Annotated in this window: 49 protein-coding genes, 1 pseudogene and 1 riboswitch (1 of these 51 running past the window's edge); of the genes and pseudogenes, 32 read left to right on the top strand and 18 right to left on the bottom strand. The window is 34.7% G+C overall.

The window, feature by feature from the left end:
- Positions 1 to 148: 148 nt before the first annotated feature.
- The gene (galE, locus tag NHG49_RS27485) at positions 149 to 1,165 is read left to right on the top strand and encodes a UDP-glucose 4-epimerase GalE (RefSeq protein ID WP_064476021.1); all 1,017 of its coding nucleotides are present in this window, start codon (positions 149 to 151) and stop codon (positions 1,163 to 1,165) included.
- A gap of 177 nt (positions 1,166 to 1,342) precedes the next feature.
- Here the strand turns inward: galE and NHG49_RS27480 are convergent, their stop codons facing one another.
- Positions 1,343 to 1,744 (bottom strand): hypothetical protein, encoded by a 402-nt coding sequence (locus NHG49_RS27480; RefSeq protein ID WP_064476022.1) that lies wholly within the window; start codon positions 1,742 to 1,744, stop codon positions 1,343 to 1,345.
- Positions 1,745 to 2,169: 425 nt separating this feature from the next.
- Here NHG49_RS27480 and NHG49_RS27475 point away from each other — a divergent pair, with 425 nt between their 5' ends.
- Together NHG49_RS27475 and NHG49_RS27470 are read left to right on the top strand one after the other, a co-directional pair.
- Positions 2,170 to 2,760, top strand: coding sequence for an AmiS/UreI family transporter (locus tag NHG49_RS27475; protein ID WP_000542569.1), 591 nt, complete (start codon positions 2,170 to 2,172; stop codon positions 2,758 to 2,760).
- A gap of 105 nt (positions 2,761 to 2,865) precedes the next feature.
- Entirely contained in the window at positions 2,866 to 3,747 is an 882-nt protein-coding gene (locus NHG49_RS27470; protein WP_081257330.1) for an NAD-dependent epimerase/dehydratase family protein, read from the top strand.
- A gap of 88 nt (positions 3,748 to 3,835) precedes the next feature.
- On the opposite strand, the gene sodA is transcribed toward NHG49_RS27470, so the two are convergent.
- The gene (sodA, locus tag NHG49_RS27465; protein WP_064476023.1) at positions 3,836 to 4,462 is read right to left on the bottom strand and encodes a superoxide dismutase [Mn]; all 627 of its coding nucleotides are present in this window, start codon (positions 4,460 to 4,462) and stop codon (positions 3,836 to 3,838) included.
- Positions 4,463 to 4,679: 217 nt separating this feature from the next.
- Between sodA and NHG49_RS27460 the strand changes: the two genes are divergently transcribed.
- A complete protein-coding gene (locus tag NHG49_RS27460) occupies positions 4,680 to 5,750 on the top strand; it encodes a nitric oxide synthase oxygenase (protein WP_064476024.1) in 1,071 nt (356 codons plus the stop codon).
- 360 nt (positions 5,751 to 6,110) lie between these two features.
- Positions 6,111 to 7,679 carry a BCCT family transporter gene (locus tag NHG49_RS27455; protein ID WP_064476025.1) on the top strand — a complete coding sequence of 523 codons (1,569 nt, stop codon included), beginning with the start codon at positions 6,111 to 6,113 and terminating at the stop codon, positions 7,677 to 7,679.
- A 108-nt stretch (positions 7,680 to 7,787) separates the two neighbouring features.
- On the opposite strand, the gene NHG49_RS27450 is transcribed toward NHG49_RS27455, so the two are convergent.
- Complete coding sequence (locus tag NHG49_RS27450) at positions 7,788 to 9,086, bottom strand: MFS transporter (protein ID WP_258126798.1); 1,299 nt, start codon at positions 9,084 to 9,086, stop codon at positions 7,788 to 7,790.
- Between the two features lie 328 nt (positions 9,087 to 9,414).
- Here NHG49_RS27450 and lytS point away from each other — a divergent pair, with 328 nt between their 5' ends.
- The 6 genes from lytS (at position 9,415) to msrB (ending at position 15,621) form a co-directional block, all read left to right on the top strand.
- On the top strand, positions 9,415 to 11,184 hold the full coding sequence (lytS, locus tag NHG49_RS27445) for a two-component system sensor histidine kinase LytS (RefSeq protein ID WP_258126796.1): 1,770 nt from the start codon (positions 9,415 to 9,417) through the stop codon (positions 11,182 to 11,184).
- Entirely contained in the window at positions 11,162 to 11,902 is a 741-nt protein-coding gene (locus tag NHG49_RS27440; RefSeq protein ID WP_064476028.1) for a LytR/AlgR family response regulator transcription factor, read from the top strand. Before lytS ends, NHG49_RS27440 begins: the two co-directional genes overlap by 23 nt.
- Before the next feature lie 133 nt (positions 11,903 to 12,035).
- Positions 12,036 to 12,467, top strand: a complete 432-nt coding sequence (lrgA, locus tag NHG49_RS27435; protein WP_016085373.1) for an antiholin-like murein hydrolase modulator LrgA — start codon at positions 12,036 to 12,038, stop codon at positions 12,465 to 12,467.
- 34 nt (positions 12,468 to 12,501) lie between these two features.
- Complete coding sequence (gene lrgB, locus NHG49_RS27430; RefSeq protein WP_064476029.1) at positions 12,502 to 13,194, top strand: antiholin-like protein LrgB; 693 nt, start codon at positions 12,502 to 12,504, stop codon at positions 13,192 to 13,194.
- Between the two features lie 326 nt (positions 13,195 to 13,520).
- Complete coding sequence (locus NHG49_RS27425) at positions 13,521 to 14,564, top strand: AI-2E family transporter (RefSeq protein ID WP_001165997.1); 1,044 nt, start codon at positions 13,521 to 13,523, stop codon at positions 14,562 to 14,564.
- A 91-nt stretch (positions 14,565 to 14,655) separates the two neighbouring features.
- Entirely contained in the window at positions 14,656 to 15,621 is a 966-nt protein-coding gene (msrB, locus tag NHG49_RS27420; protein ID WP_046958602.1) for a peptide-methionine (R)-S-oxide reductase MsrB, read from the top strand.
- Positions 15,622 to 15,646: 25 nt separating this feature from the next.
- Here the strand turns inward: msrB and NHG49_RS27415 are convergent, their stop codons facing one another.
- On the bottom strand, positions 15,647 to 18,763 hold the full coding sequence (locus tag NHG49_RS27415) for an efflux RND transporter permease subunit (RefSeq protein WP_258126793.1): 3,117 nt from the start codon (positions 18,761 to 18,763) through the stop codon (positions 15,647 to 15,649).
- 143 nt (positions 18,764 to 18,906) lie between these two features.
- Here NHG49_RS27415 and NHG49_RS27410 point away from each other — a divergent pair, with 143 nt between their 5' ends.
- A complete protein-coding gene (locus NHG49_RS27410) occupies positions 18,907 to 19,779 on the top strand; it encodes a TetR/AcrR family transcriptional regulator (RefSeq protein WP_149173802.1) in 873 nt (290 codons plus the stop codon).
- 29 nt (positions 19,780 to 19,808) lie between these two features.
- Here NHG49_RS27410 and NHG49_RS27405 read toward each other — a convergent pair whose 3' ends face one another.
- Together NHG49_RS27405 and NHG49_RS27400 are read right to left on the bottom strand one after the other, a co-directional pair.
- The gene (locus NHG49_RS27405) at positions 19,809 to 20,780 is read right to left on the bottom strand and encodes a glycosyltransferase family 2 protein (RefSeq protein WP_001170707.1); all 972 of its coding nucleotides are present in this window, start codon (positions 20,778 to 20,780) and stop codon (positions 19,809 to 19,811) included.
- Between the two features lie 36 nt (positions 20,781 to 20,816).
- Positions 20,817 to 21,200, bottom strand: a complete 384-nt coding sequence (locus NHG49_RS27400; protein ID WP_000413281.1) for a GtrA family protein — start codon at positions 21,198 to 21,200, stop codon at positions 20,817 to 20,819.
- 301 nt (positions 21,201 to 21,501) lie between these two features.
- Between NHG49_RS27400 and NHG49_RS27395 the strand changes: the two genes are divergently transcribed.
- Complete coding sequence (locus tag NHG49_RS27395) at positions 21,502 to 22,944, top strand: glycosyltransferase family 39 protein (RefSeq protein WP_064476033.1); 1,443 nt, start codon at positions 21,502 to 21,504, stop codon at positions 22,942 to 22,944.
- 55 nt (positions 22,945 to 22,999) lie between these two features.
- On the opposite strand, the gene NHG49_RS27390 is transcribed toward NHG49_RS27395, so the two are convergent.
- The 5 genes from NHG49_RS27390 to NHG49_RS27370 form a co-directional block, all read right to left on the bottom strand.
- Positions 23,000 to 24,457 (bottom strand): ArnT family glycosyltransferase, encoded by a 1,458-nt coding sequence (locus NHG49_RS27390; protein ID WP_064476034.1) that lies wholly within the window; start codon positions 24,455 to 24,457, stop codon positions 23,000 to 23,002.
- Between the two features lie 92 nt (positions 24,458 to 24,549).
- Positions 24,550 to 26,103 carry an ABC-F family ATP-binding cassette domain-containing protein gene (locus NHG49_RS27385; RefSeq protein ID WP_064476035.1) on the bottom strand — a complete coding sequence of 518 codons (1,554 nt, stop codon included), beginning with the start codon at positions 26,101 to 26,103 and terminating at the stop codon, positions 24,550 to 24,552.
- Between the two features lie 210 nt (positions 26,104 to 26,313).
- Entirely contained in the window at positions 26,314 to 27,135 is an 822-nt protein-coding gene (locus NHG49_RS27380) for a glycosyltransferase family 2 protein (protein WP_064476036.1), read from the bottom strand.
- Positions 27,136 to 27,163: 28 nt separating this feature from the next.
- Positions 27,164 to 28,618: an oligosaccharide flippase family protein gene (locus NHG49_RS27375; RefSeq protein WP_088047710.1), complete on the bottom strand. Its 1,455-nt coding sequence runs from the start codon at positions 28,616 to 28,618 to the stop codon at positions 27,164 to 27,166.
- 537 nt (positions 28,619 to 29,155) lie between these two features.
- Positions 29,156 to 29,668 (bottom strand): acyl-CoA thioesterase, encoded by a 513-nt coding sequence (locus NHG49_RS27370; protein ID WP_064476038.1) that lies wholly within the window; start codon positions 29,666 to 29,668, stop codon positions 29,156 to 29,158.
- A gap of 312 nt (positions 29,669 to 29,980) precedes the next feature.
- Between NHG49_RS27370 and NHG49_RS27365 the strand changes: the two genes are divergently transcribed.
- Positions 29,981 to 31,294 (top strand): ArnT family glycosyltransferase, encoded by a 1,314-nt coding sequence (locus tag NHG49_RS27365; RefSeq protein ID WP_149173799.1) that lies wholly within the window; start codon positions 29,981 to 29,983, stop codon positions 31,292 to 31,294.
- Between the two features lie 92 nt (positions 31,295 to 31,386).
- Here NHG49_RS27365 and NHG49_RS31755 read toward each other — a convergent pair whose 3' ends face one another.
- From NHG49_RS31755 to NHG49_RS27355, 3 genes and pseudogenes are all read right to left on the bottom strand, one after another.
- Positions 31,387 to 32,193, bottom strand: coding sequence for a methyl-accepting chemotaxis protein (locus NHG49_RS31755; RefSeq protein ID WP_370458097.1), 807 nt, complete (start codon positions 32,191 to 32,193; stop codon positions 31,387 to 31,389).
- Positions 32,191 to 32,568: pseudogene (locus NHG49_RS31750) on the bottom strand (protoglobin family protein); the annotation flags it as partial. The pseudogene NHG49_RS31750 and the gene NHG49_RS31755, both read right to left, overlap by 3 nt.
- Positions 32,569 to 32,818: 250 nt before the next feature.
- Positions 32,819 to 33,451, bottom strand: coding sequence for a trimeric intracellular cation channel family protein (locus NHG49_RS27355; RefSeq protein ID WP_000924376.1), 633 nt, complete (start codon positions 33,449 to 33,451; stop codon positions 32,819 to 32,821).
- A 271-nt stretch (positions 33,452 to 33,722) separates the two neighbouring features.
- Here NHG49_RS27355 and NHG49_RS27350 point away from each other — a divergent pair, with 271 nt between their 5' ends.
- The 8 genes from NHG49_RS27350 to NHG49_RS27315 all read left to right on the top strand — a co-directional run bounded on the left by NHG49_RS27350 (position 33,723) and on the right by NHG49_RS27315 (position 43,124).
- Entirely contained in the window at positions 33,723 to 35,129 is a 1,407-nt protein-coding gene (locus tag NHG49_RS27350; RefSeq protein WP_064476041.1) for an O-antigen ligase family protein, read from the top strand.
- Positions 35,130 to 35,208: 79 nt separating this feature from the next.
- The gene (locus NHG49_RS27345) at positions 35,209 to 36,309 is read left to right on the top strand and encodes a glycosyltransferase family 4 protein (RefSeq protein WP_064476042.1); all 1,101 of its coding nucleotides are present in this window, start codon (positions 35,209 to 35,211) and stop codon (positions 36,307 to 36,309) included.
- Positions 36,310 to 36,324: 15 nt separating this feature from the next.
- Positions 36,325 to 37,065: a WecB/TagA/CpsF family glycosyltransferase gene (locus tag NHG49_RS27340; protein ID WP_088047711.1), complete on the top strand. Its 741-nt coding sequence runs from the start codon at positions 36,325 to 36,327 to the stop codon at positions 37,063 to 37,065.
- Between the two features lie 291 nt (positions 37,066 to 37,356).
- On the top strand, positions 37,357 to 38,556 hold the full coding sequence (locus tag NHG49_RS27335) for an MFS transporter (protein WP_064476044.1): 1,200 nt from the start codon (positions 37,357 to 37,359) through the stop codon (positions 38,554 to 38,556).
- A gap of 255 nt (positions 38,557 to 38,811) precedes the next feature.
- Positions 38,812 to 39,528, top strand: a complete 717-nt coding sequence (locus tag NHG49_RS27330) for a LytR/AlgR family response regulator transcription factor (RefSeq protein WP_064476045.1) — start codon at positions 38,812 to 38,814, stop codon at positions 39,526 to 39,528.
- 121 nt (positions 39,529 to 39,649) lie between these two features.
- Entirely contained in the window at positions 39,650 to 41,728 is a 2,079-nt protein-coding gene (cstA, locus tag NHG49_RS27325; protein ID WP_088047712.1) for a carbon starvation protein CstA, read from the top strand.
- Positions 41,721 to 41,924, top strand: a complete 204-nt coding sequence (locus tag NHG49_RS27320) for a YbdD/YjiX family protein (protein WP_048560464.1) — start codon at positions 41,721 to 41,723, stop codon at positions 41,922 to 41,924. The genes cstA and NHG49_RS27320 overlap by 8 nt, the downstream gene beginning before the upstream one ends.
- Positions 41,925 to 42,068: 144 nt before the next feature.
- Complete coding sequence (locus NHG49_RS27315) at positions 42,069 to 43,124, top strand: GGDEF domain-containing protein (RefSeq protein ID WP_154131289.1); 1,056 nt, start codon at positions 42,069 to 42,071, stop codon at positions 43,122 to 43,124.
- An 81-nt stretch (positions 43,125 to 43,205) separates the two neighbouring features.
- Here the strand turns inward: NHG49_RS27315 and pdxK are convergent, their stop codons facing one another.
- Positions 43,206 to 44,030, bottom strand: coding sequence for a pyridoxine/pyridoxal/pyridoxamine kinase (gene pdxK / locus NHG49_RS27310; protein ID WP_064476048.1), 825 nt, complete (start codon positions 44,028 to 44,030; stop codon positions 43,206 to 43,208).
- 134 nt (positions 44,031 to 44,164) lie between these two features.
- Between pdxK and NHG49_RS27305 the strand changes: the two genes are divergently transcribed.
- The 3 genes from NHG49_RS27305 (at position 44,165) to NHG49_RS27295 (ending at position 47,220) form a co-directional block, all read left to right on the top strand.
- Complete coding sequence (locus NHG49_RS27305; RefSeq protein WP_088047714.1) at positions 44,165 to 45,736, top strand: GAF domain-containing sensor histidine kinase; 1,572 nt, start codon at positions 44,165 to 44,167, stop codon at positions 45,734 to 45,736.
- 20 nt (positions 45,737 to 45,756) lie between these two features.
- Positions 45,757 to 46,404: a response regulator gene (locus NHG49_RS27300; protein ID WP_000695794.1), complete on the top strand. Its 648-nt coding sequence runs from the start codon at positions 45,757 to 45,759 to the stop codon at positions 46,402 to 46,404.
- Positions 46,405 to 46,593: 189 nt separating this feature from the next.
- Positions 46,594 to 47,220, top strand: coding sequence for an FMN-dependent NADH-azoreductase (locus NHG49_RS27295; RefSeq protein WP_000246726.1), 627 nt, complete (start codon positions 46,594 to 46,596; stop codon positions 47,218 to 47,220).
- Between the two features lie 64 nt (positions 47,221 to 47,284).
- On the opposite strand, the gene NHG49_RS27290 is transcribed toward NHG49_RS27295, so the two are convergent.
- Positions 47,285 to 47,956 (bottom strand): transcriptional regulator YeiL, encoded by a 672-nt coding sequence (locus NHG49_RS27290; protein ID WP_064476050.1) that lies wholly within the window; start codon positions 47,954 to 47,956, stop codon positions 47,285 to 47,287.
- 105 nt (positions 47,957 to 48,061) lie between these two features.
- Between NHG49_RS27290 and NHG49_RS27285 the strand changes: the two genes are divergently transcribed.
- Positions 48,062 to 48,757: a YjjG family noncanonical pyrimidine nucleotidase gene (locus NHG49_RS27285; RefSeq protein WP_064476051.1), complete on the top strand. Its 696-nt coding sequence runs from the start codon at positions 48,062 to 48,064 to the stop codon at positions 48,755 to 48,757.
- 40 nt (positions 48,758 to 48,797) lie between these two features.
- Here NHG49_RS27285 and NHG49_RS27280 read toward each other — a convergent pair whose 3' ends face one another.
- Positions 48,798 to 50,030 carry a chloride channel protein gene (locus NHG49_RS27280; RefSeq protein WP_098101722.1) on the bottom strand — a complete coding sequence of 411 codons (1,233 nt, stop codon included), beginning with the start codon at positions 50,028 to 50,030 and terminating at the stop codon, positions 48,798 to 48,800.
- Positions 50,031 to 50,345: 315 nt separating this feature from the next.
- Positions 50,346 to 50,450, top strand: a riboswitch (SAM riboswitch).
- A gap of 93 nt (positions 50,451 to 50,543) precedes the next feature.
- Here NHG49_RS27280 and NHG49_RS27275 point away from each other — a divergent pair.
- From NHG49_RS27275 to NHG49_RS27265, 3 genes are all read left to right on the top strand, one after another.
- Positions 50,544 to 51,842, top strand: a complete 1,299-nt coding sequence (locus NHG49_RS27275) for a bifunctional O-acetylhomoserine aminocarboxypropyltransferase/cysteine synthase (RefSeq protein ID WP_000504750.1) — start codon at positions 50,544 to 50,546, stop codon at positions 51,840 to 51,842.
- Complete coding sequence (metA, locus tag NHG49_RS27270; RefSeq protein ID WP_064476054.1) at positions 51,826 to 52,731, top strand: homoserine O-acetyltransferase MetA; 906 nt, start codon at positions 51,826 to 51,828, stop codon at positions 52,729 to 52,731. Before NHG49_RS27275 ends, metA begins: the two co-directional genes overlap by 17 nt.
- 141 nt (positions 52,732 to 52,872) lie before the next feature.
- On the top strand, positions 52,873 to 54,168 hold the full coding sequence (locus NHG49_RS27265; RefSeq protein ID WP_064476055.1) for a homoserine dehydrogenase: 1,296 nt from the start codon (positions 52,873 to 52,875) through the stop codon (positions 54,166 to 54,168).
- 30 nt (positions 54,169 to 54,198) lie between these two features.
- Here the strand turns inward: NHG49_RS27265 and NHG49_RS27260 are convergent, their stop codons facing one another.
- Positions 54,199 to 54,825, bottom strand: coding sequence for a YczE/YyaS/YitT family protein (locus tag NHG49_RS27260; RefSeq protein WP_064476056.1), 627 nt, complete (start codon positions 54,823 to 54,825; stop codon positions 54,199 to 54,201).
- Positions 54,826 to 54,922: 97 nt separating this feature from the next.
- On the opposite strand from NHG49_RS27260, the gene NHG49_RS27255 reads away from it, so the two are divergent.
- The 3 genes in view from NHG49_RS27255 to NHG49_RS27245 are tightly spaced (at most 10 nt apart) and all read left to right on the top strand, a layout consistent with a single transcriptional unit that may run on beyond the window.
- Entirely contained in the window at positions 54,923 to 55,900 is a 978-nt protein-coding gene (locus NHG49_RS27255) for a LacI family DNA-binding transcriptional regulator (protein ID WP_064476057.1), read from the top strand.
- Positions 55,901 to 55,910: 10 nt separating this feature from the next.
- Complete coding sequence (locus NHG49_RS27250; protein ID WP_141525220.1) at positions 55,911 to 56,792, top strand: SGNH/GDSL hydrolase family protein; 882 nt, start codon at positions 55,911 to 55,913, stop codon at positions 56,790 to 56,792.
- A protein-coding gene (locus NHG49_RS27245) for an ABC transporter ATP-binding protein (protein WP_088047717.1) crosses the window boundary here: on the top strand, positions 56,789 to 57,671 show its 5' portion. 35 nt of this gene lie beyond the right edge of the window; the window shows 883 of its 918 coding nt (coding positions 1–883); it begins with the start codon at positions 56,789 to 56,791; its stop codon lies beyond the right edge, outside the window. The genes NHG49_RS27250 and NHG49_RS27245 overlap by 4 nt, the downstream gene beginning before the upstream one ends.

Here is a 57,671-nt window from a genome sequence, read left to right as displayed (position 1 = left end):
AGAGCTGCATAACTTAAAAGTTATGCAGCTCTTTTTTATATAAATAATAATTTGAAATAAATATTCTAAATTATCAGTCTTTTGTGGTAGGATAGATGTGTATTTAGGTTATAAAATTTTATAATTAATAATAAGTGGGGGACTATATATGGCGATACTTATAACAGGTGGAGCAGGATATATTGGTAGTCATACGTGTATAGAATTATTAAATAATAATTATAAAATTATAGTCGTAGATAATCTTTCAAATAGTTCAATCGAGTCCTTAAATCGAGTAAAAGAAATAACAGGAAAACAATTTGAATTTTATAAAGAAAGTGTTTTAAATCGTGAAAAAATGAATGAGATTTTTTTGGAAAATAACATTGAAGCGGTTATACATTTTGCTGGATTTAAAGCAGTGGGGGAATCTACTACAATTCCACTTACGTATTATTATAATAATATAATAAGTACAATCATACTATGTGATGTGATGCAGAAACATAATGTTAAAAAATTTATTTTTAGTTCATCTGCAACTGTATATGGAATTCCAAAAACATCACCGATTACAGAAGAATTTCCGCTGAGTGTGACAAACCCGTATGGGCAAACAAAACTAATGATTGAGCAGATTATGCGTGATGTAGCAAAAGCTGATGATGAATGGAGTATTGCGTTACTCCGTTATTTCAATCCCTTCGGAGCACATAAAAGTGGTCGTATTGGAGAAGATCCAAATGGGATTCCGAATAATTTAATGCCATATGTAACGCAGGTGGCGGTAGGTAAGTTAAAGGAACTAAATATATTCGGAAACGATTATCCAACAAAAGACGGGACAGGTGTCCGTGATTATATTCACGTTGTTGACCTTGCAAAAGGACATGTAAAGGCACTTGAGAAAGTACTTGAGACGAAAGGAATAGAGGCATATAATCTTGGTACAGGTAAAGGGTATAGTGTGTTGGAGATGATAAAGGCTTTTGAGGAGGTTTCAGGTAAAAAAATACCTTATAAAGTGATAGGGCGTCGTCCTGGTGATGTAGCAGTATGTTTTGCTGATGTATCTAAAGCGAAACGAGAATTAGGATGGGAAGCGGAATATGGGTTAGAAGAGATGTGTGTAGATTCTTGGAGATGGCAGGTAAATAATAAAAATGGCTATCAAATGATTTAAGGTAGTTAGTAAAGCATTCTCTTATTATTTTGTAGGATATGTTATGTATATAATAAATTGTATTCTTTATTATGTTGCTTGAGGTCAGTAATATGTTCAATTTAGGAAAGCGAATGTAATAAAATATTACTGACCATAGCATTTGAATAGCAACTGGTTCTATAGAGGAAAGAACTCTTAATGAATGCGAACAAGTTGTTTATGATATACAGTATTACCTTCTTGGCTTGTATAAGGCGGCAAGCTTCTTCCGAAACAATTTGCAATAATATTGGAGTGAGGGGGGTAAGAAATACGAATTTCATACAAATTAATAGCTTCATCTAAATTAGCATAAAATACTGCTAGGTTGTTACCTTGTAAAAGGTATGGGAATTCTACCACTGTATCTTCACCAATGAGCACAGGTAATTTTACAGGATTAGAATAGTTAGACCAATCCCACACTTCTATATTTACATAGTGTGCGTAATATGCATCTAAATTTACAATATTTATTACTGCTGAAACTGTTGCAGGCTCTCTTGTTAATACACCTGTTGAATGAATAACAGATTGGTTTGGATAATGAAGAGGCATAAATATCAGACCTTTCTAATTTAATATGATTGTACAACATTCTATGCAGATCATTGATAGAAGGAGATAGGGAAAATGCATTATTATATCAACTTTTCATAGAAATAAAAAATGTAATATGGAAGAGTATTCTAATACTTGTATCATTGTTAAAGTGCGTTTATAATCAAATAATCCTATTAGCTTTTAATTAAGTTGTGTATTATTGAAAGCGTTTTTATTATATGATACATTTCGATTGACATCATTACTGTATGACATGTATGAAAAGGTTTTTTTTATTGTTTTTTAAGGTAGGAAGTCTGACTTGTTTTCAAAAAAACTTTGTATGTAGTTGTAAGTAAGAAGGAGAATAAGGAATAATATAATTTTTACAAGACGGGGAGGGTACAGTGTGGAAATGTAAGGTTTTCACATGAGGATATATGGGGTACGTAGGATTATTACTTTCGGGTGCAGCTTTATTTTTAAATAGTCTTGTTATATTAGGGAAAGCAGAGATGAAAAGTGCGGGTGTTTTTAATTTATTTGTGGGTGCACTACAAATTATTATTCCGTTCTATTTGATCATGATTTCTGACCAAAGCAATTGGACAGTGTATTCATATGCAGCTACTTTCTTATTTGGATTAACCTATTTATATGTAGGTGTTACCTTTATAAAAGGAATGGATAGTAGCGGTTTAGGTTGGTTTTGTATTTGGGTAGCAATTATAGCTTTATTCTATATGGTTGTTTCATTTGTTCAATTTCACGATGTTGTTAATGCATTAACGTGGTTTATGTGGGCATTACTTTGGTATTTATTCTTTGTATTAAATACACAAAAGAAGAATATCAATCAATATCTTGGAAGAATTGCCTTCGTACAATCATGGGTAACATTGACGTTGCCTTCACTCTTTTACTTTATGGGAGTATGGGGAGAGGGATTCGTATATGAACTATGGGTTTATGTATCCGTAATTTCTATTTTATACTTCTGTTATTGTATTTATAAATATCGAGTACGTTAATATATTTTCTGTAGAAAGGCATGGAATCGTTAAACGAATTCCATGCTTTTTCTATATTAGCATTTATAATAGAGAGGTAGTATTTTACAATTTATCAAAGTGGGGATGATGAAGTTGAAAAAAGTATTGGTGCTAGGGGGAACAAGATTTTTTGGTAAACATTTAGTAGAAGCACTTTTGCAAGATGGACACGATGTAACAATTGCGACGAGAGGGGTTACCGAAGATCCTTTCGGTAGTGCAGTGAAAAGGCTGATTGTAGATAGAGAAGATGAAAAACAATTAGCAGAGCGTCTAGAAGATAAAAGTTATGATATCGTATACGATAATTTATGCTATAGCTCGAATGCAGCGAAGATAATATGTGAAGTGTTACAAGGAAAAACGAAGAAATACGTTATGACATCTTCAATGGCTGTTTACGAACCAGCAATAGGCTTGTTAGAAGAGAACTTTAATCCGTACGAGTATGCCATTACATATGGTAGTAGGAAGGACTTTACTTATAGTGAAGGCAAGCGATTAGCCGAAGCTGTTTTACTTCAACAAGCAATATTCCCAGTTGTTGCAGTACGTTTTCCAGTTGTTATTGGAGAAAACGATTATACGAAAAGGTTACAATTTTACGTTGAACATATTGTGAGGCAAGAACCTGTCGCCGTGAATGATCTAGATGGTGAGTTGTCATTTATACATGAAAAAGAAGCAGGAGAATTTTTAGCTTGGTGCGGGATGACGGATATAGAAGGGCCAATTAATGCTTGTAGCAATGGGGTAGTTTCTACTCGAGAAGTTATTCATTTCATAGAAGAAAATATAGGAATAAAAGCACTCGTTCAAGAAGTAGGAGATAATGTAGCGCCTTATAATGGAGTGATTAATTGTACATTACATAATGGAAAAGCTAGTGAATTAGGATTCCGGTTCCGGGAGTTGAAAATAGAAATAGAAAAAGTATTACGGTATTACATACATGCAATGAAATAATCATAAATCCCCCGGTGGCAATCCGGGGGATTCTGGAGGATTTCGACAATACTAATTTTACATTACCAAATTTACCTTATGCGCACGACTAATGTGTTTGTGATTGAATTGCTTGTAAATACTTTTCATTTACCCGGTCCCAGTTCACCGTATGCCACCAGTTGGTAACAAATTCTGGACGCCGATTTTGATACTTTAAATAATAGGCGTGTTCCCATACATCGATGACGAGTAATGGAATTTTACCTTCTTGCAAAGGTGTATCTTGATTGGGTGTACTCATAACGGAAAGTTCCTCACCGTCCAGAACAAGCCATCCATAGCCACTTCCAAAACGACTAATAGCTGCTTTGGAAAGTTGATCTTTTAAGTTGTCAAAGGTATTGAAATAATAATCAATTACTTTTGCAACGTCTCCATTAGGCTCACCGCCACCTCGCGGGCTCATTAATTCCCAAAAAAGACTATGACAATAATGTCCACCACCGTTATTTCTGACAGCTGTAACAATTTCTTTTGGTAAAGTTTCTAAATTACATAGTAACTCTTCTAAAGATTTATTATGTAATTCCGTATAGTTTTCTAAAGTGGCATTCAAGTTATTTACGTATGTTGCATGGTGCTTTCCATGATGAATAGAAAGCGTGTTGCTATCGATATATGGCTCTAGTTCATCATAGTCATATGAAAGCTTTGGCAATTGAAATGAAGACATAACATTCCCTCCTTTCTTATTAAAAAGTTGGTCTAGGTAAAAACAATTTACCTGAGTCAAAAATACACCTATTTTTTATACAAGTCAATAGTAATCTCTTTAATTTTCTGAAAAATATTACAATAAAAGTAACACTTCGACTTTCATTTGTGACTCTTATTCTTTTTGCTTATACTGTAAAGTAGTAACGTTTTGTTGAAATAGAAGGAGATCGTTTATGAGTAAAACGAAACAATTAATAGAGGAAGCGAGTCATTTTATTACGGTTTGCTATAAAGAGCTTAATAAAGAACAATTCATAGAAGAGAGAATAAAAGAAATTCAAGTTGAGATAGAGAAGACGGGGACGTATGAGCATACATTTGAAGAACTTGTTCATGGATCACGAATGGCATGGCGCAATAGTAATCGATGTATCGGAAGACTATTTTGGAGTAAGATGCACATATTAGATGCACGTGAAGTAAATGATGAGGAAGGTGTATACAATGCATTAATTCATCATATTAAATATGCAACGAACGATGGGAAAGTTAAACCGACAATTACAATTTTTAAGCAATATCAAGGTGAAGAAAATAATATACGAATTTATAATCACCAATTGATTCGGTATGCAGGATATAAAACAGAAATGGGAGTGATTGGTGACTCTCATTCCACTGCGTTTACGGATTTTTGCCAGGAACTTGGATGGCAGGGAGAAGGTACGAATTTCGATGTATTGCCACTTGTTTTTTCTATAAACGGGAAGGCACCTATATATAAAGAAATTCCGAGAGAAGAAGTAAAAGAAGTGCCAATTGAACATCCAGAATACCCGATTTCGTCACTTGGAGCAAAATGGTATGGGGTTCCAATGATTTCAGATATGCGCTTAGAAATTGGCGGTATTTCTTATAAGGCAGCTCCGTTCAATGGATGGTATATGGGAACGGAGATTGGGGCTCGTAACTTAGCGGATCATGATCGCTATAATTTACTTCCGGCTGTTGCGGAGATGATGAAGCTCGATACATCGAGAAACGGTACGTTATGGAAAGACAAGGCACTAATTGAGTTGAATATTGCTGTATTACATTCCTTCAAAAAACAAGGAGTTAGTATTGTGGATCACCATACTGCTGCACAACAATTTCAACAATTTGAGAAGCAAGAAGCAGCATGTGGACGGGTTGTAACAGGCAATTGGGTGTGGCTCATTCCACCGTTATCTCCAGCTACTACTCATATTTATCATAAACCGTATCCGAATGAAATTTTGAAGCCGAATTTCTTTCATAAATAAAATTTAGTATAGTTTTTTTATGCAAATTATAATTTTTTTTAATTACTGTTACGTAGCAAATGGAAGCCTTTACTCTCGGTTATTTTTGGAAGGAGCTTTTTGAACCAAGGAGTTCCTTATGTTATAATCAAATTTCTGTTTCGAAGACCTTATAGAAATATAAGGTCTTTTGTTTTGCTTTTTTATGTAATAGGAATAGAAATTTCTTTTAAATAAGGGATTTAGCATGTTTTTAGGGACAACATAAGTGTGTAGAAAATTGATGAATTATTATGCTTATATAATCATTGTGTTTTGGGTGTAAACAATAAAACATAATAAAGTTGTTTTTTTAGATTGCTGAGGAAGGAGGAAGTGTAAATGAGGATGAAGAGTCGAAAAACGGATTGGCCTGTATTTCTTATTAGTGGTGGCTCACTTTTATTATTTGTAATTGCAGTTATTTTAAATAAAAGTTACGTAGAGGGAGCCATTAATAGAAGTTTTGCAGCTTCAATTAAATATTTTGGTGCCTTTTGGCAGGTTTTATTAATTGGTACATTTGTTGTTGCAATGTGTATGGCGTTTTCAAAATATGGGAGAGTTAAACTTGGGGGGCTAGAAAAACCTGAGATTAGTACGACAAAATGGCTCGCTATTATTATGTCTACATTACTTGCTGGAGGTGGCGTTTTTTGGGCAGCCGCAGAGCCGATGTACCATTTGATGACGGTGCCACCAATACATGAAGGTATAACTGCTGGAACGAAAGAAGCGGTAATGCCTGCTTTAGCACAAAGTTATATGCACTGGGGTTTCCTGGCTTGGACGATTTTAGGTACAATTAGTGCGGTAGTTATGATGTACGGACATTATCATAAAGGTATGCCGTTAAAACCTCGAACGCTTTTATATCCTATTTTTGGAGAGAAATTGCGAAAGAGTTGGCTTGGAACAATGATTGATGTGTTTGCCATTATTGCGGTAGCTGCAGGGACAATTGGTCCAATTGGATTTTTAGGACTACAAGCAAGTTATGGGTTACAAGCATTGTTTGACATTCCTGATGTGTTTACTACTCAATTAGCCATTATTGTTTGTGTAGTAGCTGTTTCTACTATATCTGCGGTAACAGGAATTGATAAAGGGATTCAAATTATAAGTAATTTAAATGTTAGATTAGCAGTTCTATTAATGGTATTTGTATTACTATTTGGACCAGGTGGATTTATTATCGATTCATTTGTTTCTTCGTTTGGATTTTATATAAATGAATTTATTCCAATGAGCACATATCGTGGTGATACAGCTTGGTTAGGATCGTGGACAATCTTTTTCTGGGGATGGTTTATTGGATATGGACCGATGATGGCAATTTTAGTGAGCCGAATTTCAAGAGGAAGAACAATCCGAGAAATCATCGTTGCAATTGGAGTTATTGCACCTATTATTACAACGTTTTGGTTTACTATACTAGGGGGATCAGGTGTGTTTTATGAGTTAATGAATCCTGGTTCTATCTCGACCGCATTAAGTGAATCTGGTATGCCAGCGGCTATGATTGCAATTACAAAGCAACTGCCACTATCTAATATTATTGGACCTGCATTTCTTTTATTAACAATTTTATTTGTAGTGACAACAGGAGATTCAATGGCTTATTCGATTTCAATGGCAGTGACTGGAGATGGAGATCCTAGAATTAGCTTACGAGTTTTTTGGTCGCTTATTATGGGTGCAGTTGCAGCGATTCTTTTATACATGGGTGAGGGAAGTATTAACGCCTTACAATCCTTCATTGTAGTGACGGCTGTTCCGGTATCTATTCTGTTATTCCCAATGCTATGGTTAGCGCCTAAAGTTGCAGGGGAATTAGCCTTAAAACAAGGTATTGTAAAAGAAGAAGAGAAAACTTCCTTCTTGTTCCAAAAAGCTAGTAAATCAAAATAAATAATTGTATTTATATAAGAAGAGGAAGCATTTCATTTGAGATGCTTCCTCTTTACTATTTATTTAATTACTTTTCTCGAAGGGGATAGTACCCTGTACAGTTTCAATCTATTCTAATACTTTATCTTTCGTCTCTGGGACACATAATAGCATTGTAACTAAACCGATTGGATAGATAATGAAGATGAGAGATAATGCTCCCATTAAATTACCACCTGCAGCAAGTAAGCTGATAATAACAGGTCCAAATCCAGCTAACCCACGTCCTGTACCGAAAATAAAGTTCTCTGCTGTCGAGCGAGCTTCAGCAGGATAGTTTTCAGCTAAAACTGCTCCGAATCCCCCCATCATGCCATTGGCAAAGAATCCAAGTAGTGCACTTCCCCATAACAATGATGTTGAGTTTGTGAATAAGAAGAAGTAAATGAGACAGTATATAGTACCACCGACATAATAGATTGTAAAAGTTTTACGGCGGCCAATTTTATCGGCTAGAATACCAAAAGTTGCAATTCCAATTAACATGCCGATTGTAGAGATGAACATCCAACCGCTCGCTTTTGCTAGCGTGTAATTATATTTATTTGCTAAAATAGTTGGCATCCAAGTAAAAATCCCATAATATCCGAAGTTCTGGATGAATGACATAATAATAAGACCAATGGTTGTTATCGTTACTTTTTTATTGGCAAATAACTTTCGAAGTGGGAACTTTTTTATTTGCTTTAGCTGTTCTGCCTCAGCGGTTGTTAAATGACCTTCAGCTTCTTTTTGTAACAATTCTTTTTTGTATCGTTGTTTTTGTTCCCATATTTTCGGTTCACTTAAACTTTTGCGAACATAGACAGCTAGTAGAGCGGGAATGAGTCCAAATAAGAAAACCGCTCTCCATCCGAAATGTGGGACGATAAATGCTGGAAGGAGTGAAGCGACTAGTACGCCAAATTGCCATCCAAGTGCAACTACGGATGTCGCCTTAGCGCGCATTTCTTTAGACCATGTTTCAGTTACGATGGCCATTCCAATCCCAAATTCACCACCAACTCCCATTCCAACTAAAAAGCGAAGAATTAATAATTGCCAATAATCTGTTGCGAAATAAATAAGTGCTGTTGCTAGTGAGAATAGTAAGATTGTAAAGGCCATCGTACGGATACGCCCAAATAAATCAGCAATAAATCCAAATAAATAAGACCCGATTAACATTCCTATTGTGGTAGCTAATGTTAAGTTTCCACCTTCCACAGGGCTTAAATGAAATTCTTTTAAAATGTAGACGAGTACGAAAGATAAGAGCAACATATCTAAGCCTTCTGCTGCATATCCTAGCGCAGAACCAAACAATGTTTTATATCTTTTTTCCTTCGTTTCCTCTGTTGTTGATTGTACATCAGTAGTGACGTTCATCATTACTCCTCCTTATTTTCTTCTACAGTCGCTATGGAAGAATAACAAAAGGCCTTCTCACCTGATATGATGAGAAGGCCAAAAAAGCATACGTATCCCTAAAAAAGACCATACGTATAGTATATTCCGACTTCCTTCTCAACCTCACGGGGTTGGGTTAAAGGACTGTATTATATTACTTTATTTTTAGCACTCTTCTATTAGATTGTCAAATAAAGAGTGAATTGTTATGTGTAAAATATTTCAAAAGATACTTCATTCTCCTTGACGCCCACTTCATTATTTTCCCATAATAAAACTAACTCATATAAAAAGGAATGAATCACAGATGCTAAATTTAGTACTTATGATGATTGAACGTGTCGGACTTATTGTTATTTTAGGATTTTTACTTTCTCATATTAAAACGTTCAGGCGCCTTCTTCATAGACAAGATGGGTATGCAGATAAGCTTAAGCTTATTTGTATTTTTTCAGTGTTTACAATTGTCAGCAATTACACGGGAATTGAAATTGCAGGGAATACAATTATGAATGAAAATTGGCTACAAGGTGTTTCTTCATCGAGTACAATCGCGAATACACGTATTATGGGTGTTGGAATTAGTGGGTTACTTGGTGGGCCTATCGTTGGAATTGGAGTAGGATCGATTGCGGGTATTCATCGTTATATGCTTGGCGGGACGACAGCGCTAAGTTGTGCAATTTCATCAATTTTAGCAGGTGTTATAACGGGGTATATTGGATACATTTTCAAAAAATATAATCGTGCAACTACGCCTAAATTTTCAGCAGTTTTAAGTGTGTTTATCGTTTCTTTAGAGATGATTATGATTTTATTAATTGTAGAGGATGGGATTAGTATCGTGAAAACAATTGCGATACCAATGATTCTTGTGAATAGTTTCGGGAGTTTTATTTTACTTTCTATGATACAAGCTATTTTGCGCCAGGAAGAAAATGCGAAAGCTTTGCAAACACATAAGGTATTACGAATTGCTGATAAGACATTACCATATTTTCGCCAAGGATTAACAGAAGAGTCTTGTAAACATGTGGCACAAATTATTCACCGTTTTACGGGAACGGATGCGGTATCCTTAACAGATACAGAGAAAATATTAGCTCACGTTGGATTAGCATCAGATCATCATATTCCTTCACACAGTTTAATAACAGGTTTATCGAAAGAGGTTTTACATACAGGGAAAATAATGAAAGCGAAATCACGTGAGGTTATTAATTGCCAACATGAAGGCTGTCCTCTGCAAGCAGCTATTGTTATTCCATTAACTTCACATGAAAATACGATAGGGACATTAAAACTGTATTTCAAGAACCCTAACCAGTTAAGTCGTGTTGAAGAGGAACTAGCAGAAGGGTTAGCAAAAATATTTTCCACGCAGCTTGAATTAGGTGAAGCTGAGTTGCAAAGCAAATTATTACAAGATGCAGAGATAAAGGCATTACAAGCACAAATTAACCCGCACTTTTTATTTAATGCGATTAATACAGTATCAGCTTTATGCCGAACAGATGTAGAAAAAGCAAGGAAGTTATTATTACAGCTTAGCGTGTATTTTCGTTGTAATTTGCAAGGGGCACGTCAGTTATTGATTCCGCTAGAACAAGAATTAAACCATGTACATGCATATTTATCATTAGAACAAGCACGGTTCCCAAATAAGTATGAAGTGAAGATGTACATGGAGGAAGGGTTAAAGACGACTTTAGTTCCACCATTTGTACTTCAGCTATTAGTTGAAAATGCATTGCGCCATGCTTTTCCGAAGAAACAGCCAGTATGCGAAGTGGAAGTGCATGTTTTTGAAAAAGAGGGCATGGTTCACTTTGAAGTAAAAGACAATGGACAAGGAATTGAGGAAAAACGTTTAGAACAATTAGGAAAGATGGTAGTTTCGTCAAAGAAAGGGACTGGAACGGCTTTATATAATATTAATGAACGTCTAATTGGGTTATTTGGGAAAGAAACGATGCTTCATATTGAAAGTGAATTAAATGAGGGGACAGAGATTACTTTTGTTATTCTCAAAAAAGCAGGGGAGGAAGAGCGGATTGTTAAAGGTATTAGTAGTTGACGACGAAATGTTAGCACGTGACGAACTAAAGTATTTATTAGAGAGAACGAAAGAAGTTGAGATAATTGGTGAGGCGGATTGTGTAGAGGAGGCATTAGAAGAGCTAATGAAAAACAAACCAGATATTGTTTTTCTAGACATTCAATTATCTGATGATAACGGATTTGAAATCGCAAATATATTAAAGAAGATGAAAAATCCCCCTGCAATTGTTTTTGCTACTGCCTATGATCAATATGCATTGCAAGCATTTGAAGTAGATGCGTTAGACTATATTTTAAAGCCATTTGATGAAGAACGTATCGTACAGACATTAAAGAAATATAAAAAGCAAAAACAAATAAAATTAGAAACGAAACAAGAAGTAAAGAGTGTAGACGTAACGACCGAGATGCATAAATTAGCATTACCAATTGAAGAATCGATTGTACTCGTGAATATTGAAGATATTATATATGTAGGACTTGTGGACGGAAAGGTGACAGTAAAAACGACGAGAGAAACATATGTAACACACGATACACTTGTAATTTTGGAAAAGAAGTTGCCGCAAGCAAGTTTTATGCGTGTCCATCGCAGTTTTATTGCAAATATTAATCATATTACAGAAATACAACCATGGTTCAATTCTACATATAATTTAATTATGAAAGAAGGATCGAAAGTACCTGTTAGCCGTACATATGCAAAAGAACTCAAAAAGCTGCTTCGTATTTAAGAAGTAGCTTTTTGTATTTCATCTGCCTATTTTTGTAACTAATTTTGTATATTTGACGTTCTATTATGTAAACGCTTACAAATTTGTTTGTATCTTATACAATTAAGGTACCAAATCGAAAGAGGTGGCCAAAATGAGTACGAAAAAAGTATATAGTTTCTTATCACAAGCATTCATATTTTCAGCTATTATGTTAGTTTCTAATATTATTGCAACGCATTTACCAATTCCGATGCCTTCATCGGTGATCGGATTAGTTATTTTATTTAGCCTATTATGTTTAAAAGTTATTAAATTGGAACAAGTTGAATCACTCGGAACGGCTTTAACAGGTATTATCGGATTCCTTTTCGTTCCATCAGGTATTTCAGTTATTAATTCTCTCGGTGTAATGGGACAATATTTTGTACAAATTCTAACTGTAATCGTTGTAGCAACAATTATTTTACTCGCTGTAACAGGGTTATTTGCACAATTCATTTTAGGAAAAGATGACAAAGAAACAAAAGATACAAAAGAATTGAAAGTAGTAAATAAAGGACGCAAGCACGGAAAAGTTGCGTAACTAATTTAGTATATATTGTTAGGAGGGAATGAACATGGCAAGTACAATGACTCCATATTTCGGAATCGTCGTTTCATTAGTCGCATACGGAATCGGAACATTATTATTTAAGCATTCAAAAGGATTCTTCTTATTCACACCATTATTCGTAGCGATGGTATTAGGGATTGTCTTTCTAAAAGTAGGTAAATTTACTTTTGAAGAATATAATACTGGCGGAAAAATGATTAGCTTCTTCTTAGAACCAGCAACAATCGCCTTTGCTATTCCATTATATAAACAAGTGGATAAGTTGAAAAAATATTGGTGGCAAATTTTATCGGCTATCGTGGTTGGATCTATTTGCTCAGTAATTGTCGTGTTCATTGTTGCAAAAGCAATTGGTCTAGATACAGCGGTAATGAATTCAATGTTACCACAAGCAGCAACAACAGCAATCGCGTTACCGATCTCTGAAAGTATTGGTGGTATACCAGCAATTACATCGTTTGCAGTTATTTTTAACGCGGTTATTGTATACGCATTAGGAGCATTATTCTTAAAAACATTTAGAGTAAAACATCCAATTGCAAAAGGTTTAGCACTTGGAACAGCAGGTCACGCATTAGGAGTGGCAGTAGGAATTGAAATGGGTGAAGTAGAGGCAGCTATGGCAAGTATTGCTGTAACAGTAGTGGGAGTTGTAACTGTAGTTGTCATACCGATGTTTATGCCATTCATTGGCTAGTAAAACTTACTTAAAAAATGAGAAAAGCAAGCTATTTGTAGGACAGATTTCTACTGATAGCTTGCTTTTTATGTTACAGTAGTGGTAAGACCTATCTTAACAAAATGTAAGTTTCCTTAAATCTTCATTAATACTGTGTAGAATACGTTTTGAATTAGGTCATTGTATTGTAAAATAAGAAGTAAGCTACTATAGGATCTGCTAAGGGAGACATATAATAAGCTTATAAAAATCTTCATATGAATGAATAATTAAAAGTAGAAAAGAGAGAAAAATCTACTTATTAACGTTTTACTTTATAGGACAGGAGAGAGTACTCGTCGATTATGCAAATAAAAAACCTGTTTCAAAGCAAAGGATTTCAGAGGTTTCTCGTATTAGTAATACTTGCTCTCGTGTTATACGGGCTGCAAAGTATGTTGAATTTAATTTTAATTACGTTTATTCTCACATATTTAATGGATCGATTCCAAAAGTTTATTTCTCGCAAATTAGATCATTTCATGCCCATTAACCGAAAAATTATTATAGCGTTTCTATATGTAATGTTAATTGGTGGAATTGCCATTACGCTATTTAAATATTTACCAGTATTAACGATACAAATTTCACAATTAATTTATCAATTTAACGTATTTTTAAGAAACCCACCAGATAGTGAATTAATTAAATATGCAGTTAATGCTGTCAATCATATGGAACTTTCGAAATATGTAGGACAAGGCGTTGACATTTTGTATAAATCGATTACGAATGTTGGGAAATTTGGCCTTCAAGTGTTACTTTCTTTAATTTTGAGTTTATTTTTCTTATTGGAGAAAGCTCGGATCGTTGCTTTTACTGCAAAATTTAAAGAAAGCCGACTTGCAATTTTCTATACTGAAATTGAGTACTTCGGTAAGAAATTTGCACGTTCATTTGGAAAAGTAATCGAAGCACAATTTTTAATTGCAGTTGTTAACTGTGTTTTATCCGTTATTGCACTATGGATATTAGGATTCCCGCAATTATTAGGTTTAGCGTTAATGATCTTCTTACTCGGTTTAATTCCAGTAGCTGGGGTTATCATTTCGTTATTCCCGCTTTGTATGATTGCTTACAATATTGGCGGTATTATGTACGTTGTTTATATTTTAATTATCGTAACAGTAATTCATGCGCTTGAAAGTTACGTGTTAAATCCGAAGTTCATGTCGCAAAAAACAAACTTACCGATTTTCTATACATTTATGGTATTAATCTTCTCAGAACACTTCTTAGGTGTATGGGGGTTAATTATCGGTATTCCAATCTTCATTTTCTTATTAGATGTCTTAGATGTGACAAGTGATGAAATGGAGCATGAAGCCAGAAAAAATAAGGTGAAGTAAAGAAAAAGCATCGATGTTCGATGCTTTTTCTTTTATAACATGATGTTTTTTATGCCATACTGTAAGCAGAAGATAAAATAGGGGTGAAATAATGGCTGTAAATGAAAAGGTAGAGTTAGCTACATTTGCTGGAGGGTGCTTCTGGTGTATGGTTTCGCCATTTGAAGAGATGGAAGGAATTATAAAGGTTGTTTCTGGTTATACAGGTGGTCATAAAGAGAGTCCAACATATAAAGAAGTATGTTCAGAAACGACGGGACATTATGAGGCAGTACAAATTACATTTGATGCAAATAAAATGCCGTATGAGGAGTTATTAAATATATATTGGAGACAAATTGATCCGACTGATATAGGTGGGCAATTCCACGACCGCGGACAGTCTTACGAAACAGTGATTTTTTATCATAATGAAGAACAACATAAAAAAGCAAATGCTTCAAAAGAAGAGCTTGCAAAGAGTGGACGCTTTTCAAAACCAATTGCGACAAAAATATTACCAGCAGCTACGTTTTATCCAGCTGAAGACTATCACCAAGGATATCATAAGAAAAATACATTCCGCTATGAGTTATACCGTAAAGGGTCAGGGCGAGATGCGTTTATTAAACAACATTGGCAAAAAGATAATGCTCATTTAAAAGAAAAACTAAATGAGATGCAATTTTATGTAACACAGGAAAATGGAACTGAGCCACCCTTTCAAAATGAATATTGGAATCATAAAGAAGAAGGACTTTATGTAGATATCGTCTCAGGTGAACCATTATTTACTTCTTTAGATAAATTTGATAGCGGGTGTGGATGGCCTAGCTTTACGAAGCCAGTTATGTCAGCAAGTGTGAAAGAAAAAATGGATGTCAGTCATAATATGACGCGTACGGAAGTGAGAAGTAAAGAGGGAGATTCACATCTAGGCCATGTATTCCCGGATGGCCCAGGACCAAATGGTCTTCGTTACTGTATTAATTCCGCAGCCCTTCGATTTATCCGAAAAGAGGAATTAGAGAAAGAAGGATATGGTGATTTTTTAGTCGTATTTGGGAATAAAAAATAACCTCGCAATTAGCGAGGTTATTTTTTTATTTTACTTTTTTCTTTTTGAACTTGCTTAATACTTCATAAACGATTGGAACAATAAGAAGTGTTAATAGCGTTGAACTTGTTAATCCACCAATTACTGTTACACCAAGTCCTTTAGAAATTAAGCCGCTACCTTCAAATCCTAATGCAAGCGGGATAAGAGCCCCAATTGTTGCAATTGCAGTCATTAAAATAGGACGAAGGCGTGTTGCACCGGCTTCCAATAAGGCTTCACGTGTTGATAGCCCTTCATTTTCCTTATGAATAACGCGGTCGATAAGTACGATAGCGTTTGTTACAACGATACCGATTAACATAAGTGCACCAATCATTGCAGAGACACTTAACGTTTCACCAGAGATTAATAAGGCAACAAGAGCTCCGATAATTGTGAATGGTAGCGAGAATAAAATTGCGAATGGTGCAAGGGCACCGCCAAATGTAACGACAAGAACGAAGTATACAATGGCAATTGCAGCTAACATCGCTAAGCCAAGTTGCTTGAATGATTCTTCAATATCTTTTGTCACGCCGCCCATAGAAACATCTACGCCAGAAGGAAGATCCATTTTATCTACTTCTTTTTGAACCGCGGCAGATGCTTTTGAAACGTCATCAGATGTTAGTTTTGCACTTACTTCCGCATAAACACGGCCATCGCGGTGTTTCACTGTATTCGAAGTTTCCCCTTCTTTTACAGTCATAACATCTTTCACAGCCACTTCAGTACCAAGTGGCGTTGTAATTTTACGATTTGTTAAGTCATCGATTGTTTCATAATTTTGTTTTTCAGCTTCGACATATACATTGATATCTTTACCGTCTTTTTTAATTGTTGTCAGAACAGGTCGATCATGTTGATTAGAAAGTCCCATTCCGATTTGTGCAGCCGTTAGACCCATTTTACTTAGTTTTTCCTGATCTGCGACTAAAGTATACTCTGCATACGTTTTTGCAATACTAGAGTCTATATCCTTTAAGTCTTTATTTTTCTTCATGATATTTTGAATATCTTTTACAATAGGTTTAATGTCTTCCGAGCTATCTCCGTAAACGTATAGTTTAATTTCATTACTACCGCCACTCGCTCCGAAGTCTTGGTTTTTCCATTCGCCTTTTCCAGACATCTTCTGTAAATCTTTAACGACTTGCTCTTTTTCTTTTTCGAAGTTTTTCGTGTCGTTATCATATTGCACGAAGAACATTGCTTGATTTGATTGACCAGGACTCATTGGGTTTTCGCCACCTAATGAGAATTGAATTGTTTTGACGTCTTTATTATCTTGGAAGTGCTTCTCAGCTTTCGTTGCAATTTTTTCAACGTCTTCTAACGTTTGACCTGGTTCAGGGTTGTACGTTGTAATGATCATTTTTTCTTCTTCAGATGGTAAGAAACTTACGCCGATAATTGGAACAAGTGCAAGACTACCAACTAATAGAAGGACAGCGATACTTGATGTAATGATTTTATGATTTAAAGCCCATGCAAGTATGCGTTTATACCAGTTTGCTAATTTACTTGGTTTTTCTTCATGATGTACTTCTTTTTCCCTCATGCTCTCTTTTTTAAATAAAGAGTGAGCTAACATCGGCACGATTGTAACAGCTACTAGTAATGATGCTAATAAAGCGAAGACGATAGTTAAGGCAAATGGTAAGAACATTTCACCAATCATACCTTTTACTAGTCCAAGCGGTAAGAATACAGCAATTGTTACAATGGTAGAAGACATAATTGGGATAAACATTTCCTTCGTAGCTTCACGAATTAAATCTTTTCCGCGCAGTTTCTCTTCTGATAACGACATTCGTCGGTAAATATTTTCAATAACAACAATGGAGTCATCAACAACGCGTCCAATAGCGACTGTCATTGCTCCAAGTGTCATAATGTTAAGCGTAATATCCATTTGCTTTATGACTAATACAGCAATTAATAAAGAAAGTGGTATGGAAACGACAGAGATTAATGTTGTTCGGATATTTCGTAGGAACAGCATAATAATAACAATCGCAAAGATAGCGCCAAAAATGGCTTTGCTCAGCATTGTTTCTACTGATTTCTCAATTGGTGCACCTTGGTCGAATGTTGAAATAATCTCTAAGTCTTTATATTTTTTCTCAAGGTCTTTTACTTTATCTTTCACTGCATTTACAACATCAACAGTATTCGCGTCAGCAGCTTTTACAATTTGAATTCCAATTGCTTCTTTTCCATTTGTTCGAGAAATAGATTCTGCTTTTCCGACTTCTTTAATGTCAGCAATTTCGTCTAATGTAACTGTTGGAATCCCGTTCATAGCCGCTGGATTCATTTGCGGTGTTTGTGTACCGGATCCAGCATTTTGACTACCTTGACCGCTCGGTGATGAAGGTATAGCCGGGATTTTTAACTCTTTTAATGCTTTCATTGTTGTAATATTTCCATCTACAACAACTGATTTTTCCGTGTCTTTAAATGTATATAAGCCAAGTGGTAAAGATACGTCCGATCCTTTAATTACATTTTTTACAGTATCTTCACTTAAACCTAATTCTTTCATCTTATCTTTCTTGAAGACAAGTTGTACTTCATCTACTTGTTGACCTGAAATTTGAACAGATGCAACACCATCAAGTCCTTTTAATCCTGGAACAACATTTTTTTCTACATTTTCAGTTAAGGTAGCTAAAGATTCATTTTTACTTGCTACGCTTAATGAAATAACAGGAAAGGCATTGAAGTTTACACGTGAAACTTTCGGGTCTTTTACACCTTCTGGAAATTTCACATTTGCGAGAGCTTCTTTAATTTCTGTTTCAGCCTTTTCCATATTTTTATCAAAATCATATTCTACCTGAATAGAAGATGCGTTTTGAAAAGATGATGAACTAACAACGTTTACACCACTTAAATTTTGCAGTTGCTCTTCCATCGGTTTTGAAACTTTGTCAGCTACTTCTTCTGGTGTAGCACCAGGATAAACCGTGGTTACCGTTACAATCGGTGTTGTAATATCAGGAATTGTTTCCAGCTTCATGTTCAGCCCAGAATAAATACCTGCAATGGTAACAATAATGGTTAGTAGCCAAACTGCGAACTTATTTTTTAACGAGAAATTAATGAATTTGTTCATGTTTGCGCTCCCTTTTGTATTGTATTGACCAACTGGTCAGTCTAATACATAATATAACTGACTGATTGGTCAGTCGTCAATGAAAAGGGATGGTATAATAAATTCATAATAAGATGCGAGATTAAATTTAGGAGAGACATGATATGAAAGAAAAAGAGCGTTTAATTATAGAGATGGCTATGAAGTTATTTGCGACTAAGGGTGTAAATGCGACATCAGTACAGGAAATTGTTACAGCTTGTGGCATATCTAAGGGAGCTTTCTATTTATACTTTAAATCGAAAGAGGAGCTTTTATTAGCAACACTTCGATATTACTATGACAAGATTCAAAATAAAATGATGGATATTGAAAAAGAATCATTATTACCGCGTGAAAAATTTGCAAAACAATTGCATTGCCAGTTTAACGATATAAAAAAGCATAAAGAATTTATTATTATGCATGCGAGGGAAAATGCTATACCTTTTAATAAAGAAGTAGAAGAGTTTATGATGAGAATGAAGTTAGAGTCTCACGCATTTTATCGGAATAGTTTGTTGTTTATTTATGGTGAAAAGGTTATGCCTTATTTATTAGATTTAGTCATTATGGTAGAAGGCATATGCCGTGGATATTTAGAGTTAATTATTTTACAAGCGTCAGAAATTGAATTATCTTATGTTTCTGCTTTTATTTTGAAAAGAGTAGATGATTTAGTAGATGGATTGGTAGGATCTTCGGAAGAACCTGTGTTACATGAAGAAAAGCTTGGAGAATTTCTTTGCAAATCAGAGCTTATTAAGGAGCAGGTTAAGGAACACTTTTTAAAAGAAATTATCATTTTTAAACGTACATTAGCTGATCAATTAGAAGATGAGGAATTGCTTGTGACATTAGATGTTTTGGAGGCAGAAATGAGGTTGCAAAATCCAAGAATCCCGGTCATTCAAGGGATGTTATCTAATTTAGAGATATATCCAAATTTAAAAGAATTTCGTTTGAGGCTTATGGGGTATTACAATATAAAAAGGTAACAATGAGAGTTTTCATTGTTACCTTTTTATTATGCATTCACTTTTTCTTTTGTTTGTGTAGTCTCTTCTTGCTCAATATTGATTGTTTCTTTTACGATATAAATCGGACGGTTTTTACTCTCGTCATAAATACGAGCAATATATTGGCCAACGATTCCAAGACCAAGTAACTGAATACCGCTAAAGAATGTAATAGCAACCATAATAGATGCCCAACCTGTTTGCGTACCAGTACCAATAATTTTTACAGTAATTGTATATAGTAAGACGATTATTGAAATAAGAACTGATAATAAACCTAAAGTCATAACGATACGTAATGGTTTTGTTGAAAATGCAATAATGCCATCTGATGCAAATTTAATCATTTTCTTTAATGGATATTTTGTTTCACCAGCAAAGCGCTCATCGCGTTCATATTCAACATACGTTTGACGGAAGCCAACCCAAGACATCATACCGCGGATGAAGCGATTTCGTTCAGTCATTTGATTGAAAACATCAGCTACTTTGCGATCGATGATTCGGAAATCACCAGTATCTTTTGGGATATCGATATCAGACATGTAGTTTAAGAATTTATAGAAATATTTAGCTGTTAAAAGTTTAAACCAAGTCTCACCTTTACGTTGTTTACGTTTCGCATAAACAACTTCATATCCTTCTTCCCATTTTGCAATAAGTTCAGGAATAACTTCAGGTGGATCTTGTAAGTCTGCATCGATAATTACAATAGCGTCACCTTTTGCAGCAGCAATACCAGCTGTAACAGCTATTTGGTGTCCAAAGTTACGTGCGAAATTAACGATTTTTGTACGGTAATCATTTGCTGCAATCTCAGATAAGATTTCCATTGTACGGTCTGTGCTACCGTCGTTTACAAAGACAAACTCGTAATTAATATCATTTTGAAGCATAACGGACTTTAAACGGTTATAACATTCCTGTGCTACTTCTTCCTCGAAGTACATAGGAACTACAACCGAAATTAATTTTTGCATGTTGTATCCTCCGTATTTTTAATAAGTTGTTCAAGTTTAATTAGTAGCCTTTTCAGTTTGGTTGAATGTCCAAATTTTATTAAGGACAAAGTTTATAACCATTCCGACACCAATTGCGAAGATCTGTGCAATTAATGCATTAAAAGTAAGTTTATCTACCAATATAAATAAACATAATGTATTAAAAGCCAATACAATTAAATTTACAGTTAGAAATTTAAAGAACATTGACGTGCTTTTATTATTAGGTTTAAACACCCAATTTTTATTCCAATAATAGCTATTGGCAACACCAATTAAATAGGCAATGGTATTCGCAATCAGGTAGTTCATCCCGAATTTTAATAATATCCAAAAGCTAATAATTGTAATGAGTGTATTAAAGATCCCTACTAAACCAAACTTTAAGAGTTTCTCCATAATAGTATCCTCAACTTTATAAAATGTATAAATAAAACAGGAATGTAAAAAGGTTATTCGTACATAACAACTATCAATTATATCATAGTTTATGCTAAGATGTTATATGTTTTGGGTAGATATCATTTTAGAATATAAAATAAATCTGTTCATAATAAAATGATTATTTTAAATTGGTATACTAGGAAATATAAAAGCAAACATAGAAATCATGATAATATTAATGTATAGTAGCTGGTAGTGTGATTTTTTTAGGAAATATAATGTTTTCCCATATAAATATGTTAAGGAGTGAGTTTTTTTGGAACGTTTTTCTGGATTGTTTTCAACCTTTTCTACACGTGCCATATACGGCATTTATAGCTTTTTCGTTGCAATATTAATTTTTGATTATTTTTCAGATACTCAAAAATATAATTATGTAATGATATTAGTTGGAGTTTTATTATTATGTACAATTGGAAACTTTATACTTAGCAGTGGATCGCTATACCTTGAAAGAGTAAATGAAAAAATATGTTTTTTTGTACTGCTAATTATTTGTGTAGCAGTGAAAACAGCGTGGATTCTTACATACAAGATTGATCCGATTGGTGATTATGAAGCGTTTTTTAATACGGCAAAAGCATTAGGTGACAACTTTGTTATTCATGATAGATATGTTGCATTATTTCCACATATTTTTGGGTATGCTTCATTCTTAAGTATCTTCCTAAAAATATTTGGGGCAAACTTTATGATTCCACCAATTATTAATGTTGTTTTAACTACAATATCGATGGGATTAATATATTTTATAGCTAGAAGAATTGGTGGAGTGAGAACAGCGATAACAGCAAGTGTTTTATGGATTCTCTTGCCATCACAAACGATGTATAACATGTTTGCACTTTCAGAACCGTTGTATTGTACAATACTGTTATTAGCCTGGGCAATTATGATAATTGTTTATGATAAAATTGCAAATATAACGATTGCAAAGGTTCTTATGTATTCAATTCTAGTAGCTGCATTACTTGTATTAATAAATATGGCAAGGCCAATTGCAGCAGTGCCAATTATAGCCCTAGCAATATGGATGTTTATTATAGATACAAAGCATATTGGGAATAAAAAGCTACTTATTAACAAGGTGGCATATGTAGGGGTTATCATTATTGGATACTTAATGATGTCTTCGGCGGTAAATCATTATGTAACATTACGTTTAGGTGAAGAGATAGCAACAGTGCCGGGATACAATATTCATGTAGGATTTAATAAGGGAGCTTCAGGAACATGGAATCCAGGGGATTCAGCATTACTATATCATTATAGTGGTCAACCAGGATGGAGTGCTCAGGACGTTCAAAAGCAAATGCTTGAAGAAGCGAAAAAGAGAATAAAAAACGATGATATAGATTTCGGGAAACTAATGTATGATAAATTTATTATCTTTTTAGGGAACGATGATCAAGCTGTTAAATATGCAGATCCAATTATGGATCATAAAGTACGATATACTATAATTTCTAATGTTTTCTATTACTTTTTACTAGCTACTTCACTGTTCGGGGCGTTAGTAGCTATAAAAAATAAAAATAAATCTTCACTTCTCATTATTTGTTTATACACGATTGGGCTAACAATGGCACAAATGATAGTAGAAGTAGCACCGAGATATCATTATTCGGCTACAATACCTATGATCTTTTTAGCTGCTTTTGGCATTAATCATATTTACAATAAAAAAGAATATAAATAAAAAGGCATGAGCTCGGTATTGCATCGAGCTCATGCCTTTTTTATTTGGCCTTATCTTATATTTTTGTAGTCTTTCTTTTAGACATGAGACGATAAACTACATATAGTCCAGAACTTTGAATGATTGTAAAGCTAGGGATGATAAAGTATCGGTATCTTGTTTGATATTCGATTAAGAAGTGAATCGTTATATATCCAATTATTAATAATAAAAATAGTGTGTAATGTGTGTTGTTTTGCTTGGTTAGTATGAGATAAAAAGTTGCTAACGTACCAAATAACATAGTTGTAATATATATATATTTATCGTATGTCTTAAGGTCGTCTTGTAAGGTAACCATATCATTCTCTGTGTTACTTAGTGTTGCCAGACTCCATACTGGGGCGGAATCATAATCTGCCCACATAATCGTGAATTTATCACTAAATAAAGATAAAACCTTTTGTGGATCAGCTAGTCGCTCTTGAATCAATTTCTTCTCAACGGCTTCTCGTTCTTTTCCAAGCTTAAAGGACATAACATATTCTACATCTGCTGAAGAATATCCACCTCTTGTTTCGTGATTAAGTCCTACGGTGAATTTCCAGAGAGGATCCCTGTTAGATAGCGGATATTGGGTAATTCCGGCAGATATAAATGAAGAACTTATAATGTAATGAACAAGGTAAAAAATGATGAAAATCCCAGATAATTTTTTTATAGAAGTTAAAATATCCTGTTTTGATTTTCCTAATATACCTTGTAAAAAGACATAAAGAGCTACTGCAATCAAAACTAAAGCGCCAAGTGGACGCATAATATCTCCTAAAGCTAGGGAGATCCCTATAAAAATCCACATATATTTATGGGTTAGGCCTTTTGTAATTAATAAATAAAACCCAAGATAAAATAGGAATGTGGCAATATGTTGATTCGTTAGTAATGAGCTCATTACAATGCTTGGAATATATAATGCATATAGTAATCCAGCCATTCTTCCAGACCATTCATTAAAAACATATGAAGTTATTTTGTAAATTAGCAAGGTTGTTCCTGTGCAATACATTATATTTAAAAGTTTTAGAAGGAAAGGCCCTTCACCGAATAAATTAATAATGAGGGCTTGGTACATTGTAAATCCAAGTTGATAAACCCATGAAGTATAATAGTCATCTTGTGCAAAACTAAAATCGCCTTTAGTAGCTTGAATAGCACTATTGTACATCACTGAAAAATCTGATTCGATAGGAGTTGGAACGTAGAGAACCCAAATTAATCGAACAGAAAAAGCTAAAACAATAAGTGAAACGGTAAATGTAAATGTAGACATATACTTATTAGAAATATAGCCAATAAGCAAAAATAGAAGGCCTATTAGAATAATAATCGGGATGATAATAAAGGAATGTGTGTCAGTTTTTTCTTGAATTACGACTATTGATTGCCACGTTATAGCAGCAGAAATAATTAGACATAGTACTAATAAGCACTTTACAAAAAATATATTAAGCTTTAGGGGGAATGTACGTTGCATTACTAAAAACTCCTTATCAAACTGTATGGTTATTTTAAATCGAAATCCCTTTACACGCTAAATAGTAGTGTAAAGGGATTTTTTTTAGGGGATTAAGAATTTTCTTGGGCCCATTTCTCTACATCCCAAGTTTTTGTTATCCACTCTTCATAAAAGTCTGGTTCGTGGCATACAAGAAGAATTGTTCCTTTGTATGCTTTCATCGCTTTTTTCAACTCTTCTTTTGCTGTAACATCAAGGTGGTTTGTTGGCTCATCAAAGAGTAGCCAGTTACTTTCTTCACCCATTAGTTTACATAAACGAACTTTTGCTTGTTCGCCACCGCTTAATTGATTCAGTGGACGAGAGATGTGTTCGTTTTTTAAACCGCATTTCGCTAACATTGCACGTACTTGATGCTGGTCTAAGCTAGGGAATGTATTCCAAACATCATCAATCGGTGTTATATTATCAGCTTTTACTTCTTGCTCGAAGTATGATGGGTTTAAGAAGTCACCAAGACTTGTTTTTCCGCTTAATGGTTTAATCTTACCTAAAATCGTTTTTAACAGTGTTGACTTACCGACACCATTACATCCAACAATTGCAATTTTTTCACCACGTTCAATTGTCATCGTTAATTTTGGTAATAACGGATGTGTATATCCAATCTCTACATTTTCTCCTTCGAAGACGAATCGACTACTCGCACGACTTTCTTTAAACGAGAATTCAGGTTTAATAGCTGTTTCAGGACGATCGATACGTTCCATACGATCAAGTTGTTTTTGACGACTCTTTGCACGGCCAGTCGTTGAGTAACGAGCTTTATTTTTCGCAATAAAATCTTCCTGCTTTTTAATAAACTCTCGTTGCTTTTCATAAGCGTTTATATGTTGGTTCTTATTCATCTCCGCTAGTTCTAAGAATTTTTCATATGTCGCTGTATAACGCGTCATTTTTGTAAATTCGAGATGGAAAATAATATCAACACATTTATTCATAAACTCCGTATCATGGGAAATTAATAGGAATGCGTGTGGATATTCTTTTAAATAAGTTGTTAACCAATGAATATGTTCAACGTCTAAATAGTTGGTCGGCTCATCTAATAGTAATACTTCTGGTTGCTCAAGTAGTAACTTTGCAAGTAATACTTTTGTACGTTGTCCACCACTTAATGCAGCAACATCACGATCTAGACCGATTGCGTCAATTCCAAGTCCACGTGCTGCTTCTTCAATTTTAATATCTAATAAATAGAAACCGCCGGCTTCAAGAGCATCTTGAATTTCTGCCATTTGTTCAAGAAGTTCTTCTAATTCTTCTGGTGTAGCAGTTCCCATTTTTTCTGCAACTTCATTTAATGCTTTTTCTTTTTCAAATAAAGGTAAAAATGCATCTGCTAATACATCACGAATTGTGCGACCGGGTGTTAAAATTGTATGTTGGTCTAAGTAACCGTAATTTGTGCCAGGTGTCCATTCAACACGACCTTCATCATGGATAAGCTGACCAGTAATTATATTCATAAATGTTGATTTCCCAACACCGTTTGCTCCAACTAATCCAACGTGCTCTCCTGCGAGTAAGCGCATGGATACATCTTTAAATAATGTGCGATCACCAAATGTATGACCTAATTTTTCAACAGTTAATAAGCTCATAATGTCCTCCGTTCATTTCTAAATAGTGTCTTGAATCATGATACTAAATTCTTGGATATAATGCTATCATTTCAAAAATATATAATATAATTGACCAGTGAGGGATGCGATTATAAAAGAATGATGGGTTACTTTGCAAGAAATAAGAGATGCAAGAGAAATAAAAAAACAAGGTGTAACCATTTAATAAAAGTGGTTACACCTTGTTTTTTATTTTAAATATCCACGAACAATTCCGCGTAAGCGATTTGCGTGGAATTTGCGCTTATCATTAGAAATATTTTGTGTCATACGGAATGTTGCCGCAGCGACAGCACGTAAGAAATAAGGGAATCCATAGTGTAGGCGAATAACCCTACCAAAACCACCAGCATAAGAAATGGCACGTTTTAATGATTGTTCATTAATAATTTCCTCTTTTACAGGATGGTATACGAACAGATCTTTTCTAAATAAACCAGTATAATTTTGTTTCATACCACGTAGTACAAAGTCAGTTTCTTCACCAGCTCCATAAATCGTGCCAGAACCAACACCTAAATCTTCATCAAATGTACCTACATCTTGTACAAATTGCTTTGTGAAGAATAGTGTGAAAGAAGGTCCCATGAATCCATACTTATTATTTAAAATAATGTCTGTATTCGGTGCGTGTATTAAAGAACCTGTTCCTTCAACATTTGTAGTGTTTGTTGAGATGAAATGAACATCTTTATTAGAGTTGAAAGTTTCTAATATACTCTCTAAAACATTTGTTTCATAAATACAATCATCATCTGGAAAAGCGATGACATCGCCATCCGCTACTTTTAATCCTGCATTTCGCGCTCTCGATAGTCCTTTAATAGGTGTATAAATGTAATGAATAGAAAATTTTTCTTTATATTCATCAAATAAATCAGAGATTGGTGTATCATTTTGATCTACTACGATAAGTTCGAAGTTTTTGTAAGTTTGTTGTTCAAGTGATTTTAGTAAGTCAAGAATATCATCACGTCTGCCACAAGTAGCCATGATTAAAGAAAATTTCAAGTTTAACAGCTCCTTTTAGAGATTGCGTTTAAGCTTTTTTGAATCGTGCCAGTATCTTTTCAAGTAGTGAAAATAGAATTTCATCCTTTGTTATAAAGAGGATAAGGGCATATGTTAATCCACATGTCATTATTACTAGGATAACTTGTAGTATTTGCCCAGATACGAGCATATCAATAACGAATGCTATTGGTACAAATGTTAGTGAATAAAATAGATATTTAAGTTTGTGTATATCGAATAACGTATAATTCACTTTTAGTTTCTTTTTCACATAAATATATTCAAATGTGATTAAGAAACAATTCGCAATTGTTGTTGTGAAAATTGCGGTTGTTGGTGTAAGCACATGTAAGTATATTAGTGCAATATTGGATGTTAAGTTGATAAATCCGCAAATAAATAAAAATCGCACTAAAATGCTTTCTTTCTTTTTCACATAGATAATTTGATTCGATAAAATGGACTCAATACCGACTGTAATCATATAAAAAGCAAAAACAATTAGTGTATTACCAGCCCCAGCGAATTCTTGTCCACCGTAAATAACAACAGCTCCATGAGCAATGAGCATTAAACCAATTGCAGCAGGAAATAGGGTAATGAAATATACTTTTGAAATTTTGTTTAATAATGATTCGTATTCCATTTCAGATGCGTTCCCTGATAAATAAGACAGTCTTGGAACGGTTACTTGTACAACACTTAACATAAGTGTATTAATAATCATCATAATTTGAAAAGCCATTACGTAATATGCAACTTCTATCTTTCCAACATATACCCCTAAAACAAGACGATCTAATTGAGTATATAAAATATTAGCATTTGAAAAAATCACGACTAATAGTAACGGTTTTAAATGAGGAATAATAGTTAAGTCCGAAAAATCAAATTTAACTTGGCGTTTCACATATACAAAGCTAATAGAGTGGTTTAAAAATGTTGATAATACTAATAAACCAGCAAATGTTTTGTAATCGTCGGCCCCATGAATGAAAGAGAAAAGAAGCACAACATAGATTAATCGAACGATAACTGTTTTTTTAGTGATGAAGTCATAATTTTCATATGCTTCATTGAACCATTCCACATAAAACATGTTAGAAATAAAATTGAAACCGAAAATAAGAAGAACAGGAAATAGACTTTCATGTCCATACCCAATGTAACTAAAGAGCACAAAGGCTGATAAAGCCAAAATACTAGTTGTGAAATTAATTACATAGAGACTTGTAAATAACTTAGAAACTTTCTTTTTATCGTTTTTAATTAAGCTAATTTCACGTAAACCATATTGATATACACCAAATACGGCGAACACGAAGAAGTAATTGAAAAAAGTTTCAGCAACGTTAACGGTTCCAATTGAATTTGCTCCTAATGTTCGATATGCGTAAGGACCAACTAAAATTGGCAGTATAATATTAAACGTGTTGAGTAGTATTTTATAAAAAATATTTGAAGCAATTGATTTCTGCATAATTTCACCTTTCCATTAAAATAATCCAGTTTCATTAAAACACTTGCTATGTCATAGTAAGTGTTTTTACTAGAGTTAATTCTCTCAATATAATGGAAGTGTAAGGTGTTTTCTACACTGTTTACAAATCCTTAAATTGTTTTGTTAACTACCCGTATAAGTGTACCCTACATAAACTTTGTAAAGCAACTGTTGATGGGATCGAACCGTATTATAAAGTGAAACTTTTATCAGTGGGGGATGTACATTCCCGATTGATTATCAGTCCTCATCAATCGGGCGTTTACGGGAAACAAGGCTCCCGCCTAACGTCTTTGCTCCAGACGAATTTTGACGCGGGAGTTTTACAGCCCGTAAATAGCAGGATAAATGAGATTTTATTAATTAGAAGAAGTTAATAGTGAACGGATATGTATAAAAATATTACATAATATGTATGAAAAGGGGTAATGGTTGTATGAAGGTGTGAAATTGTTTATAAAAAATGAGCGAATATGTGATAGCTATTCGCTCAAAAGATGTTTTAATGGTGAAGGTCTATATACTCCAAGGTTTACTTAAAGTTAGAACTTCAGCCATTTCCTTGCTTTTTATACGCCCCTTTTTTCTACTTTCTGCACGCTCAGAACCAGTTGTGTGTAGCCAATGTTCTTCTTCCGTTTCAGGTAGTACTTGTGGAACAGATGAAGGTTTTCCATCTTTTAATGCAACGAATGTAATGAAACATGTTGCAGCTATTCTACGTTCGCCTGCTAATAAATTCTCTGCAATTACTTTTACGAACACTTCCATTGAAGATTTTCCTGTATAACATACGAATGCTTCGTAACAAACGGAATCTGCTTGGTGAATTGGAGTTAAAAAATCAACAGAATCGATAGATGCCGTTACGCAATGTTTACGGCTATGTCTTGCAGCTGCAATTGAAGCGATACTATCAATTTCCGCTAATAATTTTCCTCCGAAAAGTGTTTGATGATTATTTAAATCATTCGGAAAAACACGTGTTGTTTTAATTGCTTTGGATTCTCGCATGAATTTCTTTTCCATATGGTCAGCCCCTATTTTCTGTTTTCAATCAGAATGACATGTATTGTAAGTGGAGTACAAAAAATTAAAAATCGATAGATATTTAATGAAGTAAAGAATTCCAGAAGAGGGTTAGTAAAACTTCTGTATTTGTATTCATGTAACTGAAAGAAAATTTATTACTATATAAAGTGTAGTGTAAAAGAGGATTCGCTTACATTGCAAGTGAAAAAATTAGGACCCTGTATTTGTCATAGAAATTCCCTATCAGCTGTGTACCTATTCATGATAGAATCGTTTTGTTATGAATGGAAATAGAGGTGCAATGGACATATGAATCATATACAAACAAATTTTTCGTCTTTTTTTAGTAAAATAATGATTGGTGCGATGCTCGCATTTTTTGTTTATAGTTGTTGGTCAGCGTTTGAAACCAGTAAACAATTTTTTGGGGACAGTACGACAAGTGTATCAATCGTATTAGTTATTTTTGTTATTCTCATGCTGTTAGTGGCATCGATTTTACAGTATCGTTTTACAGATAAACAATTTCTTGTTTTTCTTATAAGTACATCTATAATTGTGAGACTTAGTATGGTTCTATTTGTAGACGTTCCGATAATTGGTGATATGAAAGCTATGTTTGAGTCTGCAGAGCAGATTGCAATTGGTAATAACGTAGAGAACATAGCGCAGTTACCTTTTATTATTTATGAATCAATTATTATTCGTGTATTTGGTGATACAGTATTCGTATTGCAGTTATTCAATATTTTATTTTGCACAGGGACTGCATTTTTCATTTATCGTATTGCAGCAATGGTTTTCGGAGAAGAATGCGGCCGTATTGCGTCTGTATTTTACGCTTTATATATTCCGAATATATTTATGAGTTCCTTATTAACATCAGAATCGCTCGCAATATTTTTATTTTATTTGGCTTGCTACATACTTTTATATAAAGGTTTAGATCATCCTTATATGTGGGTACTTTCAGCAATTTTATTTGCATGCAGTAATATGATTTTCCCAATGGGATTATTTCTTCCTATTTTTATTGCTGTATATGTGTTGTTAATTGAGCTCTTTCAATCAGCAATGAAGCAAAAAGTATTATTAAAGATGATAGGGATACTTATTCTATTTTATAGTGCTCATTTTGGTGTGAGTTATGGAATTCAGACAATGGGAATGTCACAATATACAATTTCAAATGAGACGTATGTTCAATCTGTTTTAATTGGAAAAGGTAAAAATGAGGAAAAAGTAACAAAGAATCAAAACGTAACAGAGCATATTGATCAAAAGCTAAAAGAGATTGAAGAAGAAAGATTTAAACTTTTAAAGCCAGTAATTAATCAATTCTCAGGTGAGGGAATACATTCTATTCTATTTAAATGTGAAAAACTTATATACATAGCGGTAACATTATTTATGTCGATAGCTTTATTACACTTTCTTATTAAGAAACAACAAAATGAAGGATATATGTTGTTCGTTTTGTTAATTGGCGGATACGTATTGTTAAGGCTCTTCCAAGTAGATATGGCATATTACAATCTTATAGTGCCAGCTTTGTTTATTTTGCAAAGCTTTGGTGTTTATATGAGTTATGTGTATTGTCAAAAAATATTCTTCAGAAAATAAAAAGAATCCAGTTTGGATTCTTTTTTTATGGGTGGAAGATGAGGACTATGAGTCAGCGGAGATGAAGAACCTCTACTGACATAAGCTTCACCTTAGCGGTTCAGTTCTAGTTGTAAACTATCAGCTGTTAGAGCCATTTTTGAGGAATCGTCTTGAATTCCTTTCACTACTTGTGAAATGGTTTCTAACTCATTTTCAATTTTTTTATTCTGTTCTTTCGAGTTAGACATGTCTTTTACAATTTCTTGGAAGTATTGATCTGTCTCAGACATACCATCCGTTCCTTCAGATACGAGGGAGCTAATTTGTTTCACGGAAGAAGAGACACGAATAATTTGTTCATTTGTTTTTTCAACGAGCTTTGTAACGTTAAATATAGATTCTTTCGTTTGCTCTGATAACTTGCGAATTTCTCCAGCTACAACAGAAAAGCCTTTGCCAAATTCCCCAGCACGTGCAGATTCAATAGCCGCATTTAGTGCGAGCAAATTTGTTTGCTCTGCAATTGATTTTACAATATCTATAATCTCGTTAATTTTGTTAGAAATATCGAGAAGTTCATGAGTATCTGTAATAATCGTTTCCATGTTTGTTTGAATATATTCCATTCGTTTATTTTGCTGATTTAATTGTTCTTTCCCTTTATTCGCTTTTTCTTCTGATGTTGTAGCTAATGATGTACCTGTTTTGGCAATTTCTACAATCGTTTCAGATTTAGCGGTTAACTGTTGAATAGAAGCGCTCGTTTTTTCAGATACAGATGCTAGTTCTGTTGCAATATGCGTAATGGTCATAGCTGTTATTTCTTTTTCTTTTTCATGTTCTTTTTGTATTCTTTCATATTCAGATTCATAAGCCGCAATAACGAGTTCTTGTTCAAGAGTAAATAATTTGTTTATTACGTTTATAGAATAAGAAAAATCGTCAATTGTTGTAATTTTTGTTTGCAAAATCTTCATGATAGAGCGGAATAATTCTTGATAAGCGGCAGTATACCATTTTCTATGTAAACCAATTTGTACATGTCTTTTGGCAATTCTAACACGTTGTTCAATAAAATCTTCATGCATATCGCCGCTGAATAATTCTTTTATATGTGTTTTTAAAGTTTGCTTTAGTTTTGGAATAGAGCTATAACGTTCAATAATAGTAGTTAAATTAGGCTGCTTTGTAATATTGGCATAGAATTTTTCCGTAATCCAATCAATTTCTTCATAAATAAAGGGCTGTAGTACCTTTACGATTTGTAAATCTTCTTTTGAAATATGTAGCATATCCATTTGAATTTTCAGTTCAGAATTAGTAGGCACGTTAAAAGTGATTTTTTGATCCTTACTTAATTCAAGTATACTGGCGTTTGTTTTATTTGTATGTTTTTTTAAAACCCCAAGCATCGTTCTTCCCCCCTGTGTATAAAGCGTTTTCATTTTTAGTCCTAATATAATTATATATTTTTATATACAATTACTCTATATTAGTGTGTAGAATAGTATATAAATTAAGAGAATTCTATGTAGAATTCTCTTAATGGCCTTTATTAATTTTAGCATGTGTTTTAAAGAAAACTGGGAAATGTACATTATATATTACAGTGACAACACGAATAATGAATGTTACTAATAAACAAACATAGAAAGCTAATACGTGTGCCCCCATTGCATATGTGATTAGGAAACTAATTGCTCCTAAGATAGAAGCGATTGCGTAAATCTCTTTTCGGAATACGTAAGGGATATCTTGAGCGCAAATGTCACGCAAAATACCGCCTCCAATACCTGTAATGACTCCCATTGAAACAACTAAAAATGAGGCGTCAACATGATGTGACATTGCCGCATTTGCACCAATAGCTGTAAAAACACCTAAGCCAACAGCATCAGAAAGCATGATAACGACTTGCAGTTTATTGATACGCTCAAAAAACATACAAGTAAATAATGCTGATAATACACTTACGAAAAAGTAAATGGGTTTAACAAATGCGACAGGAGGCAGGTTACCGATCATAATATCACGAATAATACCGCCGCCGAGCGCAGTGGCTACAGCTAAACAAAGGACACCAAATAAATCTAAATCTTTTTTTAAACCAACTAATGTACCAGAAATAGCAGCGGCGATAATGCCAAGAAACGTAAATATGTCGATTAATAACATTGCTGTAATCCCTTCCTCCTAAAGATGTTCCAGAGAAAAAATATACACTAAAGTTATGTAAATAACAATGCATTTTCTTTACATGTAGAAAAAAAGAAAAAATGAGGAAAGAAAGCGCTTGAAAATGCAAATATGCTTTTTTCTATAAGGTAAGGTTGGGGAGAAATGTGAGGCGTTTAATTAAAAAATATATGTTATAATAAATATTTGAGATAAGAAAAAAATATTAACAGTATAGATTGAAATTAGGTAATAGTTATGGAGGTTCTAGATGTTAAGCGAAAATAGTAAAAGTAATAAATTTGAAAATTTTCTATTAATCTTTATTTTGTTGCAACCAATTTTAGATTTGCTCACGGCATTCTGTATAATGGTTTTAAAAATTGATACGACCATTGGAGTTATTACACGCTTATTCGTTATGTTCCTAAGCGGGATATATATTTTAATTCAAACGAAGAAACAAGGAAATATAAAATATATATTGTATATAATCTTAGTAGGAATAGTCTTCACCATCGGATTGGTAAATAACAAGCTTACAAAAGATCCTATGGTACTTTCAGAGGAAATTAAGTTTATAGCAAAAGCATTATATCCGTTTGTTATGCTTACTTGTTATGTGTTTGTATTTAAGTCTTTAAAAGAGAAAAGCCATTCAAATTCAAAAATGCGTGACTATATTACGTATGCATCGCTAATTATAGGAGTAGTCATGGTAGCTTCGATTACTACTGGAACAGATTATAATAGTTATGAATGGGTAAAGTTAGGATCACGCGGTTGGTTTTATGCAGGTAACGAGCTAGGATCTATTTTAGCCATCATGTGTCCAATTGTTATTTTGTATTCAATTGAAAGAACAAAAAGTATAGGTAAAGCGTACTATTGGATTCCTTCAATTTTAGTTGTTTATTCACTATTTGCAATTGGGACAAAGGTTGGCGTAGGAGCAATCTTTGGATCAATGGCTATCGCAGTTGTTATGTGCTTTATTCAGGCATTTACACAGCGTAAAGATAAAAAGAAACATGCCTATTTATTAAATGGTTTTCTTGCAATAACTGTATTTGTAGGCATATTGGCATATACACCTTTTTCACCGTTTATGAAAAATATGGGATTTCATTTCCAATTAATTGAACAAGAGCAGAGTGCGAAAAAGGAAGAGAAAAAGAAGGAGGAAGCTAAAGAGCACAAACCTCCTGTGACAGAGCAAGAAAAAGAGAAAGAAAAAGCAAAAGAAAAAGTAGCGGAGAAGAAAGAAGAAACGCAAGCTCTTATTTTTAGTGGGCGTCAATTATTTGAACAGATGTATAAAGATTTCTATAATGAAGCCCCAATGTCTCAAAAATTATTAGGAATGGGTTATGCTGGTAACTATAAAGAACAGCCGAAATTAATTGAACGTGACTTCCACGATTGGTTCTATTCTTTCGGAATCATAGGGTTCATTTTACTTGTAATTCCATTCTTATACTTTGGTATTAAATTTATTGCATGTATATTTACTAAATTTAAACAAATATTCACAGTGAAATATGCAATGATGATTGCAGCAATATTTCTCGGATTAGGTATCTCATTCATGGCTGGTCATATTTTAATTGCACCTGGAGTGAGTTTCTACTTAGTATTAATCATGGCATATTTAATAGTTGACTTGGAAATTGAATGATAGAAAAATAAAAGCTAGCATATGTTAGCTTTTATTTTGTTATAGTAAATAAAAAGAAAAAAAATGGGGGATGTAAGAAATGAAAGTGTTGCATATGAATGCTGGTGCAGAAGAAGGTGGGGGGAAAACGCATATTATTTCACTTTTATCTCAATTTTCAAAGGAAGAAGTGGAATTAATGGTATTTGAAGAAGGTGCGATTGCTAGAGAGGCGAGAAACCTTGGTATTCAAGTGCATGTTTTTACCCAATCATCTCGGTACGACCTATCAATTCTTTCAAAAATAAAAGCATTTATTAATGAAAATCAATTTGACATTGTGCATACACATGGCGCACGAGCAAATTTCTATCTCTCCCTCTTGAAAAAAGGTATAAAAGCGAAATGGATAATGACTGTCCACAGTGATCCAACTTTGGATTTTATGAAGAGGGGATTAAAAGGATGGGTATTTACAAAGTTAAATTTACGTTCTTTCAGGAAGGTAGATTTATTCTTTGCAATTACAGAGAATTTTAAGAGAAACATAATAAAACTAGGTGTACCAGAAGAGAAAATTTGTACGGTTTATAATGGAATTGAGTATGATAGTACTCCAGTAAAACCTTATGATAAGAGTGAATTTGGCATCGATGAAGGAGTATTTACAGCCATTCAAGTAGCACGTCTTCATCCTGTTAAAGGTCATGATATTTTATTTGAAGCGTTACAAAAAATTAAAATTCAAAATATAAAGGTGCTCTTGCTTGGTGATGGACCTATAGAAGCAGAATTAAAAGAGATGGTGAAACAAAAGGGCTTAGAGGATAAGGTGATGTTTCTAGGTTTTCGTACAGATTCCAAAGAATTATATGCATCTGCAAACATTAATTTGTTAACCTCTTATAGCGAAAGCTTTCCTCTTGTTTTATTAGAAGCGGCTAATCAGCGCTTAACATCTATTGCAACAAATGTAGGTGATATGAGAAAGTTAATAGTTGATGATACGTATGGATGGGTTGTACCAATTGGTGATGCAGACTCGTTAGCAAACGCGTTAGAAAATGCTTATGAAAAATGGTTGAATGGTGAATTAGAAGCGATGGGAAATCGTTTATATAATCATGCATCTACTCATTTCTCGCTAAAAAATTTGTATGAAGATACTTATAATGCATATAAAAAACTTTTACTGAAATAGAGAGGATAGTTAATCATGGAAGTAAAAACGGTTGATATTCTAGGTGTTCCTTTTTCTACAATGACAATGGATGAAACAATCCAATATTTGAAGGGACAACTAGAATTGGAGCGAACTCATACTTTTCAGGTAGTAACAGCAAATCCTGAAATTGTTATGTGTGCAAAAAAGGATGAAGCATTCCATAAAACATTATTAAATACAGATTTAATTACACCTGATGGTATTGGAGTTGTAAAAGCAAGCGGTATACTTGGTACACCTGTAAAGGAACGTGTAGCAGGTTTTGATTTAATGTGTAATCTACTTGCAAAGTTATCAGAGGAGAATAAACCGGTATCTGTTTTCTTACTTGGTGCAAAACCGCATGTTGTACAAGCTGCAGCAGAGCATTTAACGAAGACATATTCAGCTGTATCTATTGTAGGTACACAAGATGGGTACTTTAAACAAGAAGAAGAAGAGAGTATCGTTTCTCGTATTCAAGAAGCAAAACCAGATTTATTACTTGTCGCGCTTGGTTTCCCAAGACAAGAGAACTTTATCCAAACTAATAAGCATCGTTTAGAAACGAAGATGGCTGTTGGAGTGGGCGGAAGTTTAGATGTATGGGCTGGAGAGGTAAAACGTGCACCAAAATGGATTCAAGCGATTAACTTAGAGTGGTTTTATAGATTGTGTAGTAATCCAACGCGCTGGCGTCGTCAGTTAGTATTAGCGGAATTTTTAAAAGAAGTCATGCGTTCGAAAAAGTAGCGGAATATCGCTACTTTTTTATTTGGTCATTTTTAATAAAGTGAGGTTTTACTCATCCACCACTGATGGTTAATCCTCACCAATCGGACGTTTAACGGCAGTTGATTTTCCATCTAACCTCTTTGCTTCAGCTGAATTTTGAGGTGAGAGTCTTACTGCCCTCAAATAGTGGGATGAGTATTTTACTTTTTGGGCATGATGAAGGAGAATTTTTTGTACGAAAGTATTTTACTTATACAATTCACACATGTAAAATGATGTGTAAAGACAGCTGTGTAAGGAGGACTTCTTATGGGCAAGGGGAAAGAAATTTCGAAGCGAAAGCTACTTGGTATAGCAGGGCTTGGATGGTTATTTGATGCAATGGATGTTGGAATGCTTTCATTCGTAATGGTAGCATTGCAAAAAGATTGGGGATTAAGTACGCAAGAAATGGGCTGGATAGGCAGCATTAATTCAATTGGTATGGCAGTCGGAGCACTTGTTTTTGGAATACTATCAGATAAAATAGGACGTAAATCAGTCTTTATTATTACATTATTACTATTTTCTATCGGTAGTGGTTTAACTGCTTTAACGACAACACTTGCGATGTTCCTTGTTTTACGATTTTTAATTGGTATGGGGCTTGGCGGAGAACTTCCAGTTGCTTCTACATTAGTATCAGAGAGCGTTGAAGCGCATGAACGTGGCAAAATAGTTGTGCTATTAGAAAGCTTTTGGGCAGGTGGATGGTTAATTGCAGCTCTTATCTCGTATTTTGTTATTCCGAAATATGGTTGGGAAGTTGCAATGGTATTGAGCGCGGTTCCGGCACTATATGCTTTATATTTAAGATGGAATTTACCGGATTCTCCGAGATTTCAAAAGGCTGAAAAAAGACCATCTGTTATCGAAAATGTAAAGTTGGTTTGGTCTGGTGAATATCGTAAGGCAACAATTATGTTATGGATTCTATGGTTTTCTGTTGTCTTTTCTTACTATGGGATGTTCCTTTGGTTACCTAGTGTAATGGTATTAAAAGGATTTAGTTTAATAAAAAGTTTCCAGTACGTACTTATTATGACGTTAGCTCAATTGCCAGGATATTTCACGGCTGCTTGGTTTATTGAACGACTTGGTCGTAAGTTCGTTTTAGTTACGTATTTGATCGGTACAGCATGTAGTGCTTACTTGTTTGGAGTGGCGGAGTCATTAACCGTATTAATCGTAGCAGGCATGTTACTATCCTTCTTTAATTTAGGTGCTTGGGGTGCATTATACGCTTATACACCGGAACAGTATCCAACGGTTATTCGTGGTACAGGTGCAGGGATGGCAGCAGCATTCGGCCGTATTGGTGGTATTCTTGGTCCGCTATTAGTAGGATATTTAGTTACTTCACAGGCTTCACTATCACTAATATTTACGATTTTCTGTGGATCAATTTTGATTGGCGTAGTTGCTGTAATTGTACTTGGGCAAGAAACGAAGCAACGAGAATTAGTATAAGGTGAAACTTTAATCGGTGAGGGATTTATCCCCCACTGATTATTAGCCAGCACCAATTGCGTTTTCGGGGAAGTAACAATTCAGTGAGTGTTACTTCCTACAAATAATGGAATAAAAGGGCAGGGGAACCGTCGTGGTTTCCTTTTTTCTGTTTTTTTAGATAAATAATGGTATAGTAAGAAAAAGGGAATGTTTCTTATAAAAGCGAATGTATACAACAAGACATATGGACAAAAGAATTAGGTGGTTGAAGAAATGAAAATTTTACTGATCATGGAAGAAGCAGAAGAGCGAAGAAGTTTAGCGGACAAATTTACTGAAAATATAAGGAATGTAGAATGTTTTGAAGCGAATACGGGAACAGAATCATTATTTATTATGAAAAAGCATACACCAGATTTTGTTTTCTTGAATTCAAAATTACTAGATGGAACTGGTTTTGAATATGCGAGTTTATTACGGGAAGTAAATTGTTATACGAAATTGATTTTTATGGGTGAAGATATAGAAGAGTCGATTACGGCATTTCGTTTTCAAGCATTCTATTATTTACTACGCCCATTTCGTGAAGAAGATTTGCAATTCCTTTTATATAGAATGTGTAAAGAGCAAGGCGAGAAAGCAAAGAGTTATTTGCGAAAGCTACCAATAGAAGGTCAAGAGGGAATTCGGTATATTTTCCCTGAAGATATTGTATATGTAAGCAAAAATAAGGAAAACAAAACGGTTTCAATTTATACAACAAATAATCAGTATATTTCAACATATACACTTCAGGAGCTGGAAAATAAGCTAAATGCATATGATTTTTTACGTGTGCATAAAAGTTATTTAATTAATATGTCATATGTACAAGAACTAAAACCCTATTATAATGGCACATATAATCTGTATTTAGATAAATATGATGAGCAACCGATTCCAGTTAGTCGTAATTATGTGAAACGACTTCGAAATAAGATTGAATTATAGTAGGTAATGCGAGTTTTTTAACATGATAAACTAAAAATCCTTCATGATAAGGAGGATTCAAATTAAATATTCAGAAAATTTAGTACAATCCCACTAAGCAATAGTATTGGGGGGATTGTATGTGAAAACATTGAAGTCGATTTTACTATGGGGGGTTATTGCAGCAGTAGGCGCAGGTGCATTTGGTGTAATAGCTTTATCACAAGGTGAAACTATTAATGCCGTGTGGCTCTTAGTAGCTGCGGTATGTGTGTATGCAGTTGCTTACCGCTTTTATAGTAAATTTATAGCGAGAAAGGTATTTGGTTTAGATAATAATCGGCAAACGCCAGCCCATACATTAAACGATGGAAAAGATTATGTTCCGACAAATAAGTGGGTATTATTTGGGCACCATTTTGCAGCAATTGCTGGGGCAGGCCCTTTAGTAGGACCGATTTTGGCAGCGCAAATGGGATATTTACCAGGGACAATATGGATTATTGTTGGGGTAGTTGTCGCTGGAGCTGTACAAGATTTTGTAATTTTATTTGCTTCGATGAGACGGAATGGTAAATCTTTAGGAGAAATGATTAAAGATGAGATCGGTCCTGTTACAGGGCTTATTGCAATGATAGGCATTTTAGGTATTATGATTATTTTATTAGCAGTATTAGCATTAGTAGTAGTAAAGGCGCTTGTCGGAAGTCCTTGGGGAATGTTTACAATAGCAGCAACGATTCCTATCGCTATTTTAATGGGAGTGTACATGCGCTACATTAGACCTGGCCGGGTTGGTGAAGGGTCAGTGATCGGAATTATTCTACTTATACTGTCTCTTATTGGAGGACAGTATGTAGCAGAACATCCAACGCTTGCAAGCATGTTCACGTTTAGCGGTGAAACGATTGCTATTATGCTTATTGTATATGGATTTATCGCATCGGCCTTACCAGTTTGGATGCTTTTAGCACCACGTGATTATTTAAGCACATTTTTAAAAGTCGGAACAATTGTTGGATTAGCAATTGGTATTTTAATTGTAGCACCAGATTTACAAATGCCAGCAGTTTCGAAATTTATCGATGGAACAGGTCCTGTTTTCTCTGGAAACCTATTCCCATTCTTATTTATTACAATTGCTTGTGGTGCGGTGTCAGGATTCCATGCTCTCGTTTCATCAGGTACGACGCCAAAAATGATTGAACAAGAGGGACACGCACAGCCAATCGGTTATGGGGCAATGTTAATGGAATCATTTGTAGCGGCGATGGCGATGATTGCAGCTTGTGTATTAACACCAGGAACGTATTTTGCGATTAATAGTCCCGCAGCACTTATCGGTACGGATGTCTCGCAGGCAGCTCAAGTTATTTCTTCATGGGGATTTGCTATTACACCAAATGAACTAAAAGATCTTGCTGTAAACGTTGGAGAGCAAACGATTTTATCACGTACAGGTGGTGCACCAACGTTAGCGATAGGTATGGCATATATTTTCTCACAAGTAATAGGTGGAACGGCCATGATGGCCTTTTGGTATCATTTTGCGATTCTCTTTGAAGCGCTATTTATTTTAACAACGATTGATGCTGGAACACGTGTAGGCCGATTTATGATTCAAGATATTTTAGGACATGTATATAAGCCATTTGGGAAAACGGATTCTACATTAGCGAATGTGATAGCTACAACGTTATGCGTATTAGGATGGGGTTATTTCTTATACCAAGGGGTAGTAGATCCGCTTGGTGGAATTAATACGTTATGGCCACTTTTCGGTATTGCAAATCAAATGTTAGCAGGTATTGCATTATTACTTGGAACGACAATTTTGTTCAAAATGGGGAAAAAGGCATATGTTTGGGTCACACTTATTCCAACTGTTGGATTGCTTATTGTAACGATGACGGCGGGTTATCAAAAGTTATTTCATGAAAACCCTAAAATAGGATTTCTATCTCACGCAAAGGTGTTCCAAGGAGCATTAGATGAGGGGAAAGTGTTAGCACCAGCTAAAAATGTTGCTCAAATGAAGCAAATTATTTTCAATGATTATATTGATGCAGCGCTTTGCGGGATTTTTATGATAGTTGTAATCGCTGTATTAATTTCTGCAATTCGAATTTGGATTCAAGTATTAAGAAATAAGCCGATGCCGCTAAAAGAGGCGCCATATATTTCTAGAGATGAAAGTGAGTCGAGGAACTATTATGCTTAAACGACTACGGAAAGTATGGGGACAAAGAAAACACTTTATTAGTTTACTGGTTGGGGTACCAAGTTATGAAACATATGTAGAGCATATGAAAAAGCATCATCCAGAAGAAGAGGTTGTATGTCAAAAACAATTTTTTGCAGAAGCGCAAGAGGCTAGATTTAATGCAAAGGGCGGAAAGATATCACGCTGTTGTTAATGAAAAGGGCGAATTTTCGTCCTTTTTTATTTTTGCTGTTTCACGTGGAACAGCAAAAATAAATAAAAAACTTTGGGAATTATAGGTATCTCGTATACAATAAAATAAGGAAAGGGATAGATAGACAAGTTGGGAGATTATTTTATGTTAAGGGACTTATTTGTAAACACAACCATTATTCTTTCCTTTATTTTTGTTGGAGGTCAGCTTTTAAGAGATAGGCCGTTAAAAGAAGAGTTTTCTCTTTGGCAGAAATGTGTAGTAGGTATTCTTACTGGAATATTAAGTGTACTGTTGATGCATTTTGGTGTACATATTGAAGATATTATGTTGGATCTACGTTATTTAGCTGTTATTTTGGCAATTATAATTGGAGGTCCGATAGCTAGTAGCATAACAGTTACTATTATATTAATTACCCGATTATTTCTTACTGAGTACTCTTTAGCCTCTGAATTGGCTTGTTATACAATTGTATTGATAGGTTTTGGAATTATTTTCATTTGGCGGATGAAAGCTTCTATATTTAAAAGGTGGATCTGGTTTAATGTATATAGTTTATCTATTTTAACGGTGCCACTTTCTATTTTATTTAAGGATATGTCTATAGTAGCATTATATTTAGTTTGTAGTGGTGTTGCAGCATATATCACATTTATAAGCGCAAATTATGTATTACAATCCAATGAGTTATTTCAAACGATGAAGCAATACGCAACGATAGATGCACTGACAGGTTTAGGGAACGTAAGACAGTTTGATTTAGAGATGAATCGTCATATTGGTAATAAGCGCATGAAAAATGATTCACTTTGTTTACTACTTATAGATATTGATCATTTTAAGTGTGTAAATGATACGTATGGGCATCCTGCGGGAGATGAAGTATTAAAACAAATGGGGCATATTTTACGAGAAGTTTCAACGTTTCCAGATTTGGCTTTTCGAAAGGGTGGGGAAGAGTTCGCGCTTTTGATACCGCAGAAAGAATTAGCTTGTGGAATGCGTATGGGGGAACAAGTTCGCACGGCTGTTGAAAACCATCCATTTCAATTGCTAAATGGAACAAAAATAAAAATTACAGTTTCAGTAGGAATTTCAGTGTATGAAGAATCACCAGAGCGATTTATTCAAGCTGCTGATGATGCATTATATTACTCCAAAAGAAATGGTAGAAATCAGGTTAGTTCTGCATCTTAAAGATAAGATGACCAGAAGAGCTTATAAAAAACACCCACAGAGAGGTAATATATATACTCTGTGGGTGTTTTCATTTATATGTTAGACAAGTTCTTTTGATGCAACGAATTTACGATATGCACCGTGATGTGTTGGGCCTACGTATTCGTTGATCTTGAATGAATAACGGATAGCAGCTGTGATAAATTCTTTAGCAGTTTTTACTGCTTCTTTCACAGTTTTTCCTTTTGCAAGTTCTGCTGTAATTGCAGCAGAATATGTGCAACCTGCGCCGTGTGTATTTGTCGTATCAATTTTTTCTGACTCTAGAAGATCGAATGTTTTTCCATCATATAGGACGTCGATTGCAGTTTCCGTACCAAGCTTGCTACCGCCTTTAATTAGGACGTATTTCGCACCTAAAGCGTGGATTTTTTTTGCTGCTTCTTTCATGTCTTCAAGAGAATTAATCTTTACGCCACTTAATTGGTAAGCTTCAAATAAGTTGGGTGTTACAACTAATGCCTTTGGAACAAGAACGTCACGTAAGCAATCGTTCGTTTCAGGATGTAATGCTTCATCAGCACCTTTACATACCATAACAGGGTCAACTACTACATTTTTGAAATTATGTTTTTCGATTGTTTCAGCAACCATTTCAATAATTTCTACTGATCCAAGCATACCTGTTTTTAAAGCATCTACTCCAACACCTTCAATTGTCGTTTCTAATTGTGGTTTTAATGTAGAAGCTGGGATTGGGAATACGTTATGTGCCCAACCGTTATGTGGATCCATCGTTACGATTGTCGTAAGAGATGTCATTCCGTATACACCAAGTTCTTGGAATGTTTTTAAATCTGCTTGTATACCAGCACCGCCACTTGTGTCAGAACCAGCGATAGTAAGTGCTTTATTTAATGTCATTATGAAGTCCCCCTCAAGTGATATAATGAAAACTATGTTTTCACCATTATATCAATGTTACGAATAAGTACAAAGTGAAAAGTAGATGATTTACTTTAGGGGCGATTTAAAATCTTGTATGTAGGAGACGAATTATGTTTCAAGAGAATCGTACAAATGAATTAGTTATATTAAAAGAGATTGCAGAGACGTTGAACACCTCAAATGATACTTATCATGTGCTGCAAGCTGTGTTGGAAAAACTGTTGAATGTAACAGGTTTAACGACAGGATGGATATTTCTTGCGGATGAAAATGGTAGATATACAAAATTAATTGATTATCAATTACCAGAGGGATTAAGATTTGAAAATAAACGACCGATGTGTGAGGGGAATTGTTGGTGTTTACACCGATTTGTGGAAGGGAAACTAGAGAAAGCCGTTAATATTATTGAATGTAAGAGAATTAATAATGCGATTGAATATAACTGGGGAGATACAGAAGGGATTGTGCATCATGCGACAGTGCCATTAAAAGCGGGTGGAGATGAATTTGGCGTATTAAATGTGGCTAGTCCAGGTAAAACGCATTTTTCTGAAGAAGAGTTAGTGCTATTACAATCAGTTGCTTTCCAAATTGGAACAGCATTAAAACGTACAAAATTGTATGAAAATGAAAAGAGAAGGGCTCATTATTATGTAAAGTTAGACCGCTTTATTCAAGCTTTAAGGACGATTCATAAATTTAATGAATTGCCTGGGGAGATTGTAAAGCAAATTGGGAAGTTATTTCTATGGGAGCAAGTTGTATTCTTTATTAGAGAAGAAAATGAACTTGCTGTAAGGGCCTCATATAAGATAGATGAGCTACAAGAGGATTTGAAGTCAGCGGCACAGGAAGCTCTGAAAAAAGAAGAGTCTGTTTTGTTAAAGAGTCAGGTTGGGAATATCGTACATCCTAATCGTGCAGTTATTGCCATTCCCATACATATTCAAGATCATATATTTGGCGTACTAAGTGTAAGTTCGAATAATGGAGAATTTGATATAAATACAATAGATGTAGTACAGGCGTTAGCCAATCATATATCGTTAATGATAGAGAACTTAAGGTTAAATGAAAAGCGCCGAGAACTTGTACGAATGGAAGAACGTAATCGTTTAGCTAGAGATTTGCATGATTCTGTTTCACAAAAGTTGTTTTCATTAACTTTCATGACGAAAGGTACCGAAGCCGTCTTAAAGGGGAAAAACGAAAAGGTAGATCAGTCTTTGCATGAGATACGTGAGTTATCGCAAGGTGCTTTAAAAGAAATGAGGACGTTAATTTGGCAACTACGTCCAGCAGGATTAGAGAAAGGACTATTACCAGCTTTAAAACAATATGGTGAAAGTTTGGGATTGAAAATTCGGGAACAAGTTACAGGTGTGCGTGATTTACCGCGCGTAGTAGAGGAAGCACTATGGCGAATTGGACAAGAAGCTTTAAATAACGTAAGTAAACATGCGAATGTCAGAGAAGCGGCGATTTATTTCAAAGTGACGGAGAAGAATGTATCATTAGAAATAGTCGATCAAGGAAACGGCTTTGTAGAAAAGGATATAAAAGAGAAGAAATCACTCGGTATGACTACGATGCGAGAAAGAGTAGAATTAGTCGGTGGAACAATTAAAATTGTAAGTGATAAGAAAAGAACAAGTGTAAAAGTAAAAGTACCATTATGATGTGAAAATGAGGGAAGTTTGTGAAAATAAAAGTATTGTTAGTTGATGACCATACAGTCGTTTTAAAAGGATTAGCATTTTTCTTAAGTACACAGGAAGATTTAGCGTTAGTTGGAGAAGCAAATAATGGGAAAGAAGCGTTAGTGAAAGTAGGGGAAACGAATCCTGATGTTGTATTAATGGATTTATATATGCCCGAAATGGATGGTGTCGAGGCGACGGCGTGCATCAAAAAAGAATATCCGAATGTGAAAGTAATTGTATTAACTAGCTTTTCTGATCAGGCGCATGTTTTACCAGCGTTAAGGGCGGGGGCAAGTGGGTATATTTTAAAAGATGTAGAACCGGATCAGCTTGTTGAAGCTATTCGAAGCGCATATAAAGGTAATATTCAATTACATCCGGATATAGCAAATACTCTTCTCTCTCAAACATTACCTGTGGAAGAAAAGGAAGAAGAACCTTCTATTCAAGTGGATGTGCTAACGGCGAGAGAAAATGAAGTGTTGCAGCTATTAGCGAAAGGGATGAGTAATAAAGAGATCGCTTCTGTTTTAGTTATTACAGAAAAAACGGTAAAAGCGCATGTAAGTAGTATTTTGAGTAAGTTGAATTTATCTGATCGCACGCAAGCAGCATTATATGCAGTGAAAAATGGAATTGTATAAGACAAAAGTCGTAAGACTAGTTCGCCTTTAGAAGGTGGACTTTTTTTATAGAAAAATACGTCTATGTGAGGACGAAATTGTCTTGATATAAAGATAAAATATGTTTGTAAGCAACAAAACAACAATTACAAGGGATACCTTTTTTGAAAGCATATAACAACAGAAGAGTGAGTACTAGGAGGAAAAACAATGGCAACAGTTTTATTTGTAAAAGCAAACAACCGCCCAGCGGAACAAGCAGTTAGTGTGAAATTATACGAGGCATTTTTAGCAAACTATAAAGAAGCACATCCAAATGATACAGTAGTAGAACTTGATTTATATAAAGAAGAATTACCATATGTAGGCGTAGATATGATTAATGGTACATTCAAAGCAGGTAAAGGGTTTGATTTAACGGAAGAGGAAGCAAAAGCAGTAGCAGTTGCTGATAAGTATTTAAATCAATTTTTAGAAGCTGATAAAGTCGTTTTCGGTTTCCCATTATGGAACTTAACGATTCCAGCAGTGCTACACACATATATTGATTATTTAAACCGAGCTGGCAAAACGTTTAAATATACGCCAGAAGGTCCAGTTGGTCTAATTGGAGATAAGAAGATTGCATTATTAAACGCGCGCGGCGGCGTATATTCTGAAGGTCCAGCAGCTGAAGTAGAAATGGCTGTTAAATATGTAGCAAGCATGATGGGCTTCTTCGGTGCAACAAATATGGAAACAGTAGTTATTGAAGGACATAACCAATTCCCAGATAAAGCAGAAGAGATCATTACAGCTGGTCTTGAAGAAGCAGCTAAAGTAGCAAGCAAATTTTAATTGAAAATAGAATCGTCACTCGAAAAAAAGTAGCATTAACAGGTAAACGTTAATGCTACTTTTTTTATATTTTAAGTTCGTCAGCCAGTTTTTCTAATTGAATTCGATCTAGTATGTAATAGGTTCTTCCGTCTTTTTTTAAGTAATTTTGCTGGCAAAACTGGTTTAATACATATAAAAGATGGCGGTAGCTGACATTTAGGTATTCCGAAGCTTCGGTATGTTTTTCTGTATAACTGTTATTTTGTCCTGTTAATAGAATAAACGCCGCTAATCGATTTTCGAACGGATAACTATTGTTTTTGGCGTAACTTTCTGTTCGGGTAATTGTTTTTTCACCGATAAATTTGCATAGTTTCTGTAGAAAGGTAGCATCTTGCAATAAAAGATGCTGACAATTTTTAAGGGGGAGCGCCAAGCACATACAATCTTCAAGTACTTCCACCGTTTTCGTAACGGATTCAACGCCGATTAAGCCTAATTCCCCAATGAACGAAGGGGCTTGAATAAAGTTAATTAAGGAGACCCTCCCATTTTTGTGGCTCATATATATTTTTGCTTTTCCGGAAATTAAGTAATAAAGATAAGGAACATCAACGCCTTCATTACATATCCTTTCTTTCTTTTGAAAAGAATGTAGTTCAGCATATGGTAAGACATCAAAAGAAAAAAGAGTATGGAAGTTGGAAGTTTGCACGTAATGAGAGATTTCCTTGCTATTTTTGCTAACTTTCATGTTTTCACCTCATGTTTAGTATGAGATATCTCCTATTATGTTTACAAGAAGGAATGATACGATTTACGTAAATTTATTTTGTAGAAAAGAGAGTGTGAAGGGATTATGAAAAAATATAAAACATTGTTATTTGATGTAGATGATACATTGTTAGATTTTCAAAAAGCGGAGAAAATGGCGTTACGTATGCTGTTCGAAGAGAACGAGATCCCTCTAACTAGAGAGGTTGAAGCGCAGTATAAAAAAATTAATAAACACCTTTGGGAGGCTTTTGAAGAAGGGGAAATAAATCGTGATGAAGTCTTAAATACACGATTTTCGATTTTGTTTAAAGAATACGGGGAAGAGGTAGATGGGATATTATTCGAAAATAATTATCGTAGTTACTTAGAAGAAGGAAATCAGCTCATGCAAGGTGCATTTGAATTCATAAGTCAAATTCAAAGTGAGTACGATTTATATATAGTGACAAACGGTATTTCTCAGACGCAAGATAAACGTTTACGTAATGCAGGATTACATGCCTTGTTTCAAGATATTTTCGTTTCTGAAGATACAGGATTCCAAAAGCCGATGAAAGAGTACTTTGATTATGTTTTTGAACGAATTCCTAATTTTGCTCCTGAAGAAGGGCTTATTATTGGAGATTCGTTAAGTGCTGATATGAAAGGCGGATATGTAGCAGGAATTGATACTTGTTGGTTTAATCCAGAAATGAAATCAAATCATAGCGAGATTGTGCCAACATATGAAGTGCAAAATTTTGAAGAGTTATATGCATTATTGAAGCAACGTGTGTAATAAAAATAGGCAGTGGAACTTTTGTCCCTACTGCCTATTTTTATTCGTTTGTAGCTTCGTTGTTTTTAGGAAGTGGAAATGCATTACCAATCGCTGCCGCTCCAAGCATCGGTAATAGTAAATTGAGCGGGAAAAACATGAGTAATAGTAATGTGATAGCAATTGGTTTTCTTAATGCATAGCTTGAAATTGCTGTCGTGACGATGGCTACCGAAGCGATTGGATCTATCGGGATAATGGAAGCTATAGCATATCCGATACTAGATCCAGCAAATATAATTGGGAAAATATGTCCACCGCGCCAACCTGTATTTAAACAAACGGCAGTAATACATAATTTTAAAACACCTGAAAGAAGTAGTACCCAGAAGGATAAATGACTCCATTCAACGACTAAATCTTTTAATTGGTGTTCTCCTGAGAATAACGTGTACGGGAGAACAGTTCCTGTAATTCCTAATAAAATACCACCGATAATTCCAAGTGATAGTTTGTATTCCCTGAAGGGATGGATTAATTTCTCTAATGTGAATTCAAATTTGAAATAAAAGAAACCAACTATAGCACCAATACTAGCAAGTGGTAGAAAGGCAATCCATTCATTAAGAGAAAGGGAACCTTCCCCAAAATCAACGATAAAGGATCCGCGATTATCGAATTTACTAAGTAATAAATAAATGGAAAAGCCAGCGAAAGTAGTAGCTAAATATACAATTGCTTTTTTTCCTTTAGAAAATTCGTTAATTTGCTCACCCTCATTTTCATTTGGAGCTAAATAACCGAATAATGGCGCGTTAAAAATTACACTTAAAGTAGCACCAATTCCAACCTCTGTTAGTTCATTCATTCCTTTTAATGCGAATGTAAAGCGATCCCCTACCCATGTACAAAGTCCACCGATAATTCCAACAAGTGCTGCTTCGGGACCTAAGCTAGCTCCAAATATTAAAACGATAATTGCAGTTAAAGTAGCTTTATGTACAAAATGGTATTCAATTCTACCTGTTTTTTTATATTCACTCATCACTTCCGGCATAAGACGTGGATATGTGCCGAAGTATTTTTGGGTTAAACCAACGAGAATACCACCGATAGTTGTTACACAAATAGTGTAATACGGGGGAGAAGAGAAAATAGTAGGTAAGTATCCCCAAATAAAGTGAATTCCGATATTTATTGTAACTAAAAATAGCCAGACTGTAGCTCCCACTATAGAGCCTAAAAGAATGCCGTATAGGACGAGTATATAGTGCATGTCCTTTGTGTTTGTCATGTTATACCTCCGTTATGTAAGTTTCAATGTCGAAAGGATTAAATATGCTACTGTGAAAGGAATATGTATAGTATCTTTTTGAGAGGTGGGCTTATTCAATATATTGAGGTCTCGTGAGAATTTGAAATGTATACAGTTAAACTACGTACTTAATTTTATATAGTAATCGTGGGTTTTAAAAGGTCTTTTTCAAATGAATATGGAATATATTTCTTTTGTTATGCATGTTGAATTTTTTTGTATTTAATTTAGAACATTCAGAAAAACTGATTGACATTAGGAAATTATTGCTATAAAATCAACGGTAATTGCATAGTCTTATCAAGAAAAGGTGGAGGGACAGGCCCGATGAAACCTTGGCAACAGCCGTATAACGGAATTGTGCCAAATCCTGCAGGTAATAATCCTGAAAGATAAGAAAGAGCCTTTAGAGCGTGTTTTCAAACTGCTCCTTTCTTGTTTTCAGGAAAGGAGCAGTTTTTTTATTTTGTATAAAAGAAAGGAGAATGAGAGATGGGAGAATCATGGGGAAAAGGAACAATTTGTGTGCAAGGTGGCTATACGCCAAAGAATGGTGAACCGCGTGTTTTACCGCTTTATCAAAGTACAACGTATAAATACGATACTTCAGATGATTTAGCAGCGCTATTTAATTTAGAGGCAGAAGGATATATATATACGCGTATTGGAAATCCTACTTTAGCTGCATTTGAGCAAAAGTTAGCGGATTTAGAGGGTGGTGTAGGAGCTGTTGCAACGGCTTCTGGGCAGGCTGCTATTATGCTTGCTGTTTTAAATATTTGTAGTAGCGGAGACCACTTGCTTTGTTCTTCCACAGTTTATGGCGGAACGTTTAATTTATTTGGAGTGAGTTTGCGTAAGCTTGGTATTGACGTTACGTTCTTTAATCCGAATTTAAGTGCTGATGAAATTGTGGCCCTTGCTAATGATAAGACGAAACTTGTTTATGCAGAGTCGTTAGGAAATCCAGCGATGAACGTTTTAAATTTCAAAGAATTTTCAGATGCAGCGAAAGAGTTAGAAGTACCTTTTATCGTGGATAATACATTAGCAACTCCTTATTTATGCCAAGCATTTGAGCACGGAGCAAATATTATCGTTCATTCTACGACGAAATATATTGATGGTCATGCAAGCTCTTTAGGCGGCATTGTCATTGACGGAGGGAACTTCGATTGGACAAATGGGAAATATCCTGAACTTGTTGAACCGGATCCAAGTTATCACGGCGTAAGTTACGTTCAAAATTTTGGTGCAGCAGCTTATATTGTGAAGGCGCGTGTTCAATTATTAAGAGACTACGGAAACTGTATGAGCCCATTCAATGCGTATATTAGCAATATCGGCTTAGAAACGCTGCATTTAAGAATGGAGCGTCATAGTGAAAATGCTCTCGCAGTTGCTAAGTGGCTTGCTAACCATGAACGTATTGAATGGGTGAATTATCCTGGATTAGATAGCAATGAAAATTACTCGTTAGCACAAACGTATTTGAAAAAAGGTGCTAGTGGTGTTTTAACATTCGGCATTAAGGGCGGATTAGAAGCAGCGAAAGAATTTATCGCAAATGTAAAACTAGCAACTCTCGTAACGCATGTAGCGGATGCACGAACTTGCGTTATACATCCTGCTAGCACAACGCATAGACAATTAAGTGCTGAAGATCAGCGTCTAGCTGGCGTTACATCAGATTTAATTCGTTTATCGGTTGGTATAGAAGATGTTTCTGATATTATTGCAGATTTAGAAGCAGCGCTAGTCGGAGGCAAAGAACATGCCGATCATAATTGATAAAGATTTACCAGCTCGCAAAGTGTTGCAGAAGGAAAATATTTTTGTAATGACGAAGGAGCGAGCAGAAACACAAGATATCCGGGCATTGAAAATTGCTATCTTAAATTTAATGCCTACAAAGCAAGAAACAGAAGCGCAATTACTTCGTTTAATTGGCAACACACCGTTGCAATTAGATGTTCACTTACTTCATATGGAATCACATTTGTCTCGCAATGTAGCGCAGGACCATTTAACGAGTTTCTATAAAACATTTCGTGATATTGAGAATGAGAAATTTGATGGACTTATTATTACAGGAGCACCAGTTGAAACTCTTTCTTTTGAAGAGGTAGATTATTGGGAAGAGCTTAAACGTATTATGGAGTATTCAAAAAAGAATGTAACATCTACGCTTCATATTTGCTGGGGGGCACAGGCTGGCTTGTATCATCATTATGGTGTTCCAAAGCATCCTCTTAAGGAAAAAATGTTCGGTGTATTTGAACATGAAGTCTGTGAGCAACATGTGAAATTGTTACAAGGGTTTGATGAATTGTTTTTTGCCCCGCATTCTCGTCATACAGAAGTACGAGAGAGTGATATTAGAGAGGTGACAGACTTAACATTATTAGCAAATTCTGAGGAAGCGGGTGTTCACCTTGTCATTGGGCAAGAAGGAAGGCAAGTGTTTGCGCTCGGGCATAGTGAATATAGTTGTGATACGTTAAAGCAAGAATACGAACGGGACCGCCAAAAAGGGTTAAATATTGATGTGCCGAAAAATTATTTTAAGCATAATAATCCAAATGAGAAACCACTTGTAAGGTGGAGAAGCCATGGGAATCTATTATTCTCTAATTGGCTGAATTATTACGTGTATCAAGAAACCCCTTATGTATTATAAAAAAAGATTGTGTAACACGTGGCAACGTTTTCTTTGTAAAGATTAACTTATATTTTTCCGAATGTTCAAAAAACATTGTTTTTCAGATTTTTTACTCATATAATTTCATCTAAACACAATTTTTGAGGGGTGGACAGGATTATGAAAGAAATTCAAATTGGTTTATTAGGTCTTGGGACAGTTGGTAGCGGTGTAGTTCGTATCATTACAGATCATCAAGAGCGACTTATCCACCAAGTAGGTTGTCCTGTAAAAGTAACGAAAGTACTAGTACAAAATATTGAAAAAGAGAGAGAAGTAGAGGTACCTTCTACTCTATTAACACAATATGCAAATGAAATTTTAGATAATCCAAATATTGACGTTGTCATCGAAGTGATGGGTGGCATTGATGATGCAAAAGCATACATTTTGCAAGCCTTACAAAGTGGGAAGCATGTTGTGACTGCCAATAAAGATTTAATGGCGTTACATGGGGCGGAACTGTTAGCGGTAGCAAAAGATAATAAAGCAGATTTGTTTTATGAAGCGAGTGTAGCCGGAGGGATTCCGATTTTACGAAGTATCGTAGAAGGACTTTCTTCAGATCTTATTACGAAAGTAATGGGAATTGTAAATGGAACGACAAATTTTATTTTGACGAAAATGTCAGATGAAGGGAGAGCATATAACGACGTGTTAAAAGAAGCCCAACAACTTGGATTTGCAGAAGCAGATCCAACATCAGATGTGGAAGGTTTAGATGCAGCGAGAAAAATGACGATTTTGGCTACCCTTGGTTTTTCTACAAATGTAGAGCTTGGAGATGTAAAGGTAAAAGGGATTACTTCTATTACAGAAGAAGATATTGAATACAGTAAGAGTTTAGGATACACGATTAAATTAATCGGTCTTGCGAAGCGAGATGGTGAAAAATTAGAGGTGACAGTTGAACCGACACTACTTCCAAATACACATCCTCTTGCGGCTGTGCAAAACGAATATAACGCTGTATATGTGTATGGTGAAGCGGTCGGAGAAACGATGTTTTATGGGCCAGGTGCAGGAAGTTTACCGACAGCAACAGCTGTTGTTTCAGATTTAGTAGCTGTAATGCAAAATATTCGATTAGGTGTAAACGGAAATAGTGCGGTATCCCCGCAGTATAAAAAAGTATTAAAAGAGCCAGACGAAATTGTTGTGAAGAAATTTTTAAGACTTCATGTAAAAGATGAAATTGGTGTATTTGCAAAAATTACTTCATTATTCTCTGAGCGTGGCGTTAGCTTTGAAAAGATTATTCAAATGCCGCTTGAAGAGAAAGGGAAGGCTGAAATTGTAATCGTGACGCATCGTGCGTCTCTTGCTGATTATGATTATATTCTACATACGTTGCAAGGGTATGAAGAAATAGATTGTTTGAAAGCAAACTATCGAATTGAAGGGGATGCTAAGTAGTATCCCTTATCATAAAACAGAAAGAGCCTGTTAAGCAGCTTGCTTAACAGGCTCTTTTCTATTTAAAATCTGCGTACCAATTTGAATAAATGCTTGGATAATCCAGCCTGTTGTAAAGGATAAGATGATTGTTCCAAAATAGATAGGTCCATCTAATAAAAAACTTAATGTTAAAAATAAAAACGCTAATGAAATTTCTGTTCTTCTAAATGTCCATTTCTTTTTCTCAGCAACGGTTAAAACGAAAGCTTCTTGAGGTGCTGCGCAAAGGTTTGTAGAGACGTAAAGACCAATCCCAGCTCCAACGAATAGATTTCCGCAAATAAGTGTTATATATTTTGGAAGAGAACGGATAGTGTCCATAATAGTTGTAATGGAACCAATCCAATCAACAAAAAGAGAAATAAGAACCATCGTTACGATTGTACCAATTGTTATTTGTTTTTTATTCCAAAAGAGAACGATAAGGGTAAAAGCAAAATTAATCATGAAAATCCAAAAACCGATACTTACCCCGAAATTTTGATATAGTGCAATAAAGAAGGAATCATAAGGGCTAAGTCCAAAAGAAGTAATTGTCGTCATCATATTAATACCGATGGCGAGAATGAGTAGACCGCCAATGAAAAATATATATTCTAATTTGAATCGAAGCATAGTTGTATATCCTTTCAAAATGTATTTGCTAGGAAAGGATATATTGTGGAAAGCTTACCAGGTCAAGGGAGAATTTTTTCGAGAAGGGGAAAATGAGATGACGAATATAAGGAAGATTGCTGAACTTGCTGGAGTATCTGTTTCAACTGTTTCACGTGTATTGAATAATCATCCATATGTGAATGAACAGAAACGAAAAGAAATTTTAACAATTATAGAAGAATTAAATTATACGCAAAATGTGAATGCAATTCATTTAGTGAAAGGAAAAACGAATGTCATTGGTGTTTTATTACCGCACGTAAATGATCAATATTATAGCGCTATTATCGAGGGAATATCAAAGGAAACAGCAAAGAATAACTATAATATGATGCTTTGTCAGACGAATTATAGTGAGGAAAGAGAATTAGAAATTTTGAATATGTTAAAAATGAAAAAGCTTGATGGGGTTATTATATGTTCCCGAGTAAATAGTAAGGAAAAGCTTGAAGAATATACGAAATTTGGTCCAATTGTTATGTGTGAAGAAATAGACTCGAATTTCATTTCGAGTGTGCATATTGATTACTATAAAGTCTTTTCGCGCGGCATGAAGAGCTTAATAGATGCCGGCCATACAAGTATTGGGTATTGCATTGGAAGAAGTAATAGCATTAATAGTCAGAGAAGAAAACAAGCGTATGAGGATTCGCTTCAACAGATTGCTGTAACACCGATAGAGGCCTGGAAGTTTAAGGGCTGTTTTACAGTGGAAGATGGACGTAATGTAATCAGGGAATGGGTCTGTATGTCAGTGAAACCAACTGCGTTTCTTGTATCTTGCAACCATATTGCAGCGGGAATGGTAACGGAAGCAAAAAAACAAGGAATTCGTATTCCAGAAGATATTACGATTATCGGTTGTGATGATCAAGATGTCGCAGATATTTTAGGCATTACGACGATTTCGTATTCTAGTAAAAATGTTGGCGTGAAGGCATTTGAATTATTATATGAAAAGATTAATGATGAGAAAATAGATGTAAAGCACGTAGAGTTATTGCCAGAACTAGTACATAGGGAAACAACATAATAGATAAGGTGTGAAAATCGCTTTTCAAAATTGCGTTTGGTATAATTATGGACAATCTATGAGGGCTAAAAGGGGTTTTGATATGAGATCAAAAGTAGTAAAAGTAATTCTACTCATTACAATTGCATCTTTCTGTTTATTTGCATATGGCTTTGTTTCAGGTGTAAATGATGTGTTAAATCCGAAAGCTTCAAATTTAATTAAAAAGACCGATGTAGTGGCAAAAGAGAAAAAGAAAACGGGAACGTTACAAATCGTTAGTTTAGGTGATTCATTAACACGTGGTGTTGGTGATAAAGAAGGAATTGGCTATATTGGGCGTATGAAAGAGGATTTACAAAAAGATTATAAGCAAAAGGTTGCATTAACAAACTTAGCTGTTAGTGGTGCAAAAATGCCCGATCTATTAAAACAAATTGAGAGTAGTGGCGCTCAATATTCAATTAAGCAAGCAGATGTAATCGTTTTAACAATTGGAGGAAATGATTTATTTCCAGGTTGGGAATCGCTTGGAAAGATAGATTTAGAAACATACCGTCCTGATACGGCGACGTTCCAAAATGAAGCGAAGAAAATAATAGAAGAAATTCGTAAGTTAAATACAGGTAGCCCTATTTTTTGGCTTGGTTTATACAATCCTTTTGAAGATGTAGAAGATTTAAAAGGTTCTTCAAACATCGTTGTAGACTGGAATGCATCTTTAGAAAAATTAGCGCTAAATGATAAAAATGTGTATATTACACCGACATTTGATTTATTCCAAAATCGTGGGAAAGAATTATTATACTCCGATCATTTTCATCCGAATGAAGTAGGGTATACATATATGGCAGACCGATTAGTTCAAAATGTTGTGAGTAAATTAAAACTAGAACAAGGAGGGGTAAAATGACGACGATACTTTCCGTACGAGACGTGAAGAAGGTAATTGGAAAGAAGACAATTGTAGAGAATATTTCCTTCGATGTAAAACAAGGGGAAGTGTTTGGCTTCCTAGGGCCGAATGGTGCCGGAAAAACAACTACAATTCGAATGTTAGTTGGATTGATTAAAGAAACAGAAGGTACGATTTCTATCGGTGGTTATTCAATTAAGGAAAATTTCAGAGAAGCGATGCGTCAAATAGGGAGTATCGTTGAAAACCCAGAACTGTATACATATTTAACTGGATGGGAAAATTTAAAGCAATTTGCCCGTATGCTAGGTGATATATCAGATGAACGTATTATTGAAATTGCTCAAATGGTTCATTTAGATGAAAGAATTCACGATAAGGTAAAAACGTACTCACTTGGTATGAAACAGCGCCTCGGCATTGCGCAAGCGCTTCTTGGAAATCCAAAATTGCTCATATTAGATGAGCCGACAAATGGTTTAGACCCAGCTGGAATTAGAGAACTTAGGGAATTTATACATAAGCTTGTGAAAGAAGAAAATATGAGTGTGTTTATTTCAAGTCACTTGCTAAGTGAAGTACAAATGATATGCGATCGGGTTGCGATTATTCATAAAGGAAAAATGATAACAGTTGCCAAGATTGAGGATTTAATTAAAACAGCAAGTGATCGTGTAGAATGGATTGTTACACCGATTTCTAAAGCGAAAGATATGCTAGAAGATGCTAAGGAAGTAAGAGAAGTGAGTATAGAAGATAATCGATTACTATGCCGCATGGATATTGCATCTATAAGTAGTTGGAATAAAAACTTTGTAGAAAATGGGATAGATGTGCATAGCGTTAAGGAGCTTGTATTTACGCTAGAAGATTTAT

This window comes from Bacillus sp. IBL03825 (assembly GCF_024712505.1).
Lineage (GTDB): Bacteria > Bacillota > Bacilli > Bacillales > Bacillaceae_G > Bacillus_A > Bacillus_A wiedmannii.
This window is presented reverse-complemented; position numbering and strand designations above follow the sequence as displayed.

Bases quoted from the DNA above. Each gene is read 5' to 3' on its own strand.
- galE (WP_064476021.1), top strand. From the start codon at position 149: ATGGCGATACTTATAACAGGTGGAGCAGGATATATTGGTAGTCATACG.
- NHG49_RS27480 (WP_064476022.1), bottom strand. From the start codon at position 1,744: ATGCCTCTTCATTATCCAAACCAATCTGTTATTCATTCAACAGGTGTA.
- NHG49_RS27475 (WP_000542569.1), top strand. From the start codon at position 2,170: ATGGGGTACGTAGGATTATTACTTTCGGGTGCAGCTTTATTTTTAAAT.
- NHG49_RS27470 (WP_081257330.1), top strand. From the start codon at position 2,866: ATGATGAAGTTGAAAAAAGTATTGGTGCTAGGGGGAACAAGATTTTTT.
- sodA (WP_064476023.1), bottom strand. From the start codon at position 4,462: ATGTCTTCATTTCAATTGCCAAAGCTTTCATATGACTATGATGAACTA.
- NHG49_RS27460 (WP_064476024.1), top strand. From the start codon at position 4,680: ATGAGTAAAACGAAACAATTAATAGAGGAAGCGAGTCATTTTATTACG.
- NHG49_RS27455 (WP_064476025.1), top strand. From the start codon at position 6,111: ATGAGGATGAAGAGTCGAAAAACGGATTGGCCTGTATTTCTTATTAGT.
- NHG49_RS27450 (WP_258126798.1), bottom strand. From the start codon at position 9,086: ATGAACGTCACTACTGATGTACAATCAACAACAGAGGAAACGAAGGAA.
- lytS (WP_258126796.1), top strand. From the start codon at position 9,415: ATGCTAAATTTAGTACTTATGATGATTGAACGTGTCGGACTTATTGTT.
- lrgA (WP_016085373.1), top strand. From the start codon at position 12,036: ATGAGTACGAAAAAAGTATATAGTTTCTTATCACAAGCATTCATATTT.
- lrgB (WP_064476029.1), top strand. From the start codon at position 12,502: ATGGCAAGTACAATGACTCCATATTTCGGAATCGTCGTTTCATTAGTC.
- NHG49_RS27425 (WP_001165997.1), top strand. From the start codon at position 13,521: ATGCAAATAAAAAACCTGTTTCAAAGCAAAGGATTTCAGAGGTTTCTC.
- msrB (WP_046958602.1), top strand. From the start codon at position 14,656: ATGGCTGTAAATGAAAAGGTAGAGTTAGCTACATTTGCTGGAGGGTGC.
- NHG49_RS27415 (WP_258126793.1), bottom strand. From the start codon at position 18,763: ATGAACAAATTCATTAATTTCTCGTTAAAAAATAAGTTCGCAGTTTGG.
- NHG49_RS27410 (WP_149173802.1), top strand. From the start codon at position 18,907: ATGAAAGAAAAAGAGCGTTTAATTATAGAGATGGCTATGAAGTTATTT.
- NHG49_RS27405 (WP_001170707.1), bottom strand. From the start codon at position 20,780: ATGCAAAAATTAATTTCGGTTGTAGTTCCTATGTACTTCGAGGAAGAA.
- NHG49_RS27400 (WP_000413281.1), bottom strand. From the start codon at position 21,200: ATGGAGAAACTCTTAAAGTTTGGTTTAGTAGGGATCTTTAATACACTC.
- NHG49_RS27390 (WP_064476034.1), bottom strand. From the start codon at position 24,457: ATGCAACGTACATTCCCCCTAAAGCTTAATATATTTTTTGTAAAGTGC.
- NHG49_RS27385 (WP_064476035.1), bottom strand. From the start codon at position 26,103: ATGAGCTTATTAACTGTTGAAAAATTAGGTCATACATTTGGTGATCGC.
- NHG49_RS27375 (WP_088047710.1), bottom strand. From the start codon at position 28,618: ATGCAGAAATCAATTGCTTCAAATATTTTTTATAAAATACTACTCAAC.
- NHG49_RS27370 (WP_064476038.1), bottom strand. From the start codon at position 29,668: ATGGAAAAGAAATTCATGCGAGAATCCAAAGCAATTAAAACAACACGT.
- NHG49_RS27365 (WP_149173799.1), top strand. From the start codon at position 29,981: ATGAATCATATACAAACAAATTTTTCGTCTTTTTTTAGTAAAATAATG.
- NHG49_RS27355 (WP_000924376.1), bottom strand. From the start codon at position 33,451: ATGTTATTAATCGACATATTTACGTTTCTTGGCATTATCGCCGCTGCT.
- NHG49_RS27350 (WP_064476041.1), top strand. From the start codon at position 33,723: ATGTTAAGCGAAAATAGTAAAAGTAATAAATTTGAAAATTTTCTATTA.
- NHG49_RS27345 (WP_064476042.1), top strand. From the start codon at position 35,209: ATGAAAGTGTTGCATATGAATGCTGGTGCAGAAGAAGGTGGGGGGAAA.
- NHG49_RS27340 (WP_088047711.1), top strand. From the start codon at position 36,325: ATGGAAGTAAAAACGGTTGATATTCTAGGTGTTCCTTTTTCTACAATG.
- NHG49_RS27335 (WP_064476044.1), top strand. From the start codon at position 37,357: ATGGGCAAGGGGAAAGAAATTTCGAAGCGAAAGCTACTTGGTATAGCA.
- NHG49_RS27330 (WP_064476045.1), top strand. From the start codon at position 38,812: ATGAAAATTTTACTGATCATGGAAGAAGCAGAAGAGCGAAGAAGTTTA.
- NHG49_RS27320 (WP_048560464.1), top strand. From the start codon at position 41,721: ATGCTTAAACGACTACGGAAAGTATGGGGACAAAGAAAACACTTTATT.
- NHG49_RS27315 (WP_154131289.1), top strand. From the start codon at position 42,069: ATGTTAAGGGACTTATTTGTAAACACAACCATTATTCTTTCCTTTATT.
- pdxK (WP_064476048.1), bottom strand. From the start codon at position 44,030: ATGACATTAAATAAAGCACTTACTATCGCTGGTTCTGACACAAGTGGC.
- NHG49_RS27305 (WP_088047714.1), top strand. From the start codon at position 44,165: ATGTTTCAAGAGAATCGTACAAATGAATTAGTTATATTAAAAGAGATT.
- NHG49_RS27295 (WP_000246726.1), top strand. From the start codon at position 46,594: ATGGCAACAGTTTTATTTGTAAAAGCAAACAACCGCCCAGCGGAACAA.
- NHG49_RS27290 (WP_064476050.1), bottom strand. From the start codon at position 47,956: ATGAAAGTTAGCAAAAATAGCAAGGAAATCTCTCATTACGTGCAAACT.
- NHG49_RS27285 (WP_064476051.1), top strand. From the start codon at position 48,062: ATGAAAAAATATAAAACATTGTTATTTGATGTAGATGATACATTGTTA.
- NHG49_RS27280 (WP_098101722.1), bottom strand. From the start codon at position 50,030: ATGACAAACACAAAGGACATGCACTATATACTCGTCCTATACGGCATT.
- NHG49_RS27275 (WP_000504750.1), top strand. From the start codon at position 50,544: ATGGGAGAATCATGGGGAAAAGGAACAATTTGTGTGCAAGGTGGCTAT.
- metA (WP_064476054.1), top strand. From the start codon at position 51,826: ATGCCGATCATAATTGATAAAGATTTACCAGCTCGCAAAGTGTTGCAG.
- NHG49_RS27265 (WP_064476055.1), top strand. From the start codon at position 52,873: ATGAAAGAAATTCAAATTGGTTTATTAGGTCTTGGGACAGTTGGTAGC.
- NHG49_RS27260 (WP_064476056.1), bottom strand. From the start codon at position 54,825: ATGCTTCGATTCAAATTAGAATATATATTTTTCATTGGCGGTCTACTC.
- NHG49_RS27255 (WP_064476057.1), top strand. From the start codon at position 54,923: ATGACGAATATAAGGAAGATTGCTGAACTTGCTGGAGTATCTGTTTCA.